Annotated in this window: 53 protein-coding genes, 1 other RNA gene, 1 pseudogene and 1 riboswitch (2 of these 56 only partly in view); of the genes and pseudogenes, 43 read left to right on the forward strand and 12 right to left on the reverse strand. The window is 59.8% G+C overall.

All coding sequences use genetic code 11. The features are described 5' to 3' along the window. The 25 genes from AAAX36_RS00790 to AAAX36_RS00910 all read left to right on the forward strand — a co-directional run. Window positions 1-66, forward strand: the 3' end of a protein-coding gene (locus AAAX36_RS00790) for a CTP synthase (protein ID WP_055286060.1). Its footprint begins 1,596 nt before the window's first position; only the last 66 of its 1,662 coding nucleotides appear in the window; its start codon lies off the left edge, out of view; it ends in the stop codon at window positions 64-66. 2 nt (window positions 67-68) lie between these two features. Further along, a complete protein-coding gene (gene xerD, locus AAAX36_RS00795; RefSeq protein ID WP_172677979.1) occupies window positions 69-1,010 on the forward strand; it encodes a site-specific tyrosine recombinase XerD in 942 nt (313 codons plus the stop codon). Window positions 1,011-1,472: 462 nt separating this feature from the next. Further along, on the forward strand, window positions 1,473-1,907 hold the full coding sequence (locus tag AAAX36_RS00800; protein WP_006234269.1) for a division/cell wall cluster transcriptional repressor MraZ: 435 nt from the start codon (window positions 1,473-1,475) through the stop codon (window positions 1,905-1,907). A 20-nt stretch (window positions 1,908-1,927) separates the two neighbouring features. Beyond that, the gene (rsmH, locus tag AAAX36_RS00805) at window positions 1,928-2,893 is read left to right on the forward strand and encodes a 16S rRNA (cytosine(1402)-N(4))-methyltransferase RsmH (protein ID WP_082421863.1); all 966 of its coding nucleotides are present in this window, start codon (window positions 1,928-1,930) and stop codon (window positions 2,891-2,893) included. 90 nt (window positions 2,894-2,983) lie between these two features. Next, a complete protein-coding gene (locus AAAX36_RS00810) occupies window positions 2,984-3,454 on the forward strand; it encodes a hypothetical protein (RefSeq protein ID WP_022094483.1) in 471 nt (156 codons plus the stop codon). A gap of 260 nt (window positions 3,455-3,714) precedes the next feature. Next, window positions 3,715-5,337, forward strand: a complete 1,623-nt coding sequence (locus tag AAAX36_RS00815; protein ID WP_225093428.1) for a penicillin-binding protein 2 — start codon at window positions 3,715-3,717, stop codon at window positions 5,335-5,337. Between the two features lie 126 nt (window positions 5,338-5,463). After that, window positions 5,464-6,888 (forward strand): UDP-N-acetylmuramoyl-tripeptide--D-alanyl-D-alanine ligase, encoded by a 1,425-nt coding sequence (gene murF, locus AAAX36_RS00820; RefSeq protein WP_349073684.1) that lies wholly within the window; start codon window positions 5,464-5,466, stop codon window positions 6,886-6,888. A gap of 3 nt (window positions 6,889-6,891) precedes the next feature. After that, the gene (mraY, locus tag AAAX36_RS00825; RefSeq protein WP_006234262.1) at window positions 6,892-7,911 is read left to right on the forward strand and encodes a phospho-N-acetylmuramoyl-pentapeptide-transferase; all 1,020 of its coding nucleotides are present in this window, start codon (window positions 6,892-6,894) and stop codon (window positions 7,909-7,911) included. A gap of 9 nt (window positions 7,912-7,920) precedes the next feature. Continuing rightward, window positions 7,921-9,327 (forward strand): UDP-N-acetylmuramoyl-L-alanine--D-glutamate ligase, encoded by a 1,407-nt coding sequence (gene murD, locus AAAX36_RS00830; protein ID WP_349073685.1) that lies wholly within the window; start codon window positions 7,921-7,923, stop codon window positions 9,325-9,327. A gap of 35 nt (window positions 9,328-9,362) precedes the next feature. Then, the gene (gene ftsW / locus AAAX36_RS00835; protein WP_349073686.1) at window positions 9,363-10,856 is read left to right on the forward strand and encodes a putative lipid II flippase FtsW; all 1,494 of its coding nucleotides are present in this window, start codon (window positions 9,363-9,365) and stop codon (window positions 10,854-10,856) included. Beyond that, a complete protein-coding gene (gene murG, locus AAAX36_RS00840) occupies window positions 10,846-11,961 on the forward strand; it encodes an undecaprenyldiphospho-muramoylpentapeptide beta-N-acetylglucosaminyltransferase (protein ID WP_349073687.1) in 1,116 nt (371 codons plus the stop codon). The genes ftsW and murG overlap by 11 nt, the downstream gene beginning before the upstream one ends. Before the next feature lie 97 nt (window positions 11,962-12,058). Then, window positions 12,059-13,477, forward strand: a complete 1,419-nt coding sequence (murC, locus tag AAAX36_RS00845; protein ID WP_349073688.1) for a UDP-N-acetylmuramate--L-alanine ligase — start codon at window positions 12,059-12,061, stop codon at window positions 13,475-13,477. Window positions 13,478-13,482: 5 nt separating this feature from the next. Beyond that, entirely contained in the window at window positions 13,483-14,394 is a 912-nt protein-coding gene (murB, locus tag AAAX36_RS00850; RefSeq protein WP_006234257.1) for a UDP-N-acetylmuramate dehydrogenase, read from the forward strand. 193 nt (window positions 14,395-14,587) lie between these two features. Beyond that, window positions 14,588-15,607, forward strand: a complete 1,020-nt coding sequence (locus AAAX36_RS00855) for an FtsQ-type POTRA domain-containing protein (protein ID WP_249934357.1) — start codon at window positions 14,588-14,590, stop codon at window positions 15,605-15,607. A gap of 199 nt (window positions 15,608-15,806) precedes the next feature. Further along, the gene (ftsZ, locus tag AAAX36_RS00860) at window positions 15,807-16,961 is read left to right on the forward strand and encodes a cell division protein FtsZ (RefSeq protein WP_349073689.1); all 1,155 of its coding nucleotides are present in this window, start codon (window positions 15,807-15,809) and stop codon (window positions 16,959-16,961) included. Between the two features lie 210 nt (window positions 16,962-17,171). Beyond that, complete coding sequence (locus AAAX36_RS00865) at window positions 17,172-17,972, forward strand: polyphenol oxidase family protein (RefSeq protein WP_349073690.1); 801 nt, start codon at window positions 17,172-17,174, stop codon at window positions 17,970-17,972. Continuing rightward, on the forward strand, window positions 17,969-18,805 hold the full coding sequence (locus AAAX36_RS00870; protein WP_349073691.1) for a phosphate ABC transporter substrate-binding protein: 837 nt from the start codon (window positions 17,969-17,971) through the stop codon (window positions 18,803-18,805). Before AAAX36_RS00865 ends, AAAX36_RS00870 begins: the two co-directional genes overlap by 4 nt. 1 nt (window position 18,806) lies before the next feature. Beyond that, a complete protein-coding gene (gene pstC, locus AAAX36_RS00875; RefSeq protein ID WP_195361173.1) occupies window positions 18,807-19,733 on the forward strand; it encodes a phosphate ABC transporter permease subunit PstC in 927 nt (308 codons plus the stop codon). 3 nt (window positions 19,734-19,736) lie between these two features. Next, window positions 19,737-20,642: a phosphate ABC transporter permease PstA gene (pstA, locus tag AAAX36_RS00880; protein ID WP_006234250.1), complete on the forward strand. Its 906-nt coding sequence runs from the start codon at window positions 19,737-19,739 to the stop codon at window positions 20,640-20,642. A 12-nt stretch (window positions 20,643-20,654) separates the two neighbouring features. Continuing rightward, window positions 20,655-21,458 (forward strand): phosphate ABC transporter ATP-binding protein PstB, encoded by an 804-nt coding sequence (pstB, locus tag AAAX36_RS00885; protein WP_006234249.1) that lies wholly within the window; start codon window positions 20,655-20,657, stop codon window positions 21,456-21,458. Between the two features lie 92 nt (window positions 21,459-21,550). Further along, window positions 21,551-22,408 carry a PhoU domain-containing protein gene (locus AAAX36_RS00890; RefSeq protein WP_349073692.1) on the forward strand — a complete coding sequence of 286 codons (858 nt, stop codon included), beginning with the start codon at window positions 21,551-21,553 and terminating at the stop codon, window positions 22,406-22,408. Window positions 22,409-22,527: 119 nt separating this feature from the next. Beyond that, window positions 22,528-23,265 (forward strand): YggS family pyridoxal phosphate-dependent enzyme, encoded by a 738-nt coding sequence (locus AAAX36_RS00895; protein ID WP_349073693.1) that lies wholly within the window; start codon window positions 22,528-22,530, stop codon window positions 23,263-23,265. 60 nt (window positions 23,266-23,325) lie between these two features. Then, entirely contained in the window at window positions 23,326-24,048 is a 723-nt protein-coding gene (locus AAAX36_RS00900) for a cell division protein SepF (RefSeq protein WP_006234245.1), read from the forward strand. Between the two features lie 57 nt (window positions 24,049-24,105). Continuing rightward, window positions 24,106-24,351, forward strand: coding sequence for a YggT family protein (locus AAAX36_RS00905; RefSeq protein WP_227790178.1), 246 nt, complete (start codon window positions 24,106-24,108; stop codon window positions 24,349-24,351). 61 nt (window positions 24,352-24,412) lie between these two features. Further along, window positions 24,413-25,087, forward strand: a complete 675-nt coding sequence (locus AAAX36_RS00910; protein ID WP_148346099.1) for a DivIVA domain-containing protein — start codon at window positions 24,413-24,415, stop codon at window positions 25,085-25,087. A gap of 166 nt (window positions 25,088-25,253) precedes the next feature. On the opposite strand, the gene AAAX36_RS00915 is transcribed toward AAAX36_RS00910, so the two are convergent. The 3 genes from AAAX36_RS00915 to AAAX36_RS00925 all read right to left on the reverse strand — a co-directional run bounded on the left by AAAX36_RS00915 (window position 25,254) and on the right by AAAX36_RS00925 (window position 27,807). Then, window positions 25,254-25,784 (reverse strand): nitroreductase family protein, encoded by a 531-nt coding sequence (locus tag AAAX36_RS00915; RefSeq protein WP_349073694.1) that lies wholly within the window; start codon window positions 25,782-25,784, stop codon window positions 25,254-25,256. A gap of 282 nt (window positions 25,785-26,066) precedes the next feature. After that, on the reverse strand, window positions 26,067-26,690 hold the full coding sequence (locus AAAX36_RS00920; RefSeq protein ID WP_117655140.1) for a DUF47 family protein: 624 nt from the start codon (window positions 26,688-26,690) through the stop codon (window positions 26,067-26,069). A 67-nt stretch (window positions 26,691-26,757) separates the two neighbouring features. Then, window positions 26,758-27,807 (reverse strand): inorganic phosphate transporter, encoded by a 1,050-nt coding sequence (locus AAAX36_RS00925; RefSeq protein WP_006234237.1) that lies wholly within the window; start codon window positions 27,805-27,807, stop codon window positions 26,758-26,760. A 250-nt stretch (window positions 27,808-28,057) separates the two neighbouring features. On the opposite strand from AAAX36_RS00925, the gene AAAX36_RS00930 reads away from it, so the two are divergent. From AAAX36_RS00930 to AAAX36_RS00945, 4 genes are all read left to right on the forward strand, one after another. After that, complete coding sequence (locus AAAX36_RS00930) at window positions 28,058-28,396, forward strand: hypothetical protein (protein ID WP_117746758.1); 339 nt, start codon at window positions 28,058-28,060, stop codon at window positions 28,394-28,396. Between the two features lie 79 nt (window positions 28,397-28,475). Continuing rightward, window positions 28,476-29,171 (forward strand): Bax inhibitor-1 family protein, encoded by a 696-nt coding sequence (locus AAAX36_RS00935; RefSeq protein ID WP_055286094.1) that lies wholly within the window; start codon window positions 28,476-28,478, stop codon window positions 29,169-29,171. A 141-nt stretch (window positions 29,172-29,312) separates the two neighbouring features. Next, complete coding sequence (locus tag AAAX36_RS00940; protein ID WP_215693652.1) at window positions 29,313-30,428, forward strand: TIGR02452 family protein; 1,116 nt, start codon at window positions 29,313-29,315, stop codon at window positions 30,426-30,428. A gap of 78 nt (window positions 30,429-30,506) precedes the next feature. Then, the gene (locus AAAX36_RS00945; RefSeq protein ID WP_117843475.1) at window positions 30,507-31,166 is read left to right on the forward strand and encodes an SGNH/GDSL hydrolase family protein; all 660 of its coding nucleotides are present in this window, start codon (window positions 30,507-30,509) and stop codon (window positions 31,164-31,166) included. Between the two features lie 252 nt (window positions 31,167-31,418). On the opposite strand, the gene thiD is transcribed toward AAAX36_RS00945, so the two are convergent. Beyond that, window positions 31,419-32,249, reverse strand: a complete 831-nt coding sequence (gene thiD / locus AAAX36_RS00950) for a bifunctional hydroxymethylpyrimidine kinase/phosphomethylpyrimidine kinase (protein WP_349073695.1) — start codon at window positions 32,247-32,249, stop codon at window positions 31,419-31,421. 177 nt (window positions 32,250-32,426) lie between these two features. Next, a complete protein-coding gene (thiC, locus tag AAAX36_RS00955; protein ID WP_349073696.1) occupies window positions 32,427-33,761 on the reverse strand; it encodes a phosphomethylpyrimidine synthase ThiC in 1,335 nt (444 codons plus the stop codon). Beyond that, a riboswitch (TPP riboswitch) is annotated at window positions 33,753-33,869 on the reverse strand. It overlaps the preceding gene by 9 nt. Window positions 33,870-33,931: 62 nt before the next feature. On the opposite strand from thiC, the gene AAAX36_RS00960 reads away from it, so the two are divergent. Further along, entirely contained in the window at window positions 33,932-34,447 is a 516-nt protein-coding gene (locus AAAX36_RS00960; RefSeq protein ID WP_349073697.1) for a hypothetical protein, read from the forward strand. Window positions 34,448-34,470: 23 nt separating this feature from the next. Here AAAX36_RS00960 and AAAX36_RS00965 read toward each other — a convergent pair whose 3' ends face one another. Together AAAX36_RS00965 and AAAX36_RS00970 are read right to left on the reverse strand one after the other, a co-directional pair. Further along, on the reverse strand, window positions 34,471-35,280 hold the full coding sequence (locus tag AAAX36_RS00965) for a YaaA family protein (protein ID WP_349073698.1): 810 nt from the start codon (window positions 35,278-35,280) through the stop codon (window positions 34,471-34,473). 104 nt (window positions 35,281-35,384) lie between these two features. Next, complete coding sequence (locus tag AAAX36_RS00970) at window positions 35,385-36,782, reverse strand: aminopeptidase (protein WP_349073699.1); 1,398 nt, start codon at window positions 36,780-36,782, stop codon at window positions 35,385-35,387. A gap of 166 nt (window positions 36,783-36,948) precedes the next feature. On the opposite strand from AAAX36_RS00970, the gene polA reads away from it, so the two are divergent. After that, entirely contained in the window at window positions 36,949-39,696 is a 2,748-nt protein-coding gene (gene polA / locus AAAX36_RS00975; protein ID WP_349073700.1) for a DNA polymerase I, read from the forward strand. 274 nt (window positions 39,697-39,970) lie between these two features. Here polA and AAAX36_RS00980 read toward each other — a convergent pair whose 3' ends face one another. Next, window positions 39,971-40,798 (reverse strand): HAD family hydrolase, encoded by an 828-nt coding sequence (locus AAAX36_RS00980; protein WP_349073701.1) that lies wholly within the window; start codon window positions 40,796-40,798, stop codon window positions 39,971-39,973. 554 nt (window positions 40,799-41,352) lie between these two features. Here AAAX36_RS00980 and AAAX36_RS00985 point away from each other — a divergent pair. The 4 genes from AAAX36_RS00985 (at window position 41,353) to ndk (ending at window position 45,321) form a co-directional block, all read left to right on the forward strand. Beyond that, window positions 41,353-42,579 (forward strand): argininosuccinate synthase, encoded by a 1,227-nt coding sequence (locus AAAX36_RS00985; RefSeq protein ID WP_349073702.1) that lies wholly within the window; start codon window positions 41,353-41,355, stop codon window positions 42,577-42,579. A 233-nt stretch (window positions 42,580-42,812) separates the two neighbouring features. Beyond that, window positions 42,813-42,983, forward strand: a complete 171-nt coding sequence (locus AAAX36_RS00990; protein ID WP_158550218.1) for a hypothetical protein — start codon at window positions 42,813-42,815, stop codon at window positions 42,981-42,983. 118 nt (window positions 42,984-43,101) lie between these two features. Beyond that, a complete protein-coding gene (argH, locus tag AAAX36_RS00995) occupies window positions 43,102-44,532 on the forward strand; it encodes an argininosuccinate lyase (protein ID WP_349073703.1) in 1,431 nt (476 codons plus the stop codon). 384 nt (window positions 44,533-44,916) lie between these two features. Next, window positions 44,917-45,321: a nucleoside-diphosphate kinase gene (gene ndk / locus AAAX36_RS01000; RefSeq protein ID WP_349073704.1), complete on the forward strand. Its 405-nt coding sequence runs from the start codon at window positions 44,917-44,919 to the stop codon at window positions 45,319-45,321. Between the two features lie 152 nt (window positions 45,322-45,473). Here the strand turns inward: ndk and rpiB are convergent, their stop codons facing one another. After that, window positions 45,474-45,941 carry a ribose 5-phosphate isomerase B gene (rpiB, locus tag AAAX36_RS01005; RefSeq protein ID WP_006234151.1) on the reverse strand — a complete coding sequence of 156 codons (468 nt, stop codon included), beginning with the start codon at window positions 45,939-45,941 and terminating at the stop codon, window positions 45,474-45,476. Between the two features lie 271 nt (window positions 45,942-46,212). On the opposite strand from rpiB, the gene AAAX36_RS01010 reads away from it, so the two are divergent. After that, window positions 46,213-47,532 carry an L-serine ammonia-lyase, iron-sulfur-dependent, subunit alpha gene (locus tag AAAX36_RS01010; protein ID WP_349073705.1) on the forward strand — a complete coding sequence of 440 codons (1,320 nt, stop codon included), beginning with the start codon at window positions 46,213-46,215 and terminating at the stop codon, window positions 47,530-47,532. Window positions 47,533-47,775: 243 nt separating this feature from the next. Here the strand turns inward: AAAX36_RS01010 and AAAX36_RS01015 are convergent, their stop codons facing one another. After that, window positions 47,776-48,534 carry an HAD family hydrolase gene (locus AAAX36_RS01015; RefSeq protein WP_349073706.1) on the reverse strand — a complete coding sequence of 253 codons (759 nt, stop codon included), beginning with the start codon at window positions 48,532-48,534 and terminating at the stop codon, window positions 47,776-47,778. A gap of 316 nt (window positions 48,535-48,850) precedes the next feature. On the opposite strand from AAAX36_RS01015, the gene rpsA reads away from it, so the two are divergent. The 3 genes from rpsA to AAAX36_RS01030 all read left to right on the forward strand — a co-directional run bounded on the left by rpsA (window position 48,851) and on the right by AAAX36_RS01030 (window position 51,629). Further along, window positions 48,851-50,017 (forward strand): 30S ribosomal protein S1, encoded by a 1,167-nt coding sequence (gene rpsA, locus AAAX36_RS01020; RefSeq protein WP_022095232.1) that lies wholly within the window; start codon window positions 48,851-48,853, stop codon window positions 50,015-50,017. A 343-nt stretch (window positions 50,018-50,360) separates the two neighbouring features. Beyond that, window positions 50,361-50,722, forward strand: an RNA gene (gene rnpB / locus AAAX36_RS01025) — RNase P RNA component class A. A gap of 268 nt (window positions 50,723-50,990) precedes the next feature. Next, complete coding sequence (locus AAAX36_RS01030) at window positions 50,991-51,629, forward strand: YigZ family protein (protein WP_349073707.1); 639 nt, start codon at window positions 50,991-50,993, stop codon at window positions 51,627-51,629. 67 nt (window positions 51,630-51,696) lie between these two features. Here AAAX36_RS01030 and AAAX36_RS01035 read toward each other — a convergent pair whose 3' ends face one another. Further along, on the reverse strand, window positions 51,697-52,143 hold the full coding sequence (locus tag AAAX36_RS01035; RefSeq protein WP_349073708.1) for a C-GCAxxG-C-C family protein: 447 nt from the start codon (window positions 52,141-52,143) through the stop codon (window positions 51,697-51,699). A gap of 231 nt (window positions 52,144-52,374) precedes the next feature. Here AAAX36_RS01035 and AAAX36_RS01040 point away from each other — a divergent pair, with 231 nt between their 5' ends. From AAAX36_RS01040 to AAAX36_RS01055, 4 genes and pseudogenes are all read left to right on the forward strand, one after another. After that, entirely contained in the window at window positions 52,375-53,658 is a 1,284-nt protein-coding gene (locus AAAX36_RS01040) for an O-acetylhomoserine aminocarboxypropyltransferase/cysteine synthase family protein (RefSeq protein WP_349073709.1), read from the forward strand. Window positions 53,659-53,799: 141 nt separating this feature from the next. After that, complete coding sequence (locus AAAX36_RS01045) at window positions 53,800-55,104, forward strand: MFS transporter (protein WP_349073710.1); 1,305 nt, start codon at window positions 53,800-53,802, stop codon at window positions 55,102-55,104. Between the two features lie 157 nt (window positions 55,105-55,261). Further along, the gene (locus AAAX36_RS01050; protein ID WP_055286127.1) at window positions 55,262-55,840 is read left to right on the forward strand and encodes a xanthine phosphoribosyltransferase; all 579 of its coding nucleotides are present in this window, start codon (window positions 55,262-55,264) and stop codon (window positions 55,838-55,840) included. Between the two features lie 152 nt (window positions 55,841-55,992). Further along, window positions 55,993-56,304, forward strand: a pseudogene (locus tag AAAX36_RS01055) (peptide chain release factor-like protein); the annotation flags it as partial. Between the two features lie 86 nt (window positions 56,305-56,390). Here AAAX36_RS01055 and AAAX36_RS01060 read toward each other — a convergent pair. Then, a protein-coding gene (locus tag AAAX36_RS01060) for a diacylglycerol kinase family protein (protein ID WP_161145481.1) crosses the window boundary here: on the reverse strand, window positions 56,391-56,994 show its 3' portion. The gene runs 359 nt beyond the window's last position; only the last 604 of its 963 coding nucleotides appear in the window; its start codon lies off the right edge, out of view; its stop codon occupies window positions 56,391-56,393.

Here is a 56,994-nt window from a genome sequence, read left to right on the forward strand (position 1 = left end):
TCGATCGGCCAGCACGAGGGTGTCGACCGTCTGCAGGTGACGCCCATGAACCTCGCTACGGACTAAGGGTGCCGGCGAATAAGGAACATACCGAAGCTACTCCCTCGTCGCTCGCCGTGGCGGCGGGGGAGTATCTCGATTACCTCGCGGTCGAGCGGGGTTTGGCGCGCAACACGATTGCGGCCTATCGTCGTGACCTGACGACGTACTGCGCCTATCTGGAGCGGGCGGGTATTGTGTCTTTTGAAGAGGTGACCCGTCAGGTCGTGGAGGGCTTTGTTGCCGACCGTCGCGATGGGGGCTATTCCGATGCCTCGGTGGAGCGTGCGCTTGCGGCCGTGAAGGGCCTGCATGCCTTTTTGGTGCGCGATGGGGCTGTGGCCCAAAATCCAACGGCGGCGTTGCGCCTGCCTAAAAAGGCTGAGCGTTTGCCGGAGTATCTATCGGTGGAGGATGTCTCGGCGCTGCTCGATCAAGACTTCCCCGAGGGCGAGATGGGCTTGCGCGACCATGCCATCTTGGAAGTGCTCTACGGATGCGGTTTACGTGTGAGCGAGTTGGTGGGGCTCGATGTGGGCGATATCCATATCGACGATGGCTTTGTGCTCGTTCGCGGTAAGGGCTCAAAGGAACGCCTGTCACCGCTGGTGGGAAGCGCGGCGCGAGCTCTGACGCTCTATGTAACTGAGGGGCGTTCTCGCTTGGCGGCCCATGCGCGCGGAACCGAGACCTCGGCGGTCTTTTTAAATAAGAACGGCCGCCGTCTGTCGCGCCAGGCCGTGCATGCGATATGCGAGCGGTATGGGCGTCAGGTGGGGCTGGTGGGGCTCCATCCCCATACCTTGCGCCACTCCTTTGCTACCCACATGCTCGCGGGCGGTGCCGACCTGCGTGTGCTGCAGGAGATTTTGGGCCATGCCGATATTTCGACCACGCAGGTCTACACGCATGTCGACCGAACGCAACTGACCGAGGTCTATCTGGCGGCGCATCCGCTAGCACATCGCTAGCACCTCGCTGACCTGCATATTTATAAATATTAAATGGGACGGGCCCCAGATTGCCGAGACGCACTTTTGCGCGCATGGGCAATCTGGGGCCCGTCCCATTTTTCGCCAGACACCGACGCGGTGGTGGGCCGTGTGTACCGTGGGTGGGGGAGTTTGGGGGCGATGTGAACGGCATGTAAAGGGACGTAAAAATCGCCTCAAGGTCAACTTGAAGGTTGAGGTTCGCGGGTGTGGTTCTACAGGTGGCATCCCGCCGTTGCTGCAAACACAACATATTGTGTTTTCGAACATATGCTTGGGGGTGTTTTGCAATATATGGTGAGTGGAGTGGTGGGGCGGGGTGGGGGAAGGGGTGGGGAAAGGTGTTGAAAAATGGGGCGGTTCACCATATTATTGATGACGTCGACAGGCGGGGTGGTTCCCCGCGTACGTGCCATCTGAGTAACCGAGGGGAGGGCGCACATGGGAATGACTGGTGCATACGAGCGCAATCTCGATGCAAAAGGTCGTCTGTCCCTGCCTGCACCCCTTCGCGAGGAGCTTGGAGAGCACGTTCGCGTGTTCAAAGCCCTGGATGTCGATGCTCTGTACGTGTTCTCTGCCGAGGCCTTCGATAAGTGGGTCGAAGGACTCTTCGCGGGTCGTGAGGGCCACGAGGGTTTTAACCCGCGTGACATTAATGACCAGAAGCTCATGAGGGCGATCAACAAGCGCACCACGTCGATGGACGTGGACAGCGCCGGTCGTATCGGTCTTTCCGAGTCTCTCCGCAAGCAGGCGAACCTCGACCGCGAGGTCACGGTTGTGGGCAACTACGACCACCTTGAGGTTTGGGATCGCGCCGCGGCCGATGAGGACGATGACGATGAGGCCCTGCTGGACCTCTTCTTCTCGTAAGGGCAAGGCACGGGTAACGGATGGAGCGTGGGATCTTGACACAAGAATATCGGCATGAACCTGTCATGCTCGGCGAAGTGCTTGAGTCGCTGCGGCTAAAGAGCGGCTCCGTTGTCTGCGATTGCACCCTTGGCGGTGCCGGCCATTCGGTAAAGATGGCCGCGCAGGTGGGGGAGACGGGCCTTTTGCTCGGCGTCGATCAGGACGACATGGCCCTCGAGGCCGCTGGCGCCCGTCTGGACCGCGAGGTTCCCGGCGTTCCGCACCGGCTGCTGAAGGGCAACTTCGGCGACTTGGACGAGCTGCTTTGCTCGGCCGAGGTGCCCGGGGTCGATGGCTTCCTGTTCGATTTGGGCGTTTCGTCGCCGCAACTCGATATCCCTGGCAGGGGCTTTTCGTATAACGAGGACGCCCCATTGGACATGCGGATGGATCCGGGTAATAACACCTTAAACGCAGCTGAGGTCATCAACACCTATAACGAACACGACCTCGCCCGGATTCTACGCGTCTACGGCGAAGAGAAGTTCGCCTCGCAGATCGCGCGCGAGATCGTGCGCCGCCGCGAGCAAGAACCGATCGAAACCACCGGCCAATTTGTCGAGATCATCAAGGCGGGTATCCCGGCTGCCGCTCGTCGGCATGGTGGACACCCGGCCAAGAAAAGTTTCCAGGCCATTCGCATCGAGGTCAATCACGAGCTCGATGTGCTCGAACGAGGGCTTGATGCCGCCACCAGGTGGCTCAACCCGGGCGGACGTATCTGCGTCATCTCGTATCACTCGCTCGAGGACCGTATCGTAAAGAACCACTTTAAGGAGATGAGCCAGGGGTGCACGTGTCCGCCGGAGATTCCGGTGTGCGTGTGCGGCAACGTGCCGATACTCAAGGTCATCACCCGCAAACCCCTGGTTGCCCAGCCTGATGAGGTTGAGCGCAACCCTCGGGCGAGATCAGCCAAAATCCGCGTGGCGCAGCGTCTGTAGGCGCGACCGCGCGATATTGGACCTCCCGCTCGCACCATAAACGAAGCTTAAACACACTACCAACGTACTCGGGATGGGAGGCGGCATATCATGGGCTACAACACTTCAAGCGCAGCACTCGCCTATGATATGAACGCCATGCCCGCCTATCGTGAGACGCCGCAGGCCCCCGTTGCTCCCCGTGAGCAGCGCACGCCGCGCTTTGATGTCTACACGGGCGCGGGCCGTCAGGCAAACCAGGCGGTAAGCCCGGTTTTCATGAGCGTTCTTAAAACGTTTTGCATCATTGCGGCTATCTTCATGACGATCGGCGTCGCCCGCGTGGCGCTCGCCGGCGTTACGGCCCAGGTGCTCAACAGCAACGCCGAGCTTACCAACACGCTCGAAAAGGCGACCGATGAGAGCTCCGACCTGGAGGTCATGCATTCGGTCTATGGCGCCGACACGCGCATTCGCGACCTTGCGGGCGCTTATGGCATGGTGGAGCCCAGCGAGAGCGTTACACTTGACTTTTCGCAGGATGCAGCCGCGGGCGCCAACGCGACCGCGACCGCTCAGTAGCAAGACGGTAGCTGAGTATGACAAATGACTATCGCCGCGGTTCCGATAGGGGCCGCGGTTCTGGACGTCCCTCGTCGCGGGGACGTTCTGGTTATCAAGGAACGGGTCGGCAATCTTACAACGCCGGGCGGTCCCGTGGCAACGACCCGGCGTCGCGACTTCGCGGCTCGGGCGGCCCTCAAGTGCATAACACCAGGTCGCGCAAGAGTTCGCCGACCGAATGGCTCACAGGCACGCCTCTGCCTCGCCGCAAAGCCGTCATGGGATTCATTGGGCTTGGCTTGGGCTTGGGCGTCTTTCGCCTTGCCGACTATCAGGTTGTCGAAGCCGATAAACTGCGCGAGCGTGCCGATGCGCGTCGCCTGCTTGCGCAGACCCTCTATGCCAAACGTGGCACCATCTACGACCGCAACGGTAACGTGCTGGCGTCGTCGGTCGAATGTCGCAACATCGCCGTGAACCCGCAGCTTGTCGAGGACGTTGACAAGACGGTGTCGGCGCTGGTCAAGGCAACTGGAATCGATAAAAAGACCTGCCGCAAGCTCGTTGAGTCCGATGGAACCTGGGTGTATATCAAGCGCCAGGTGGACGAAGACGATGCTGCGACGCTGGAGAAGAAGAACCTGCCCGGTGTGCTTTTTGAGCAGGCCATGAAGCGCGTATATCCATACGGCAATCTGGCATCGCAGGTGCTGGGTGTAGTGAATGTGGACAACGATGGCTTGACGGGTCTCGAAAAGCAATACAACAAGCTTCTGACCGGCACGAACGGTTCTCTCGTACGCGAGCGCGCGAGGGACGGCAGCTATATCGCGGGCGGTGCCTATAAAAAGGTGGCTGCGGTCGACGGCGTTGATATCGTGACGACGCTCGACGTCAATATCCAGCGTGCGGCCGAGGATGCCCTGGCAGAGGCAGTTGAGAAGACTAAGGCCAAGAACGGCTCGGCGCTGGTCACCGATCCTACGACAGGCGAGATCTTGGCAGCCTGCTCGTATCCGACTTACGACCAGACCAATCTGGAAAACGCCAAGACCGAGGATATGAACTTGCGCCTGGTCACCGACGCCTACGAGCCCGGCTCGGTCTTTAAGACGCTCGTGGCGGGCGCCGGCTTCGACTTGGGCGTCGTGCGATCGAGTACGTCGTTTGAGGTGCCGGCGAGCATCAAGGTGGGCGACGATACCGTCACCGATGCCGACAAGCGCGACTACGCCATGACCATGGATGTGCGCGAGATGATGCGCCGTTCGTCCAACGTGGGCTTTGTCCTGGTGGGGCGCAAGATCGGTGCCGATGACTTTGCCGCTTATGTGGACAAGTGGGGCATCGGTCACAGCTCTGGTGTCGATTTTCCGGGCGAGAGCCTGGGTATCGTCAAGGAGCGTGACCAGTATGACGGCGCCACGCTGGGCTCGATGAGCTTTGGACAGGCGCTGTCCGTCTCGCCGATTGAGATCGCACGCGCCGTGGGCGGCATCGCCAACGGCGGCGTGATGATGACACCGCACTTCTATAAGTCCAGCAAAGGCGACGAGAAGGACTGGGGCGAAGGCGAGCGTGCGATTTCGGAGGACGCCGCATCCCAGGTGACATCGTGCATGCAGACGGTCGTGTCCGAGGGAACGGGCGTTGGCGGCGCGGTTGACGGCTATGACGTGGCGGGTAAGACCGGTACGGCCGAACGTGCCGACGAGAACGGCGGCTACCTCAAGGAGAACTACATGTCGTCCTTTATGGGCTTTGCACCGGCACAATCGCCCAAGGTGCTGTGCTATATCACGCTCGACGGAACGCCGAGCGGCTCAGATGCCGCTGCGGTGCCGTTCCAGTCCATTATGGCCAACGCGCTCGACGTGCTGGGTATCCCGCACACGAAGTAGGGGGTTACAATCTTTGGGGCGTTGTTTGTTGTCCCATATGAGGGTGTTCACATGCCCTGCACCACGCATGTGCGGCGCTGGGATACAATACGCCGATAGCATTATTAGGTTTACAGGGGAGCTGCAATGATAGAGATCGCCGTCAACAACCTCGCGGCCGCAACAGGGGCCCGAACCGTGACGGGAGAAGCCGATCGGGTATGCCGCGGGTGCGTTATCGACTCGCGCCAGGTCGAGGAAGGGACGATTTTCGTCGCCTTTCCCGGTGAAAACGTCGACGGCAATGATTTTGCTTCCCGTGCCGTCCAGTCGGGTGCCGGCGCCGTCGTGATGACGCGTGAGCCCGAGGCCGAGCTGGTCTCGCTGGCGCAGGACAAAGGATGCGCCATCCTGCTGACCGATGATCCCGAGGAGTTTCTGCTGCGTTTGGCGCACGCGTACCGTCTGGAGCTTGGCTGCCTGGTCGTTGGCATTACCGGTTCCATCGGCAAGACGACGACCAAGGACGTGCTCGCCGCTGTGCTCGCCAAGCGCTATCGTGTCTGGGCCACCAGGGGCAATTTCAATAACCTGATCGGCATGCCGCTCACGGTGCTTTCCGCTCCGGCCGATACCGAGGTCCTGGTGCTCGAGATGGGCATGAACCATTTCCACGAGATTGAGCGCCTGTCCCAGTCCGCCAATCCCAACCTTGCCATCGTGAGCAAGATCGGCACCTCTCATATCGGCATTTTGGGTAGCCGCGAGAACATCGCCCGCGCTAAGGCCGAGATTGTCCAGGGTATGTGCGCCGCTGGCGACTTCTTGCCGCTGCTGGTTTTGGGCGGCGAGGACGACTTTACGCCGTTCATTCGCGATACGTTCGCCCAGCCTGCTGGTATCGACGTGATGCTGGCCGGCGTCTCGGACGATGATGAGGTCCGTGCCCGCGACGTTCGTGTTGATGACGAGGGCCGTCCGGTCTTTACGCTCGATTTTGGCCAGGGTGAGACGATCGATACCATGCTTGCCATCCCCGGCGTGCAGTCCGTTCCTAATGCCGTTAAGGCCGCCGCGGTTGCCTATCGCTTGGGCGTGACGCCCGAGCAGATCGATGCTGCCTTTAGGGGCCTCACGATCACCGGTCACCGCCAGGAGATCAAGCGCGCCAAGAGCGGTGCACGCATCGTCGATGACTCCTATAACGCCAGTGCCGAATCGATGGCTGCTGGCCTCGATCTGCTGTGCTCGCTTTCGTGCACGGGGTCTCGCATGGCTATCCTGGGCGAGATGGGCGAGATGGGCGATGAGGCTCCTCGCATGCATGAGCTCGTGGGCGCCTATGCCGCCGCCAAGAAGCTCGACATGCTGGCGTGCGTGGGCGGTGAGCTGGCCCAGCTTATGGCCGATGCCGCGCGCATGATGGGCATGGACGAGGACCGCATCCAAGTGTTCTCCGATTATCAGCAGGTGCTCGACCGCATGGGCGGCGCGCTTGAAAAACATGATGTTGTACTGGTCAAGGGTTCCCGCTTTGTTGAGCTCGACCGCTTTGTGGAAGGTGTGTGCTAGCCCATGTTCGGCAATCCCTCGTATCCAACGTATCAGGCTTTTTTGGGGCTTGGCATCGCCGCCGCCATTGCGCTGCTGCTCATGCCGTGGTGGATCAAGCTACTCAAGGTCGAGGGTATCGGCCAGCAGGTTCGTGCCGACGGCCCCAAGCGTCATTTGGTTAAGCAGGGAACGCCCACCATGGGTGGCGTTGTCATCCTCGTCGCGATCTCGCTGACCTGCCTGCTGATGGGCAAGCTCACTACCGAGCTCGTGCTCGTGCTGCTCGCCACGCTGGCGACCGGCGTGCTGGGCCTGATCGACGACCTGACCTCCGTTACGCATGGGCGCTCGCTCGGTCTGACGCCTCATGCCAAGATGATCGGCCTAACCATTATATGTGTCACCTTTACGGTACTTGCCGTCAACTGGTGCGGCGTCGCCCCCGAGATTCGTTTTCCCGGCGGCCTGACGATTGACCTCGGTGTTCTTTCGACCACCATCTGTGGCCTTTCGTTCCCGTGGCTCTACATTGTCTTTTGCTGGCTGATGATCGCCGGTCTTTCTAATGCCGTGAACCTGACCGATGGCCTTGACGGTCTTGCTGGCGGCACCTCCATGATTGCCATGCTCGCCATGGCCGCCATGGCGTTTTTGCACGGAGACGTGAACCTGTCCATCTTCTGCACCGCGTGTGCCGGTGCCTGCTTGGGCTTTCTGTGGTTCAACTGCTATCCGGCGAGCATCTTTATGGGCGATACCGGCTCGCTTGCCCTGGGCGCCGCGTTTGCCTGCACGTCCATCATGACCAACACCGAGGTCGTCTCCCTCATCATCGGCGGCCTGTTTATCGTTGAGACCCTGTCGGTCATGATTCAGGTTGTCTACTTCCACTTTACGCACAAGCGCGTCTTCCTTATGGCGCCCATCCATCATCATTTCGAAAAGAAGGGCTGGGCCGAGACCAAGGTCGTCATCCGTTTTTGGATTATCGCTGCGGCCTTTGGTGCCGTTGGCCTTGCTCTGTTCTTCCAGTTGGGATAGTGGTCTTTCATGCCTCTTGCTGATGTCTTTAGCCTGCTCGTTTTGGGTCAGGGCAAATCCGGTCTCGATGTCGCCCGCTGGGCGCTGGCACATCCCGAGCGCGTAAGCGCCGTTACCGTGTATGGCGGCGGCACCTCTGAGCCCAATGACGCCACGCGTGCGCTCGAGGCTGCTGGTGCGTCGTTTGTCTATGGGACCGAACAGGTCGAGGGCGCCTATGACGTATGCGTGACGTGCCCGGGCATCTCGGAGTTCTCGGGCTTCTTTAAGGCCGGGCGCGATCATGCCGCCCAGATTATGGGCGAGCCCGAGTTTGCCTATCGTCTGTCGCCCGATAACTGGATTGCCATCACGGGCACCAACGGCAAGACGACCACCACGTCGCTGACGGATTATCTGCTCAAGGCTGCCGGCGAGGCCAGCGTTGCTGTCGGCAACATCGGCGAGCCGCCGGTCAACGAGATTGACGGCCGAGCCCACAACGAGTGGTTTGTGGCTGAGCTCTCGAGCTATCAGATTGCTACGACCACCGAGCTCCACCCCCGCGTGGCGGTGCTGCTCAACATCACTCCCGACCACTTGGGCTGGCATAAGAGCCATAAGAACTATGCGCTTGCCAAGGTCAAACTGTTTGACAATATGGTCGATGACGATCTGGTGGTTGTCGACGTTGAAGACGCCGGCATTCACGAGTTCGATGAGTACATCTACACGCCGGGTCGTCGCATCTGCAAGGTTGCCTTTGACGAGCCTGAGGGCGAGGATGCCGCCTTTGTGCGCGATGGCAAGATGATCGTGCGTCTGAAAGGCGTCGAGACCCCGCTCATCGCTACATCCGAGCTCAAGATCTCGGGCCATCACAATGTTATCAATGCCCTGTGCGCTGCCACGGCTGCCTTGGCGGTCGGTGCCGATGTTGATGGTGTCTGCCGCGGTCTTGCCTCGTTCCAGCCGCTCGAGCACCGCGTGGAGCCGTGTGGCGAGATTGACGGCGTGCGCTACGTCAACGATTCCAAGGCGACTAACACCGATGCGGTCGAGAAGGCGCTGACGGCATTTCCCGATGACGACGTGATCTTGCTGCTCGGCGGCCACGATAAGGGCACGCCGCTCACGGACTTCGCGCGCGTCGTTATGGACAACGTGCGCTCGGTCGTCTGCTTTGGCGATGCGCGCGAGCGCTTCACCGCCGCTATGGACGAGGCCGATGTCGATGGCGATGTGGATATCGCTCAGGCGGATGATCTGCGCGACGCCGTGGACGTTGCCCGTTCGCTTTCGAGTCGTGGTGACGTGATCTTACTTTCTCCTGCCTGCTCTTCGTTCGATGAGTTCTCGGGCTATGAGGAGCGCGGCCGCGTGTTTAAGGACTACGTGGCTCAGCTTGCCGCTACAGCGAAATCACAAATGGAATAGGGGTTGCGGTGAGAGAGGAGAGCCCCCGACAAGGTATGAGGAGGCCCGACTCGGACCGTGCTTCCTCACGTCGCATCACACCGCGTTCCAGCCGCGGCGGGCAGTCGTTTAGCGAACGCTATATTGCCGGCGTTCCCGCCCGTATCATGCGCCCCCGTTTGATATTCATGGCCTGCCTGTTTACCTTGGTATGCTTTGGCCTGCTGATGGTGTACTCGGCGTCTTCGGTCGAGGCGCTGCACGAGAATGGCTCGGCGACGTTTTTTCTGGGTCGACAGGCCGCGTTTGCCGTGGTCGGTGTTCTAGCGCTGATTGCCATCGTGCGCGTTTTGCCGGACAGCTGGTTTGGGGAGGATGTGCTCAGGATCTTCCTTATCGGCATGATAGGGCTACTGCTTCTGGTGTTCTTGGTGGGCAGCGGCAGCCGTGGCGCCACGCGCTGGCTCAACATCGCCGGTATTCAGTTCCAGCCTTCCGAGTTTTTAAAGCCATTTGCCATTGCGTATTCGGCCATCATGCTTGATCGCTTCTTTTCGCCCGGTGGCAACATCAACGAATTCCTTCGCAAGATGGGCATCTACCTGGGCATTTCGCTCTTTCTGATCTTTATCCAGCCCGATTTCGGTACTGTCCTGATCATCCTGTTGACCCTCATGTGCATGGCGTTGTTTGCGGGTCTCGACCCCAGATTTATCATCGGCGTGCTAATCTTCGGCATTCTCGTGATCGTGATTGCGCTTGTCGCAGAGCCGTACCGTATGGTGCGCATTCAGGTTGCCTTGAACCCTTGGGCCGACGAGTATGGTGACGGCTATCAGGCCACGCTTGCCATCATGGCCTTTGCCTCGGGCGGTCTGTTCGGCCGTGGCATCGGCAACTCAACCATGAAGTACTCGTATCTTCCCGAGGCGCACAATGACTACATCCTGGCCATCATTGGCGAGGAAGTCGGTTTTGTCGGAACCGTGCTGTTCTTCTTTGTGTTTGCGATGCTGATCTACTCGGCGTTTCGCATTGCCGAGCAGGCGACCGATCGTCGGGGCGCGCTTATGGCGTCTGGCTCCGCGGTCATTCTCGCGGTGCAGTTTTTGATTAACGCGCTGGGCATCCTCAACGTGTTTCCCATGACGGGCAAACCGTTGCCGTTTATTAGCTACGGCGGTTCGTCGATTATCGTGTCGCTTATGCTCGCCGGTCTGATCCTGCGCGTTTCGTATGAGAGCGCCCGTCGCGATGAGTACGACCGTCGCCGCGAGAGCTTTGCCGTTATGGACGAGAGCACCGCTGGCGTGGCCCATGTGCGCGGTGAACGACCTTCGCGTAGCGGCTTTACCGTTCTTGATGGTTCTCCATCCGAGCCGGCAGCTCGTCCACGCCCGCGAATGGCTCCGCAAGGTCGTCCTCAGCGCCCCAGCCCTCGCAACGCGGGCGGCGGATATAATCGAATCGATTTGAACTCGGACCCGTCGGCGCGTCTGCGCACCGACGACCAGGGACCGCGTGTACGAAGGGACTACCATGACCGATAAGATGACCGTTGCTATCGCAGCCGGCGGCACGGCGGGACATATCAACCCCGCACTCGCCTTGGCCGAGGAGCTGCGTGACCGTGGCCACCACGTTGTATTTGTGGGTCAGTCGCACAAGCTCGAGGGTCGTCTGGTTCCCGAGGCTGGGTTCGATTTTGTGCCGATTACGGTTACGGGCTTCGACCGTTCTCGCCCTTGGACGGCGTTGAGCTCGCTGTGGCGTGTCTATAAGGCGAAGCGCGCGCTCGGTAACCATTTTTCAAAAGCCTGCAAGCCCGATGTCGCCATAGGTTTTGGTGCCTATGTCGAGGTTCCGCTGCTGGGGTGGTGCAAGGGCGCAGGCGTTCCGTATCTGCTGCATGAGCAGAACTCTGTTCCGGGCCTGGCCAACAAGATGATGAACTCCCACGCCGCCCGCGTGTGCATCTCGGTGCCGGCAGCGCGTTCGGTCTTTGAGCGCGAAGGTGACCCTGACCACGTGCTCATGACCGGCAACCCCGTACGTCGCTCGGTAATCGAAGGCGATCGCGCTCGCGGCCGCAAGGCACTTGACGTTCCCGAGGACGCTACGCTGCTGCTCGTCTTTGGCGGTTCACTTGGCGCCCAGCACCTCAACGAGCGCGTGGTTTCGCTCAAAAACGAGCTGCTTTCGCGCAAGAACCTCTATGTGTTGCATTCGACGGGTGCCGACGGCTTTGAGGAGACCGAGCGCGCTTTGGCGCTGACGCCCGAGGAGGCGGAGCGTTACCGCGTCCAGCCTTACATCGACAACATGGGCGATATTCTGGCTGCTGCCGATTTGGTGCTCTCGCGTTCGGGCGCATCGAGCGTGGCCGAGATCGCTGCGCTCGCCGTGCCCTCGGTGCTCGTGCCGTATCCGCATGCGACGGCCGACCACCAAACCACCAATGCCCGTTATCTGGTCGACGCCGGGGCCGGTGTGCTCTGCGCCGATGCCGATATCGACGGTTCTGCCTTTGCCGATGAGCTGCTGCACTTGGTCGATGACGCGGCGGCGCGCGACGCCATGCGTCAGGCGGCACGTGGTCTGGCTCAGGATAGGGCCGCCGCTCTTCTGGCGGATGCGGTAGAGGGTTTGCGTTAGTTAGACGGGATATCGTCGGTCGCCCTCGCGCTGATGCGGTAGGTGCGGTACAGTTAACGGGTTACAGGCAGTGTTTACGCAAGGAGTACACGAGCACATGGCTGATTCCCAGACTGCAACCTCCGCGCCCGAGTTTAAGAGCGCCCACTTTATCGGTATCGGCGGCGCCGGCATGAGCGGCATCGCCCTCGTTCTGCACGAGCGCGGTTATGCCGTTACCGGCTCCGACCTTAAGACGTCACGTTATATCCGCCAGCTTACCCGCGCTGGTGTGAAGGTGCATGTGGGCCATGAGGCCGCCACGATCGACGAGGTCAAGCCCGACGTGGTTGTTGTCTCCACCGCTATTCCGGACTCCAACCCTGAACTCGTGCGCGCTCGCGAGCTTGGTATTCCCGTGTGGCCCCGTGCTAAGATGCTCTCTGCTTTGGGCCACGGCTACACCACCGTCGCTGTTGCCGGCACGCATGGCAAGACCACCACGTCTTCGATGTGCGCCACCATGCTCGACCGCATGGGTCTGGATCCGAGCTTCTTGATCGGTGGCATCGTCGAGGGCTATGACACGAACGGCAAGAACGGCTCGGGCGACTACTTTGTTGCCGAGGCCGACGAGTCCGACAGCTCCTTCCTGTTCCTGAACCCCAACGTGGTCATTGTGACCAACGTCGAGGCCGACCACCTCGATCACTACTCGGGTATCGAGGAGATCGAGGCAACTTTCGCCAAATTCATGAGCCTGGTGGGCGAGGACGGCACCGTCATCGTCTGCGGTGAGGACTCGCATCTGGTCGAGCTCGCCAAGTCGACGGGCCGTCACGTGCTTTCCTACGGCTTTGCCGAGAGCAACGACATCGTCTGCATGCACCCGGATGTCAAGGGCATCCAGAGCGACTTTATCGTTCGCTTTGAGGACGGCACTGAGCACGCTGTGGAGATCAAGAGCAATCCCGGTCGCCACAACATGCTCAACGCCACGGCGGTGCTCACCGTCGCCCATGTCCTGGGCCTTGACATCGACGCCGCCGCCAAGGCGCTCTCGAGCTTTGAGGGCGTCCGCCGTCGCTTTACCCACGTGGGCGATATCGATGGCATCACCGTGGTCGATGATTACGGCCATCACCCCACCGAGATCAAGGCGACGCTTGCTGCCGCTTCGTCGCTGGGCTACAAGCATGTCGACGTCGTGTTCCAGCCGCACCGTTATTCGCGTCTGCAGGCCCTGTGCGACGACTTTGCCGATGCATTTGCCAATGCCGATAAACTGCTGCTGATTGATGTGTTCTCGGCTGGCGAGATGCCCATTCCGGGTGTTACCTCTAAGATGCTCGCCGATACCGTGCGCGCCAAGCATCCTGGCAAGGAGGTCGTGTACTGCTCCAGCCGTCTTGAGCTCAATCAGGAGCTCGAGCAGATGGTGGGCGAGGGCGACCTGCTGCTCACTATGGGTGCTGGTGACGTTACGACCGTCGGTCCCGAGTTCATTGAGTATCTGACTGCCAAGAAAGACGCTTAAGTCTAATGGGTCTGTTTAACGCCGTCATGGCGCTCTCGGGCATGATCGACACGGATGTGATCGAGGACGAGCGCCTTGCGCGTCATACGAGCTATCGTATCGGCGGCAAGGCCGACCTCTTTGTGACGTGCCATAGCTATCATGCCCTTCGCCGCGCCGTGGCGGTGCTCGATCGTGAGCAGGTGCCGTGGGTCATCATCGGCAAGGGCTCCAATCTGCTGGTTGCCGATGGCGGTTATCGCGGCGCCGTCATTTCGCTCGGACGTGAGTTTCAGCGCACGGTTGTTGCCGATGACGGTTGTACGCTGACGGTCGGTGCGGGCGTGATGTTTGCGCGCCTGGTCAACGATGCCCTGTCGCGTAGCCTCTCGGGCCTTGAGTTTGCCGTTGGCATCCCTGGCTCGGTTGGCGGTGCGATATCTATGAATGCCGGCACACGGACCGAGTGGATTGGCTCGCTGGTTGAGGATGTCGTAACGTTTGACCCGGCATCCGGTATCAAGCATTATGCGGGGTCCGAGATCACTTGGGGCTACCGCGAATGTAGCCTTCCCCGCAATGAGATTATCCTCGAGTGCGTGCTCAAGCTTAAACCGGCGCCCAAGGCCGACATTCGCGAGCGCATGGAGCGGTACCTGACGAGGCGCAAGCGTACGCAGCCCATGGGTCGCGCATCCTGCGGGTCGGTCTTTCGCAACCCGCCCGATGCGAGTGTGGGCAAGCTTATCGAGGATTGTGGATTAAAGGGTTTTTCGATTGGCGGCGCGGAAGTTTCGCCCGTTCACGCTAATTTTATCGTTAATAACGGAACTGCCTCGGCCGATGACGTTGCCGCGGTTATCAGACATGTGCACGGAAAGGTGAGGGAGGCGTATGGCATCGAGCTCAGACCGGAAGTTAAATTCCTCGGCTTCTAGAGCATCGAAACCCACCTTCCGCCGCGCCGGAGGGCGTTCCGGCGCGCCTGCCAAATCTCAACGCAATACCGTCGCGCATTCTAAGTCTGTCGGGCATGCTCGACAGACCAGTCGTCCGGTCGTCGGCTCGCAGCTCGGTAATCGTCCGGCCGCAAAAAAGTCCTCGCGTCCCTCGGTGACTTCAAAGCCTGTTATGGGCGCCAAACCTGCCCGTCCCATGGCAACTCCTAAGCCCTCGACGGGAACTAAAGCGCCGCGTCCAGGTCGCACGCTGGGCGCATCGAAACCGCGCTCGCTGACATCGGTGCCGGCTACCGCCAAGAAGCCTTCGGGTAAAAAAAGCGTCAACCCGTTGTCTTCACTTGGGGCGATGGTAAATAAAACATCAGACGCCGCTTCTGTCGTTACAGGCAAAGGCAAAATCGTTGGCGGCGTTCTGGCCGTCTTGGCCGTGCTCGTCGTCGTTGCCATCGTGGTGATTAACTCTGGATTGTTTACCGCCACTGATATTCAGATTCAAGGCAGCGAGCATGTGACGAAGCACGATGCTATCCAGCTGATCGATTTGCCCGAGGGAACGTCGCTTTTTAACGTCGATCCCGACCAGATTACCGAGGACCTCAAGCAGAACCCGTGGGTCTCGGGCGTAGATGTCCAGCGTCAGTTCCCGCATACGCTCATCATTACGCCGATGGAGCGCAAGGTCATCGCAATTGCCTATATCAGCTCCGATGACCTTGCCTGGGCCATCGGGGATGATGACACCTGGATCGCCCCGCTGTCGACGTCGGTCGAAGTGGATGACCAGGGCAACGTCATCACGACGGGGCAGGGCTCAAATACCCTGACCGGCATTGATGCCGCGCTGGCGCTCGCTAAGCACTATGGCGCGGTGTTGTTGACTGATGTCTCGGCGGATGTCGCTCCGGTTTCCGGCCAGGCGGTGAGCTCCAAGGCCGTTAAGGCTGGCTTGGATTATGTGCGTGGTTTTTCGAGCGAGTTCTTGGGACAAGTCAAGGATATTTCCACACCTTCGGTCGAAGCCATCTCGGCAAACCTCAATAACGGCATTGAGGTGTCGCTGGGCGATTCGGACGATATCGTCAAGAAGGAACGCGTAGTCACCAAGTTGCTTTCGCAGGTAGAGGGCGTAACGTATATCAATGTGCGCTCTCCGGGTAACTATACATTTAGGAACGCTCCGACCTCGTAGCGCTGGTTGATGCTTTGTTGAGGGGCCATACCACGCCGTTTATCTGGTTTGTTTGGTTTTCACGGTCAATTATTTGACTGATACGTTCATAATGTGCAAACATAATACGGTTTACCTTTGCATTTACTTTCAACCTGAAGGTTAATGTGCGCAGGGGTCGACCCATGCTATGGCTATAACCTTTGTTCGGAGGACCGACATGCACGAGACAGAGATCAACAACTACCTTGCCGTCATTAAGGTGGTCGGCGTCGGCGGCGGCGGTACCAACGCGGTCAATCGAATGATCGAAGAGGGCATCCGCGGCGTCGAGTTTGTTGCCATCAACACCGATGCTCAGGCTCTCGCGATCTCTGATGCCGATATCAAGGTGCACATCGGCACCGACCTTACCCGCGGCCTGGGCGCCGGCGCCAACCCCGAGGTTGGCCGCAAGGCTGCCGATGAGTCCCGCGACGACATTGCCGAGGCGCTCGCTGGCGCCGACATGGTGTTCATCACCTGCGGCGAGGGCGGTGGCACCGGTACCGGCGCTGCTCCCATCGTTGCCGATATCGCGATGAACGAGGTCGGTGCGCTGACCGTCGCCGTCGTGACCAAGCCCTTCACCTTCGAGGGCCGCAAGCGCAAGAAGAGCGCCGAGGAGGGCATTAAGACCCTCTCCGATTGCGTCGACACCATGATCGTCATCCCTAACGATAAGCTGCTCGACATCGCCGAGAAGAAGACCACCATGCTCGAGGCCTTCGCGATTGCCGATGGCGTCCTTTCCCAGGGCACCCAGGGCATCACCGACCTCATCACCGTCCCCGGTATCATCAACCTGGACTTCGCCGATGTTAAGACCATCATGAAGCAGGCCGGTACCGCCATGATGGGTATCGGTACCTCTTCTGGGGACACCCGTGCCGTCGACGCTGCCCAGCAGGCCATCTCCAGCCCGCTGCTCGAGAGCTCCATCGATGGCGCCACGCGCGTACTGCTCTCCATCGCCGGTTCCAAGGACCTGGGCATCCAGGAGATCAGCGACGCCGCCGACGTTGTCGCCAACGCCGTCGACCCCGAGGCCAACATCATCTTCGGTACCGTTGTCGACGAGTCCCTGGGCGATCAAGTGCGTATCACCGTCATCGCTACGGGCTTCTCCGACTCCAACGTCAACCGTCAGGACGAGCTCTTTGCCGCTCAGCAGTCTCAGAGCAAGGCCGCTGCCTCCGCTGAGCCGCAGCGCACCGCTCCGGCCACCAGCCCGGCTCAGGGCGCTCCGACCCGCAACGTCGGTGGCACCGAGCTTCCTAACTTCGGCAACGATCAGTTCGAGCTTCCCGATTTCCTGAAGCGCGGTAGCTTCTAAGTCGTTCTTTGCATTGTTGTGCACAGGGGCGTGTCCGTATGGACGCGCCCTTTTTATTTCGACTTTGTAAACTAGAACCTCCAATCTCCTTACGTTCCCTTTACGATTGCCTCCAGCGCAGCAGGTATCCTTTTAGAGAAGTATGACAGCCGTATAAACGCGGGCTGTAGCGGCGATGCCGCGGTACTTGTGTTATTAGGAGGCTTTAGTATGGCAGCACGTGCGGACAAAGTTTCGCGTGTCGACCATGATGGAGTTACGTTGGTGGAGGGCGCGACATCCGATGTTCGCTTTGCCTTCACCGAGCGCGCCGGTGGCGTTTCCGAAGATGCGTACTCCTCACTCAACTTGGGCTCGCATGTTGGCGATGACCCCTTTGCTGTTCAAGAAAATCGTCGTCGCGCGCTCGAGGCTATGGGTGCCGCCGAGTGCGAGCACAACCTGCTCATTCCCAATCAGGTCCATGGTGACCATATCGTTGCGGTGGCCTCGAACGGCGCCGATGACCTTGAGGACGTCCGCGAGCAGATTGCCGAGGGCTGCGATGCCATCGTCTGTACGGCGCGTAACGTGCCCGTGCTGCTCTGCTTTGCCGACTGCGTTCCCGTGGTGCTGGTGGCCCCTGGCGGATTTGCCGTGGTGCACTCCGGTTGGAAGGGCACGATTGCACGTATTTCTGCCAAGGCGTGCCAGGCGCTTTGCGATGCTGCCGGCTGCGATGCGAGCGACGTTTCCGCCTATATCGGCCCCCATATCTTGGATGACGAATATGAGGTATCCCAGGAACTCATGGATCGCTTTGCCGCCGAGTTCTCGTGCATCGATGCGAGTACCTCTCGCATGCTCGATCTTTCCGCTGCCATTCGCGAGGCGCTGGTAGATGTCGGTGTCGACACGGATAATATCGTGGATACCCAGCTTTCGACCGTGCGTCAGAACGACCGCTTTTATTCCTACCGTAACGAGGACGGCACTTGTGGGCGCCATGCTGCGATCGGCGTGATGCTATGAGAAAGATCGTATCGGTCCTGAGCGCCGCTGTGCTTACGCTTACGCTGTGCGCCTGTTCTTCGGGATCTTCTACCTCTTCCATTACCGTCGCCGGCTCCACGACCTGCCTTCCTATCGCCGAGATTGCGGCCGAGGGCTTTAAGGAGGAGACCGGCATCGACGTGCTCGTTTCCGGTTTGGGTTCTTCCGCTGGCATCGAGGCCGTCAGCGCCGGCACGGCCGATATCGCCAGCTCCTCCCGTGGACTCAATGCCGACGAACAGGATCTGAGCCTGACTCCCATCGTCATTGCCCACGACGGTATCGCGGTCATCGTGAACGACGATAACCCCGTCGATAACCTCTCGACCGAGCAGCTCCGCGATATCTACGCCGGCAAGATCACCAACTGGAAAGAAGTCGGTGGCGAGGACCTGAGGATTCAGGTCATCAACCGAGATGAGGCGTCCGGCACGCGTGAGGCCTTTCGCACCATCGTGATGGACGGCACCCCGTTCGATCGCCGCTCGGCCGTTCTTTCGGGCACGGGCCAGGTGCGCGACGTGGTATCTCGTTCGCGTGGGGCCATCGGCTACATTTCGCTGGGCTTCGTCGATAGCCTCAACGCCAAGACCTCGGTCAAGGCCGTCTCGGTCAATCATGTTGAGGCGTCCGAGAAGACGGTCGCGAACGGCGGCTATCCTATCTCGCGCGACCTTTACTTCTTTGTGAAGGGTGTGCCCTCGCAGCGGGCGCAGGATTACATCGACTACGTGACGTCCGAAAAGATGGACAAGCAGATTCGCGAGGCGGGCTTTATTCCCGTCACCAACGACGAGAAGGGGAGTGAGTAGCATGGAAGCACAGGAAAACTCCCAGACTGAGCAGAATGCTCAGGCGCCCAAGAAGCGCGAGCTGGCGCTCGTATCGCGCAGTACCTATATCAAGGAGAAGGCGCTGAAGTGGATCTTCTTTGCCTGCGCGTTCTTGGCGGTCGTTACCGTCATCTTGATTTTTGTCTTTACCACGTACTCGGCGCTGCCCGTCTTTACCGACATCGGTCTGGCGGATTTCTTTAGCTTTACGTGGGCGCCCTCTGAGGGCCACTACGGCATCTTGTCGCTGCTTGCCGGCTCGGGTCTGGTGACCGTCGGTGCGCTCGCCATGGGCGTGCCGCTGGGCGTGGGTACGGCCGTTTACCTGGTCGAGATTGCCAGCAAGCGCGTGCGCAAGCTCATCAGCCCTGCCGTCGACCTGCTGGCCGGCATCCCTTCTATCATCTACGGCTTCTTTGGCATGATCATCATCCGCCCGTTTATCGCACAACTGACCGGCGGCCTTGGTTTTGGTGCGCTGACGGCGTGGTTTGTGCTCGCCATCATGATCGTCCCTACCATCACCACGCTCACCATCGATGCTCTCAATTCCATTCCCATGGGCATTCGCGAGGCATCGTATGCCATGGGTGCTACTAAGTGGCAGACCATCTATAAGGTCGTGCTACCTGCCGCGAAGCTGGGTATTGTTGATGCCATCGTGCTGGGTATGGGCCGTGCCATCGGCGAGACCATGGCCGTGCTCATGGTCGTAGGTAACGCCCCGGTTATTCCCGACAGCATTGCGAGCCCCATCTCGACGCTCACGAGCCAGATTGCGCTCGACATGAGCTATTCCTCGGGTCTGCACCGCTCGGCGCTGTTCGGCATGGGTGTGGTCCTGTTTATCATCTCCGCCACGCTGGTGGGCATCGTCCGTCTGATTTCCAAGAAGAAGAGGGGGTAGGCTATGTCCGATTCCGTTGACACGACGGTCGATACGACCTCGTCGCGCGAGCGCATCAAGCGTGCCCTTTCCCACGGCAAGAAGGGCCGCATCAACAAGGACCTGTCCAACAAGATCATGCTTGGCGTGTTCCGTGCCGCTGCCTACATCACCACGCTGGTGCTGGTCGCTATCATCGCCTACGTGGTCATCAACGGCCTGCCACACATCTCGCTCGACTTTATCTTCGGTTGGCCCCAGGGCGTCAACGCCGAGGGCGGTATTTGGCCCACGATCGTCTCGACCGTCTACGTGACGGCGCTCGCCATGCTTATCTGCACGCCGATCGCTGTGCTGGCAGCCGTCTATCTGGCCGAGTACGCCAAGCAGGGCAAGGTCGTCGAGCTCATTCGCTACGCTGCTGACGCTTTGGCCTCGGTGCCCTCCATCGTTATGGGCCTGTTTGGCTACGCCTTGTTTGTCGAGGCTATGGGCCTGGGCCTTTCGATGGTCTCTGCCGCTCTGGCACTCGCGCTCTTGATGCTCCCCATCGTCATGCGCACCACCGAAGAGGCCATTCGCGCCGTTCCGCGCTATATCCGTTGGGGCGCGTACGGCCTGGGCGCCACCAAGTGGCAGGTTGTCTCCAAGATCGTGCTTCCTTCTGCCTTTGGCCGTATTGCCACGGGCATCGTCCTCGCCATCGGCCGTGCCATTGGCGAGACCGCGGTGGTGCTCTACACCATGGGCCAGGCCATCAACCTGCCTATTTCGCCGCTCGATTCCGGCCGCCCCATGACGGTTCACCTGTACCTGCTTGCCAACGACGGCATCAACATGAACGCAGCCTACGGCACTGCGCTCTTGCTGATGGTGATCATTTTGGCCTTCAACCTGTTTGCGCGCTTCCTGTCGCGTAAGCGTCGCTAGTTAAGGAGTCCCATGTCCGTTTATCAGTCCGCTCCCGCGTTGGAGCAAGCGGCCATTACGGCCAAGGATTTCAACTTTTGGTACGGTGACTTTCATGCGCTGACGGGGCTTGACCTCAACATCGCCAAAAACGCCATCACCTCCTTCATTGGCCCTTCGGGCTGCGGCAAGTCGACGTTTTTGCGCTGCATCAACCGCATGAATGACCTGATCGAGGGTACGCGCGTCGAGGGCACCATGACGCTCGACGGCAACGATATCTATGCCGAGGGTGTCGACCCGGTCGACCTCCGTCGCCGCGTGGGCATGATCTTTCAGCAGCCCAATCCGTTTCCCAAATCCATCTACGAGAATGTCGCCTTTGGCCCTCGTCTGCAGGGCGTGACTAGCAAAAGTGACCTCGATGACATCGTGGAAGAATCGCTCAAGCGCGCCAACCTCTGGAAAGAGGTATCCAATCAGCTCAACAAGGATGGTTTGGCGCTCTCGGGCGGTCAGCAGCAGCGTCTGTGCATCGCGCGCGTGCTTGCGGTGCAACCCGATGTCCTTCTGATGGACGAGCCCTGCTCCGCCATCGACCCCACGTCCGTCTCTAAGGTCGAGGATCTGATGGCCGAGCTGGCGCCCGAGATGACGATCATCATCGTCACGCATTCAATGCAGCAGGCAGCTCGCATTAGCGACTACACCGCATTCTTCTTGCAGGAAGTTGCCGGCGAGCCCGCTACGCTCATCGAGTATGGTCAAACCGACGCGATCTTCACCAGCCCGGTGGACTCGCGGACGGAAGACTATATCACCGGCCGCTTTGGCTGATCGGTGCGACTAGTCCCAAGCCGATCGGATCTGGTCCGGTGCGTATTCACTGTGCGGGCGGCATGACCGCACCCAACTGATTGGAGTGAACCATGCGCAAACTGTTTTCCCGTCAGCTCATCGAGGCCCGTCACGAGATGCTGAGCATCTACGAGGCCGTCGATCTGGCCCTCCACGATGCCGTGAAGGCCTATGTGACCGACGACCGCAAGCTCGCCACCAAGACCAAGAAGCGCACGCTTTCGATTGACGCACGCTGCGCCAACCTGGAGGCCGTCTGCTACAACCTGATTGCCACGCAGTCACCGGTCGCCTCCGACTTCCGCTTGTTGCAGACGATCATCTACGTCGACTTTAACCTGCAGCGCATGACCGATAAGGTTCGCCAGATTTGCCGCGCCACGCGTCATATGATCAAGGCCGACATCTCGCTGCCCAAGGAGCTTGTCGGCACGGTCGAGGCCGAGGCTGAGGCCGTCTACCAGGTGCTGGGCTCTTCGCTTTCTGCGCTCGTCACCAACGACATGTCCATCATCTGCAACTTGGCCGTCGAGGACGAGCCAGTGCACGCCGCCTACGAGAAGTTCTTCCGCACCTTTAACCGTATGGACACGGGCGATTTTATGGACGACGACAGCAACTATGACGACCTGCGCCGCGCCATCATGGTATCGCGCTATCTCGATCGCATCGCCTCGATTTCCATCGATGCCGCCTGCCGTCTGACCTTCCTGTTGACCGGACAGCGTATGACTGCCGGTGATATCGCCTGCACTGATGAGGATGAGCTCGAGAGCATGCGCGTGCCTTCGGGCGAGGGTGTTATCATTAGGCCCGCCGTCGATGCACGCTACGTTGCCAAGGTGCCCGTTAACGAGGTCAGCGAGGGTCTTCGCTACCTGCTCGATCATCTTGAGGATGAGGACGATGGCGAGGACGACGAGGAGTAAGTAACCCCGTTCGTCGAAAGATTGTAAATACCTAAGTGAGCGCGGCCTTGCACATGCGGGGCCGCGCTCTTGCGTTAGCATGGGACTACTTGTTTGGCTGTCAGCGGAGGCGATTGGCAATGGATAACTATTTGGACTTGATGCGCGCTCGCCGCGAGCAGATTCTGGAACGTTTTTATGCGGCGCTCGATCGCGCGGGCCGTCCCCACGACGCCGCGAGCCTCATTGCCGTGTCCAAGACCGTTGGTGTCGATGAGACCGTTGCCGCCATCCAGGCGGGGTATCGCCATTTTGCCGAGAACCGCCCGCGGGAGCTGGTTCGCAAGCTCACGGGTCTGGCGGAGCATCCGGAGCTGCCCGAGGTGCGCTTCGATATGATCGGCAACCTGCAGACCAATAAGATCAATGCGGTGCTGGGCTCAGCCGAGCTGATTCACTCGGTGGGTTCGCTGCATCTGGCGCAGGCGATCTCGAGCCGTGCTGTTCGCAAGATTGAGGCAGGCGAGCTCGTCGGCCCCCAGCGTGTGCTCATTGAGGTCAATGTGAGTGGTGAGGAGTCGAAGGGAGGCTTTTCACCCGATGAGATTCGCGCCGCCGCGGGTGAGCTTGCAGAACTTGAGGGAATTTGCGTACAGGGGCTTATGACTATGGCGCCCCGGGGGAATAAGGATGTGGCACGCCGCACCTTTGCGGGGCTTCGTGAGCTGAGGGATGAGCTGGAGGCGGCGCATCCCGATTTGAACCTGCCTGAGCTTTCCTGCGGTATGAGCGAGGACTTTGAGTCTGCCCTTGAGGAGGGCTCTACGCTCGTTCGCCTGGGCAGGGTAGTATTTAGCCCGGAGTTTGCAGTAAAATAAGGCTCTGAAGTGCGCACTGATTATCGGGGCGCCTGCACTAAACCGCGAGAGGACACAACCATGGGCTTCCTTGACGAGATTAAAAATAAGATGCACCTGGGCGGCCAGCAGGGTTACGACCAGGGTTATGGCCAGGACGACGACTACGGCTACGATGACGGCTACGACGATGGCTATCAGAACAACGGCTACAGTGGTGCTTCGGGCGAGGGCTTCTACACCCAAGACGAGCCGAGCAACGGCCTGCTTGGCCAGACGCGCCGCGGTGAAGCTGAGTCGGTTGCCGTGTATACGCGCTCCGGTCAGCTGGTCGGCGATGACTCCCGCCATGCCACGACGTATAACCCGCCTTCGCGCTCGCAGGACAGTGTTGCGAGCGGTTATCGTCCTGGTGCCTATGACACGCCGTCGAGCTACGCCGAGAATACCCGCGCCCGTGCCGCCGCTGCACCCGCGCCTGCACCGAGCGATGCCTCGGCCTATGCGAGCAATATCATCAACGCCACGCCGCAGCTGCCGGCCTATGTCCTGCGCCCCGAGAGCTATGACGACGTGGAGACCGTGGTGCGCCGCGTTCGCACCAAGCAGCCTGTCGCACTGATTTTTGTGGGCGTACGCACCGAAGTTGCCAAGCGCGTCTTGGACTTCTCTTACGGCTTTGCCTGCGGTCTGGGTGCCACGGTCAAGGAGGTGGGCGACCGCGTGTTCATGGTGCTGCCCGCCGGTTGCGAGGTCAAAGATTCCGATCTCAAGAAGCTTCGTGCCGACGGCTACCTTAAGTAAAGACAAGACGAGGAGATTCCCATCAACATCTACACTATCGTCCAGCTGGTCAACACGCTGTTCAACTTCTATTCCACGCTCATTGTCGTCTACTGCTTTATGACGTGGATTCCCATGAAGCAGGGTGGTTTGCTTCAGGATATTGCCGCGGTGCTTGATAGCGTGTGCGGTCCGTGGCTCAACCTGTTCCGTCGTTTCATCCCGCCGATGGGCGGTATCGATTTTTCGCCGGTCGTTGCGATTATTGCGTTGCAGTTGGTGCAGAGGCTGGTTCTGCAGCTTCTTATAGGTATACTCGTGTAGAACTGACTTAGTAACTTACGTCGGGCGTGTAGCGCCGAGGCGATGAAAAAGGAGACTTGTTATGGCTATTACCCCTGCAGACATCCAGGCTCAGACTTTCTCTGAGGCCAAGCGTGGCTACGATCCTGCCGAGGTCGACGTCTTCTTGGAGACGCTGTCCTCCGAGGTTGACGCTATGCTCGCCAAGATCGTTGACCTTAAGGGTCGTCTGACTGCTACCGAGCAGCAGCTTGCCGATGCACAGGCTCAGCTTGCCCAGGCTCAGGATACCGCCGACCAGGCCGTTCCTGCCGCCCCCGTGGCTGCTCCCGCCCCTGACTTCTCCGCTCAGGAGCGCCAGATTTCCGCCGCCCTGATCGCTGCCCAGCAGACCGCTGAGACCATCGTCAACGATGCCAACGAGAACGCTGAGCGTATCCGCAACGAGGCTGACGCCAAGGCCCGCGAGGTTATCCGCCAGGCTCTGACCGAAAAGCAGGCCGAGCTCGAGGAGATCGATCGTCTCAAAGCTTCCCGTGAGGAGTTCAAGGCCGAGTATCTCAAGCTCATCCAGCACTTTATGGACGATGCCCAGAACTCCTTCCCGGCCGATCTGATGGCCTCTACGCCGGTCGGTTCTGCCGCTTCTCCTGCGGTGACTGTTCCCGCCGAGCCGCTGCCCGTCGCTGACCCGGTTGTCCCCGTGGCCGATCCCTTCGCCCCGATCGACAACTTCGCTGCCGACGACCTGGACTAACATTCGGCCTACAATTTAGTGCCTAGAAAGGACCCGCAGCTTGCGGGTCCTTTTTTATGACTGTACCGGGGCGCGCAACATAAAAAACCGAGCCCTGCACATAGTGGCGCAGAACTCGGCGAACCGGTGAGCGGTCAAGGATAGGTTTTAGGGCATGTCCCAAAATCTACTTGAGGAGGAAGTCGGAGAGGGGAATGGTACGGGCCTCGCGATGCTCGGAATCGGCGATGTGGTCGGCAGGATATCCGCAGACGAGCATGTGATAGGGATAGACGCCCTCGGGCAGGTTGAACTGCTCCTGTGCCACCTCGGGCTTAAAATGGCATACCCAACACGTTCCCAGGCCCTGCTCGGTGGCCTCCATCATCATCTGATCGCAGACGATCGAAGTATCGATGGCACTCGAGTTCATCTGATCATACGGGCGCACCCAGGCATCATCGGTAACGCTGCAAATAAGGAAGATAAGCGGAGCGCCAAAGATAGACCCATCACGAGCAAACCGAGGCTGACAAGCAGCTGCCTTCTCCAGAAGCTCAGGCGTATCCAACACCATCACACGGGTTGGATGATTATTACAAGCAGAAGGAGCAATACGCCCAGCCTCAACAATGGCATCCACCACCGACTGCTCAACAGGACGGTCTTCAAACAAACGACAAGAATACCGAGAACGAGCCAAATCCAAATAACTCACAACCAAGCCCTCCAAATTCAACGAATCAATCCAAATAAACCAAAGGGTACCCAAAGCCCCATCCAGCCAAACGTTTAAGGCGGTCCCAAAGTTCCCAATCAGGCCCCAAGGCCCTGCCAACAAAAGCCCCATCGCTTTCAAAGTATCAGCCAAAGTTCCCAATGGTGGTACGTAAGGGAGCGGGCCCGACCACTGATAACCTTTTGAACGACTCTGCTTGCAGCCGGAGTGAAAAAGGTTATCAGTGGTCGGGCCCGCGACCGGTGGGACACGTACCCCCAATTAACTGTTCTTCATGACAATCGAATCCACAACATCGGCCACATTCTCGCAGCAGTCGGCGCAGTACTCCAGGAAGGCGTAGACGTCACGCCAAGCGATGACCTCGAGCGGATCCTTGCCGTTAACGTGCAGGTTGCGCATGGCGTTGATGTAGAGCTCGTCGGCCTCGGACTCGATGGTGTTGATCTGGATGACCAGCTCGCGCAGCGTTTTGGACTTGCGGTAGTTGGGAAGCTCGACCATCAGGTCTTTCATGGCGCGGCAGGCGTCAGTCACCTTGTGGGCGATGACGATGGCGTCGGGATGGATGCTCTGAATGTTGGTGAAGTAGACGCGCTGCACGACGCCCTCAATACGGTCGAGCACGGTGTCGAGCGCGCAGCTCATCAGATCCAGATCCTCGCGCTCGAGCGGGGTGATAAAGGCGGTGAGCAGGGCGTCTTCGAGCTCGTGGTGCTTCTTGTCTGCCGCATGCTCAATCGCATGCATCTCCTCGAGCATGTCGTGGATCTGCGCGGGATCAAAGTTCTCAAAAATCTTGATGAGCAACTCTGCGGCCTGGACAGCAAGGTCGGCGCAGGCGACGTAGTTGTCAAAGTAGAACGAATCGGGTTTCTTTGCCATGGGTGGGTCCTTTCGAGGCGAAGACGGGTGGGCGAAGTGTTGCGGTCCAGATGGACGTTCGGTTTGACTAGAGGAACATCATGAACAGCTTGGCCATGACAAAGCTGATGAGTCCGCAGGCGGGGAAGGTGAAGAACCAGGTGAACATCATGTCCTTGACGACGCCGAAGTTGATGGCCGAAAGGCGCTTGACGGCACCGACACCCATAATGGCGCAGGTTTTGATGTGCGTGGAGGACACGGGGATGCCGGTAAGGGTGGCAAGTAGCAGGTTCGCGGCGCCCGCGAGGTCGGCGGAGAAGCCCTGATACTTCTCGAGCTTAACCATGCTCTGGCCGACGGACTTGATGATGCGCTCGCCGCCCACGCTGGTGCCGATACCCATGGTGGCCGAGCACAGCAGCATAATCCAGATGGGGATGCCTGCATCGCCGACGCTCGTCTGGCCGCTGGCAAAGGCCACGCCTAAAAAGAGCACGCCGATGAACTTCTGTCCATCCTGCGCGCCGTGCATAAAGCTCATGGCCGCAGCGCTCGCGATCTGAGCGTATTTAAAGAAGACATTGGCACGTCGCCTGTTGGCGGCGGCGAAAAGGATCGAGACGAGCTTGCACAGGACCCAGCCCATGACAAAGCCCAGGCCTATGGAGAGCGCCAGGCCGTAGATGACCTTCATCCACTCGTGGACGTTGACGCTGCTCGCACCGCCGAGGGCGATGGCGGCACCGGTCAGGCCGGCGATAAGGCTGTGGCTTTGCGAGGTGGGGATGCCAAAACGCGACGCTGTGGCGCCGTAGACGACGATGGAGAACAGCGCCGCGCATAGGCAGGCGAGCGCCATGGTGCTGTTTCCGCCAAAGTCGACGATATGTGAGATGGTGTTGGCGACGCTCGCGTTAAAGTGCGTCATGATGAGCACGCCGAGGAAGTTGAATGCGGCGCTCATGAGAATGGCGGCGCGGGCGGGCATGCAACGCGTAGTGACGCAGGTCGCGATGGCGTTGGGCGCGTCGGTCCATCCATTGACGAAGATGGCGCCCAACGCGAGGATCACGGTGACGGCAAGGACTGGGTTCGACACAATTTGGCCGAGGAAGGTTGAGAACGTTACGTCCATATATGGGCTTTCTCGAAGTTTGCAGACACGTTACAAAAACATGATAAATCGTATCACCTCCTGCGGGTCTCTTTACCGAGTTCTGATGGGAGAAGTGAACTTTTTGGCACTAAAATTGAATATTAGCCCTGTTGACCGCGGGTGTTCTTTTTGCTAACACGCCATGCGGACACGTGCGATTACTACGACACTCCAAAACCACAGTCTGTTCGCTTTACAACATGCAAACATGCGTTCGATAATAGGAGGCATGGAATATCGACAGACAGACGGCAAAACTCGGCGCGTGCACAAGCAGTATGTGGACGTCGTGGCCCGCATCCTCGCGGGCGGACAGGTCGTGCCGGTCACCGTCTGCTGGGTCGACGGCCGTTGTTTTACGATCGACGAAATTATCTCGACCACCGGGTTTGGCCTGATGGTCCACGGCATCCGTACGGCAACATATAAGGTGCGTTTTGGCGGGCACGCGACCGAGTTGTATCTGGAGGACCAGACGCGCGAGCGGGCAGACGGCTCGCAGGCACACGTGATGCGTTGGTGGGTCTGGGCCTTTGATCGTACGCTTGAGGGCGAGCGCCGTAGGTAAGGACGTACGGCATTCGGGTACAATGACAGGAATCTTGTCAGCTACTGCGCTGTCGCGGCGCTTTTGAAAGGACGAACCTATGAACGATATCCAGGGCTATCAGAACGGCCCCGTCGAGAGCGGCGCAAGCCGCGCCAAGGAGATGTCGCCGCGCGCGTACAATCTCGCCATGTCTGCCCTGATCTTCTTGGGCTTTTGCGCCATGGGCGCCGGTGCCTACTTTACGAGCACCATGTCGTTTGCGCGCATGATGATGAGCGGCGCCGCCCTGCCGCTGGTCTTTGGCTCGTTTATTTTGACCATCGTCGGCATGGTCATGATGTCGGCCGCCGCCAGCAAGCAGTCCGTGGGCCTGTCCCTTGTGGGCTACGTAATCTTTGCGAGTACCTTTGGCCTGACCGCGTCGTTTGGCCTTGCCAACTACGACCTGCCCACCATCAACACTGCCTTTATCGCCACGGCCGCCATCACCTTTGTCTTTGGCGCCTTGGGCGTGACGTTCCCCAAGTTTTTCCAGCGCGTATATGGCATCGGTTTTGGCATTCTGCTCGCAACTATTCTGGTTGAGATCGTGCTGATGTTCATGGGCGTCTCGCAGACCATCACCGACCTGATCGTGATCGTGGTGTTCGCCGGGTTTATTGGCTATGACACCTATGTTGCCACGACGGTGCCGCCCACACTGCCCAATGCCGTGCTTATGGCCTCTAACCTGTTCGTGGATATTATCAACGTGTTTTTGCGCATTTTGAACATCCTCGGCCGTCGCGATTAAAGCGCGGCATTGCGACGCTTCCTGCCGGACACGGTAAAACGATGCGAAAGGCGGTCCTTCGGGGCCGTCTTTTTTGTGCGCGGCGGGGTATCATGGATGGGAAAAAGCCGATAGCGGCAGCGACAGGAAAGGTGGCCACGTATGGCAGACGTCGACAACAGGAACCGTAACCGCAGGTCCAACCGAGCGGGTCAGCCCAATCCCAAGCGCGAGGCCCGTGCCAAGGCCGCCGAGCGTCACGTGGCAACTGTGTCCGAAGCGTGCGCCAAGGATATCGAGCGTTCGCTTGCCGGTGTTCGCGAGTTTGACGGTATGCCTGCCGGCTTTGTCGCGGCGATGAAGGCCAAGGTTCAGAGTGCTGTGGCCACCGAAGAACAGGTTGCCGAGGACGTCGAGGGCGCGGAGGCTGCCGAGGTCGAGGCAGCTCCTGAGCCCGTCGAGGAGCCTGCCGAGGAAATCGCCGAAGCTGAGTCCGCGCCTGCTGAGGAGCCTGCTGCGTCCCTGCCTGAGGTCACCGTGCTCGATGCCTCCGCCACGCAGGCCATCTTGGACAACGGTCGTGGCTATGCGCAGTTCTGCGACATGGCCGTGCTCGCCTTTGCCTCGTTCACCAACCCGGGCGGTGGCTATATTCAGGGTTATCTGGGCCAGGAGGCCACACTGTGCGCCGATTCGTATCTGTACAACGTTCTCGATAAGCAGCGCAAATGGTACGGCGAGAACCGTCGCCGCAACATCAACTGCGAGCTCTATCGTAACCGCGCCCTAGTGGTGCCTGCGGTGCGCTTCGACCGCAACCACGTGCATGCATACGCCGACGTGATCGTGGCCGCCGCGCCCAACGTTAAGCGCGCCCGCCAGGAGTATCGCGTGAGCGACGATGCTCTGCTGGATGCCCTGCGCGACCGCATTCGCTTTGTGCTTGCCATCTGCGACGAGCTGGGTCGCGAGAAGCTCGTGCTGGGCGCTTGGGGCTGCGACAACAACGGCTTTGACGCCGAGGCCGTGGCCGAGCTCTTCCGCAAGGAGCTCGCGTCGGGCGACTTTAAGGTCAAGCAAGTCTTCTTTGCCGTGCCTTCTACGCGCTGGGATGAGGATTTTGCCAAGTTCGAGCACGTGCTGGCAAACTTCCCCGAGCGCAACGAGGAGTCCTATGCCCAGGTTGCCGCTCGCGCTGCGGCAGCTCGCGCCGCCGAGCAGACCCAGGCTGCTACCGAGGATGATGAGGACGAGGACGATTGGCGCAAGTACCTGTAATTGGTACGTGCTGACAGATAGGTCGAGCCGGCGGGAGAGGCTGCTTCCGTCGGCTTTTTACTGAGCGAGGGGCTTACGATGAAAAACGTTCTATGCTTTGGCGACAGCAACACCTATGGTTACGATCCGGCGGGCATGCGCGACGGCACCGCGGTGCGCTATGCGCAGGATGTGCGCTGGTGCGGCGTGGCCCAACGTGACTTAGGCGAGGGCTGGCATGTAATTGAAGAAGGCCTCAACGGCCGCACGACGGTACGCGACGACATGTGCCATCTGGACACCAATCTTAACGGCATCCGCGCACTTCCGATGCTGCTCGAGGCCCATAAGCCGCTGGACGCCATTGTGATCATGCTGGGCACCAACGACTGTAAGACGGTCTTTAACGTGACAGCTTCCGATATCGCCCGTGGCGCCATGGCGCTGATTCGCGCCGTCCGCGCGTTTCCGTGGACCGACGCTGCGCCTTGTCCGCGCATTCTGCTGATGGCGCCTATCAAGATTAAGCCGCAGATCGCCGACGTATATATGACCGATTTTGACGAGCATTCCGTAGAAGCCTCGGAACATTTTGGTGAGTACTACGCGCATGTGGCTGAGCAGTTTGGCTGCGACTTTTTGAATGCCGCCGACTTTGCCGAGCCGGGCGATATCGACTATCTGCATATGATGCCCGAAAGCCATGAGAGCCTGGGTCACGCCGTGGCAGCCAAGCTCCAAGAGATGCTCGGAGAGTAGCGCGACCCCAAGCCACCACAGAAGTTCCCCTTGTGGTGGCTTGTTTCGTTGCTTTGTCTCGATCTGTAACATCTAGGGTCGATTTTGCCGAGTTACTGTTACAGATCGAGATTTTCTTCTCTGCGGAATTTGAATGTCTCAATCTGTAACAGGTGAGCCGAAAAATGGGCTCTAACTGTTACGGATCGAGATGTTTGTGGGAACCACCGCAAAGGTGCCTGTCCCCTTTGCGGTGGTTTTGGGCTGCAAATCTTAATACTGCCACATGTGATTGACGGGGCCGGAGCCTTTGCCCATGTTCAGGCCGGCGGCGAGAGCGCCGGTTAGGTAGGCCTTGCCGGCGTTGACGGCGTCGGCAAGATCCATGCCCTGGGCCAGCGCGCAGGCGATGGCGGACGAGAGCGTGCAACCGGTGCCATGCGTGTTGCCGGTCTCGATGCGCTTGTGGCGGAACCACGTGGTGAGCGGATCGCCCAGGTGGTTGCCCTCGTCATCGAGCGGCGCGGGCTCTGCTAGCACATCGTTGGCCTCGTTGACAAAATGCCCGCCCTTAACGAGAGACGCGCAGCCAAAGCGGCGGGTGAGAAGCATGGCGGCATTTTGCTGAGTGCGCTCGGAATCGACCTCATAATCGAGCAACGCCATGGCCTCGGGAATATTGGGCGTGATGACGGTCGCCAGTGGGAACAGGCGGCGTGTAAGTGCTTCGGCGGCGTCCTCTGCGATCAGACGAGCACCCGAGGTGGCGACCATGACGGGGTCGACGACGATATTTTGTGCGTCCCAGGCACTCAGACGGTCGGCGATAACCTCGATAATCTCGGCAGAGGAGACCATGCCGATCTTGACGGCACTGGGGCGGATATCGTCAAAAACGGCATCGATTTGCGCCGCGACAATATCCGGGGAGATGTTTTGCACGGCGGTGACACCGAGCGTGTTTTGTGCGGTTATGGCTGTGATGGCCGTCTCGGCATACAGACGGTGCGCCGTGATGGTCTTGATGTCGGCCTGAATGCCGGCACCACCGCTGGAATCTGATCCTGCGATGGATAGAACGGCGGGTACCTTACTGCGATCCATGTTCGCTCCCTTGTTCGGTCGGATTCAAATGGGTCTTCTGCCTGCATTATAAAGTTGCCCGGGCCGGCTGTATGTCGAACCCGGGCGGGTAGTGCAATCTTTACGCAAACGCAAGCAAATGTTCACACGTCAACAATTGACGAACACCTTGTTACCGATTGTGGCTCCGGAGACGCGTTAATCCTCCATGCCAAGATCGATCGTCGTGCCCTCGAACACCTTGTTGACGGTGCGGACGGCGCACATCTTGCCGCACATGGTGCAGGTGCCCTCGGTGGCGGCGGGGGATTCCTCATAGCGCTTCTTGCCCGTAACCGGGTCGAGCGCGCACTTCCACATGGCGTCCCAGTCGAGCTTGCGGCGTGCCTGGCCCATCTTGTCGTCCATGTCGCGGGCGTGCGGCACCTTTTTGGCGATATCGGCGGCATGTGCGGCGATCTTAGTGGCCATGAGGCCGTCGAGCACATCCTGGGCGTTAGGCAGGCATAGGTGCTCTGCCGGCGTCACGTAGCACAGGAAGTCGGCGCCGGAGCTTGCGGAGATGGCGCCGCCGATGGCTGCGGTGATGTGGTCGTAACCCACGCCGATATCGGTCACCAGCGGCCCCAGCACATAGAACGGGGCGTTGTGGCACAGGCGCTTCTGCAGCTTCATGTTGGCGGCGATCTCGTCGAGCGCCATGTGGCCCGGTCCCTCGACCATAACCTGGACGCCGGCGGCCCATGCGCGCTTGCACAGCTTGCCCAGCTCGATCATCTCGGCGGTCTCGGTGGCGTCGTTGGAATCGTAGAGGCAGCCCGGGCGGCAGGAATCGCCGAGCGAAATCGTCACGTCGTACTCGTGGCAAATCTCGAGCAACTCATCGTAGAACTCATAGAACGGGTTCTCGTTGCCGGTGACCTCCATCCAGCCAAACAGCAGCGAGCCGCCGCGGCTGACGATGTTCATAAGGCGGCCGGTCTCCTTAAAGGTTTTGATGACCGATTTATTGATGCCGCAGTGGATGGTCATAAAGTCCACGCCGTCCTCGGCATGCGCGCGCACGACCTCGAGCAGGTCATCCTTGGTAAGCTTGACCAGCGGCTTTTCCATGTAGCCGATGGCGTCGTACATGGGGACGGTGCCCACCATGAGCGGCGTCTCGTCGATGAGCTGCTGGCGGAACTGGCGTGTCTTGCCCGAGTTGGAGAGGTCCATGATGGCGTCGGCGCCAAAGTCCTCGGCGATCTTGACCTTCTTCCATTCCTCGGCGGCGTCGGCCTTGTCGCCCGAGATGCCCAGGTTGACGTTGACCTTGGTGGACAGGCCCTCGCCGACGCCAAAGGCGCGCATGCCCTTTTTGATGTGCACGATGTTGGCGGGGATGGCGATGCGGCCGTCGGCCACGCGCTCGCGGATGTACTCGGGGTCGCGATGCTCGCGCTCGGCGACCTCCTTCATTTGCGGTGTGATCTGCCCGGCGCGGGCGAAGTCGATTTGCGTGACGAGCTTGGGCTCGGTCTGTGTGCTCATTGGCACGGCTCCCTTCGTTGGCATTACCCATATCAGGTTTGCGGGTCAGGGCGGGCGCGCCCAATCTCAGCCTGCCGTCTTGTCCTGCAAGCTCCCCGTTATGTCATGGGCTCAAGTATAGCCTGAATGGGTACGATTGGGCCAACGAGCGTGCCTGTGGGGAGGCGAACATGGAAGACAAGCATCTATATCGAGAGACGCAATGGGATGTATCGGCCGAGGAAAGCCGCGCGCACCATGGCCTTGTCGCGATTGGTTTTGCGGTGCTTGCCGTGCTGGTGATTGCCTTTTGTATCTGGACGTTTGGTGGTCGCGGCGGCGCTGCCTGGGAGTTTGAGGCCGACGATGCCCTGCCGATCATGACAGTGAAGGTCGCGGGCGACAATACCGTTGCCGCGCCGGGCGACTATTGGTATCCGCGCGACGAGTTTGTTCAGCTGCAGCTGAGCGGTGGCTCCATTCCTGGTGAAGAGATCGAGCGCGTGACCTTCGATGCGTCGCTTAAGACGCTGTCGGTCGAGCTCAAAGATCAAGGGGATGTGCCCACGACGATGGATATCGCGCTGACGGAATGGCGCCTGGAGCCCCCATCGGGCGTCAAGGTGTCCGAGGTGGAGCATGTCAAGGTTACTTATCAAGATGGCTCGACGAGCGAGATCGCTAAGGCTGATGGCTTGGCGGAGTAACGGGGTGTTTGGAAACGGCGGGCCTATTGTGCCTGAACGTTCATGAATACCAGGGTGTTTTTGTCTGAAAGCTCGGGAAAGTGGCGATAACCAACGTCGAACGCGGTGAGTTCGCCTACATCCTCGAGCTTGTTTTCTGCCATCCAGCGCACCATGGAGCCGCGTGCCTTTTTGCTGGCGGTCGAGCGCTGGATGGGCTTGCCGTTGCGGATGCCTTCGCCAAAGAGGCATGTGACGGCTGTGGCGTCGCCCGCGAGGTGGGGCAGAACGGCTTTGGCGTATTCCGCGCTGGCGAGGTTGACGATCGTAGCGTTGGAGCCTGCCGGAGCGATAGCCCGTGCGAGCTTGTCGCCCCAAAACGCGTAGAGGTCTCGGGCACCGTCGACGGCAAGCTTCGCGCCCATCTCCAGCCGATACGGTTCAACGGCATGAAAGGGGCGTACGCATCCGTAAAGGCCCGAGAGGATCCAGAGATGGTTTTGTAGCCAGTCGAGCTGCGCGGAATCCATCACCTTGGGCGCCATGCTCTGGTATTGAATGCCGTGATAGGACATGACGGCGGGGGAGAGGTGACGGGCGAGTGCGGGATTGTCGAGATCGCCGTTTTTCAGGATGGGCCTGAACTCATGCAGGGTGTTGAGGCAAGGCCCCAGCAGTTTGTCGCTCACGTTCCAAAGGGCCTGCAGGCCGCCGCTGCCTTCATTCCGCTCGATATCTAGCAGTGCGCGGTGGAGGCGAGCCGTCTCGTGCGCAAAAGGTGGAATGCCCAGGACTTCAAAAGCATCTTGGGCCGCGCGCATTTGCTTGGCGGGCGAAATGATGGCCTGCAGCATGGACTCTCCTCTGCCAAAAAAGGAAGTTGCGGTGGAATACGGTCTGTTTTGGCCGTTTATGGGCCAGTTTAATCTGTATTTCACCGCAACTGATGAAGGGTTGGTTAGGCGCGCTCGAGGAAGGCCTTGTAGCCGCGGTAGGCCTCGTAGATGTCGGCCTTGTTGGCGACCTCCCACAGGGCGTGCATGGACAGGACGGCAACGCCGGAGTCGATGACGTTCATGCCGTACTTGGCCATGATGTAGGCGATGGTGCCGCCGCCGCCCGCGTTGACGCGGCCGAGCTCGCAGGTCTGGAAGTCCACGCCGGCCTCGTCCATGATGTCGCGGACGAGGGCCACGTACTCGGCGTCGGCGTCGTTTGAACCGCCCTTGCCGCGGCTGCCCGTGTACTTGTTGAAGCACAGGCCGCGACCCATGAAGGCGGCGTTCTTGGTCTCGAACTTGCCGGCGTAGCCCGGGTCGAAGCCGGCGGACACGTCGGAGGAAAGCATGCGGCTGCGGGCGAGCGCGCGGCGCAGGGCCAGCGGGCTATCCTCGCCGGCGAGCGTCATGATCTCGGCGACGGTGTTCTCGAAGAAGCGGCTTGTCATGCCGGTGGCACCCACGGAACCGATCTCCTCTTTGTCGACGATGAGTGTGATGCTCGTGCGCTCCACGTTGGCGACGTTAATCTGGGCGAGCATGGACGGATAGGCGCAGACACGGTCGTCGTGGCCATAGCCCAGAATCATGGAGCGGTCGAGGCCCATGTCGCGGGCGGGACCGGCGGGCACGACCTCGATCTCGGCGGAGAGGAAGTCCTCCTCCTCGACGTCATACTGCTCCTTGAGGATGTCCAGGAACATCTGCTTGACGGGCTCCTTGGGAGCGTCCTTGTCGTCCTCGTCAAACTTGACAGGGCGGCCGCCCACGATCACGTCGAGGATCTCGGCGTCGACGGCGTCCTTGGCGGGCTTGGCCATCTGCTCGCTCGAGAGGTGGATCAGCAGGTCGGAGATGGTAAAGACCGGATCGTCCGCCTTGTCGCCGATGTTGATGTCGACGGTGGTGCCGTCCTTTTTGCAGATGACGCCTACGAGTGCGAGCGGGGAGGCCACCCAGTGGTAGCTCTTGACGCCGCCGTAGTAGTGCGTGTCGAGGTAGGCCATGTCGCCGGCCTCGAAGGCGGGGTTCTGCTTAAGGTCCAGGCGCGGCGAGTCCACGTGGGCCCCCAGGATGTTAAAGCCCTGCTCGAGCGGGGCGGTGCCCAGATTGACGAGCATGAGGTCCTTGCCGTGGTTGGCGGCGTACACCTTGTCGCCGGCCTTGAGCGCGCGGCCCTCGGAGATCACGGTCTCCAGATTGACGTAGCCCGCCTCCTCGGCCATCTTGATACCGGTCTTGACGCACAGGCGCTCGGTCTTGTTCTCACTCAAAAACTGCTTATAGCCGCGGCAAAGCTCCTCGAGCTCCTCGATCTGCTGTGGCGTGTACTTTTTCCATGCGCAGGGACGCTCCATGACGCAGGCTCCTTTCGGATCGATCGTGCTGGTTGATGTACCGTGAGCCATCGTATCACGCGCGGGCTCGCGGCGGCGGGGAAGACTGATGTGCAGTGGCCGTGGGGCGGGGAGCGTGTAAACTGGAGTGAGCAAACCGTGCCCAGCCCAAAGCGAGGTATTCAATATGTCTGACAAGCGCCGCACCTTTGCCGTTATCGACGGCAACTCGCTCATGCACCGCGCCTTCCACGCCGTGCCGCCCACCATGAACGCGCCGGACGGTCGTCCCACCAACGCGATCTTTGGCTTTTTGAATATGTTCCTCAAGATGATTGACGCCTTTAATCCCGACGGCGTTGTTGTGGCGTTTGACAAGGGCAAGCCGCGCGTGCGCATGGAGATGCTGCCGCAGTACAAGGCTCAGCGCCCGCCCATGGACCCCGATCTGCACGCGCAGTTTCCCATGATTAAGGAGCTGCTCGCCGCGCTCAACGTGCCGATTTTGCAGTCCGAGGGCTGGGAAGGCGATGACATCCTGGGCACTATGGCGCGCCTGGGCGAGCAGGCCGGCTGTGACATGCTGCTGGTGACCGGTGATCGCGATATGTATCAGCTCGTGACCGAGCACGTCAACGTGGTCTCGACCCGCAAGGGCCTGTCCGACGTGGCGATCATGACGCCCGAGAGCGTGGACGATCTGTATCACGGCATCACGCCGGCGCTCGTGCCCGACTTTTATGGTCTGAAGGGCGACACGTCCGATAACATCCCCGGCGTGCCGGGCATCGGCCCCAAAAAGGCGAGCGCGCTCATTGCGCAGTACGGTAGCCTGGACGAGGTCATCGCACACGCCGACGAGGTCAAGGGCAAGATGGGCGAAAACCTGCGCGCGCACATCGACGACGCGCTGCTGAGCCGTAAGGTGGCGACCATCCGCACCGATGCACCCGTTGAGCTCGATTTTGAGGCGACGTCCTTCCCGGCGTTTTCTGCCGATGAGGTTTCCGCGGCGCTGGGTACGCTCGGTATCACCGCCATGCAGAACCGTTTCTTGGCGCTGATCGGCGGCGAGGACGGGGCTGCTGCCTCCAGTGTGTTTGAGATGCCCGCGATGGTTCGCGCGGCCGCCGGCGATGCTGACGCGCTTGGTGCCGTTGCGGCTGAGGTCTCCCGTGCGATTGGTGCCGGTGAGTGGGTCGCCGCCGTGGTGGACGACGACAAGGAAGAGGGTGCGCTCTTTGGACTGACGCGCACACTGTGGTTGGCGACGTCTAAGGGCCTGTTCGCGCTCGAGGAGGGCGACAGCGGTGCGGCGGCTGAGGTTGAGGGCTTCAACTTCGTTCACGGCGTGATTGCCGGCGTGCTCGCGCGTCTGTTTATGGAGGGCCGTGTGGCGAGCCCAGATATGAAGGCGCTGTTGCACGAGCTTTCGCCCATCGATTCTTCGGAGCCCGAGCTCATGGATCCGCTCGCTGCCGATTCCACGCGTATCTTCGATACCGTGGTCGCTGCCTATCTGCTGGATTCCGATCGCTCCGAGTTCGATGAGGCATATCTTGCCGATACGTATCTGCAGATGGCGCTGCCTGCGGCGCGCGGCGCAGAGGGTGCCGGTGAGGACGCTCCGGCGCCCGCCGCTCGCACGGCGGCCTTGACGCTGGCGCTGGTCGCACCGCTGCGCGAGTGCATGGCCCGTGAGAATGCCGCCAACGTGTTCGATGGCATCGAGATGCCGCTCGTTCCGGTGCTTGCCAAGATGGAGCGCGCGGGCATGCTCGTGGATCCCGACCGCCTGCGTAATCTGTCCGAGGGCCTGGCGACCCAGATCACTGAGGTCGAGCGAAGCATTCGCGACCTTGCCGGTGATGAGACCTTTAATATTGGCAGTCCCATGCAGCTGTCGCATGTGCTCTTTGATGTGATGGGGCTTCCGACCAAGGGCCTCAAGAAGACTAAGCGCGGCTATTATTCGACCAACGCCAAGGTGCTGAGCGATCTTGCGCGTGACCACGAAATCGTGCGTCTGATCTTGGACTGGCGTGAGAAGTCTAAGATCAAGTCCACCTATCTGGACACCCTGGGCCCGCTACGCCGTGGTGACGGTCGCGTACACACTACGTACAACCAGACCATCACGGCAACGGGGCGTTTGTCCTCGAGCGACCCGAACCTGCAGAACATCCCGACGCGCTCGGAGCTGGGTCGTACCGTCAAGACGGCGTTTTCGGCAGGCGAGGGAAGCGTCTTTTTGGCGGTGGACTACTCGCAGATCGAGCTGCGTCTGCTGGCGCATCTCTCGGGTGACGAGCACTTGGTGCGCGCCTTTAACGAGGGCGAGGACTTCCATGCCGAGACGGCGGCGCGCGTGTTTGGTGTGCCGGTGTCCGAGGTAACGCCCGACCTGCGCAGTCGCGCCAAGGCCGTGAACTTTGGCATCGTGTATGGTCAGCAGGCCTACGGCCTGTCGCAGTCGCTGCATATCTCGATGGCCGAGGCGCGCGACATGATCGACCGCTACTACGAGGCCTATCCGGGCGTGCGTATGTTCCTCGACAACGTGGTGGCACGCGCCAAGCAGACGGGCTACGCCGAGACCATGTACGGGCGACGTCGCCATATTCCGGAGCTCAAGGCCAAAAACCCGCAACTCCGTGGCTTTGGTGAGCGCACGGCCATGAACCACCCCATGCAGGGCACCGCCGCCGATATCATCAAGATCGCCATGGCCCGCGTAAGCCGCCGCCTGGAAGAAGAGGGCTTTGCCGCCCACATGATCCTGCAAGTGCACGACGAACTGGACTTTGAGTGCCCCGTCGACGAAGTCGAGCGCCTGACCGCCATGGTCCAAGACGTCATGGAACACGTAGTAGACCTACGCGTACCGTTGATCGCTGAAGCCAGCACCGGCATAACCTGGGCCGATGCCAAATAAAGACGTACCAACAACACCAAAGTAGCCAAAAGCAGAAGGGGGCTCCTTGCCAACAAGGAGCCCCCTTCATTCCAAAAAAATCAGCCAAGTATCTAGACGCCAAGACGCCATCTAGGCGGCAGGTAAGTAAACCTAGGGCCTGGCCGGGCGGCACGGGATAACTTTTCGTAGATTCCGCACGCAAAGAAAGCCACTTAATGTGGCTTTCGTCTTGCGCAGGACCTGACCGAGCGAAAAGTTATCCCGTGCCGCCCGGCCAGGCCCGATGGGACGGCTACCGAGCCGCCAAGATGGCGTCGATGAGCGTCAGTACGCCCCCGTCGTTGTTGCTCGGAATGCGCCACTTAGCATGCGCGTTCATATGCTCCTCGGCGTTGTCCACGATAAAGCTGTGACCGACGCGCTCGAGCATGGGGATGTCGTTGTAGGTGTCGCCCACGGCGGCAGCATCGGCAATATCGATGCCCAGGTGCTCGCACAGGTGCGCGACGCCGGCGCCCTTGTCGACGCCCAGGTTCATAAAGTCGATCCACTCGCGCCCGGCGTTGGTGACGTAGAGCTTGTCCGAGAACTCGGGGCTATAGGTCTCGCGGAAAGCAGGCTCGGCGTCGTAGCCGGGGAAGAAGACCGAAATCTTGTTGGACTCGAAATCAATGCCCTCAAAGCTGTCGACGTAGTTGATTGTGTTGTAGTAGACGCTGATCTCGTCGTGGTATTGATGGTCGCGGGCAAGCACGTAGAACTCGTCGAAGCAGCACAGGACGGGGACAGCGCGAGGATCCTCCGAGGCACGGCTCAAGACCTGCTGATACAGCTCCACGTCAATATTGCTCTTATAGATATAGCTGCCGCGATAGATCACGCACGCTCCGTTATCGGGACAAAAAGCGAGGCGGTTCTTAATGCCCTCGAACATCTCTTCGAGCTTGGGGGCGGGACGTCCGCTGGCGGGGCAGAATACGATGCCTGCGTCGGCGAGCTTGTCCAGACGCTCGTCGAGACCCTGGGGCAGCATGCGATCGTCGGTCAGCAGCGTCTTGTCCATATCGACGGCGAGAATCTTAATGTTGCCGATGTTGGCGTCCGATTCGTAAGTTTGCATAAAAAAGCGCCTTTCGTTTCGAGATTGTTTCAGACGTTATAACCATCAACTAGTAGTCGAGCGTATTTTCGCAGGAATGGTGCGTATTTGCACTGCAATTCACAAACTAATGAAAAAACTTTTCAGAAATTTGAATTTGTCGCTTGTGCAGCGTGCACTTTATCGTAATATAGCGAACATCGAAAACGGAGACGGCAAAAGAGCCGTTTACCGAGGAAAAGGTACCGTTTGCGATATTTGAATTGCGCCCGGCGATACGTGAGAGGAGAGGCAGATGCAGTTCGTAAAGATCATCACCACTGCAGACAATGCCATCCGACGCCAGCGCGCAATTTCCCGACGACGATAACAATCGTCTCTGTCCGCATGGGGCGCAATGCCTCAACAGAGTCATTTTGAGGTCGTTGGGTTTAAGCACGACATAGCCGCATGTTTCTAGGGCATGCCTGTGATGCATTCTGCTGAATAACCTGATATTGCACGGTTTTTGACCTCAAGGTGACTTGCAACTGACCGATGTTCTAACTAGCTACCAAGGGCGAAAGGAAACAGCCATGAGCAAGGAAAAAGTCGTTCTCGCATATTCCGGTGGTCTTGATACATCCGTATGTGTCAAGTGGCTCCAGGACGAGAAGAATCTCGATGTCGTTTGTGTCTGCGGCAATGTGGGCCAGGAAGAGACCGGACTGGATGCCAAGAAGCAGAAGGCGCTCGACCTGGGCGTTCTCGATTGCCAGGTGCTCGACCTGCGCGACGAGTTCTCCGATGAGTTCCTGGCTAAGGCCATCGCCGCAAACTCCATGTACGAGAACAAGTACCCGCTGCTCTCCGCTCTTTCCCGCCCGCTGCTCGCCAAGAAGCTTGTCGAGGTCGCTCACGAGTTTGGCGCGACCTACGTCGCCCACGGCTGCACCGGCAAGGGTAACGACCAGGTCCGTTTTGAGGCTGCCGTCAAGGCCCTCGACCCCGAGCTTAAGGTTATCGCCCCGGTTCGCGAGTGGGACCTGAAGTGCCGTCCCGACGAGGTCGCCTATGCCCACGCCCACAACGTGCCGGTTCCCGAGGGTGCCAACGATAACCCCTATTCCATCGACGACAACCTGTGGGGTCGCGCCATCGAGTGCGGTCACCTGGAGGACCCTTGGAATGAGCCGCTCGATGACGCTTGGGTTATGACCAAGAACCCCGAGGACACGCCTGACACCCCGACTTACACTGAGATTGAGTTTGAGGCCGGCAAGCCCGTCGCCGTAGACGGCAAGAAGATGAAGCTCTCCGAGATCGTCATCGCCCTCAACAAGATCTCCGGCGACAATGGCTTTGGCCGTCTCGATCTGGTCGAGGATCGCCTGGTGGGTCTTAAGAGCCGCGAGTGCTACGAGGTTCCCGGCGCCCTGACGCTCATCACCGCCCACAAGGCGCTCGAGGACATCTGCGTCGAGGGCGACCTGCTCAAGACCAAGATCAAGCTCGAGCAGGATTGGGCCACCGCCGTGTACAACGGCCAGTGGTACAGCCCGCTCAAAAACGCGCTCGATGCCTTTATGGCCGATACCCAGAAGTTCGTGACCGGCACTGTCCGTCTGAAGTTCTTTAAGGGCAACTGCCATGTCGTCGGCCGCAAGAGCCCCTTCAGCCTCTACGACTACGGTCTGGCTACCTACGACCGCGACACCACGTTTGACGAGAAGGCCAGCGCCGGCTTTATCGAGATCGATACGCTGTCGCTCAAGACGTGGGCAAAGGTCCAGGGCCCCAGCTCTGCTGCCGCCCAGGCCTAGCGCCCCCTTCCCTTGGTATCCGCGCGGCCCATCCGCGTGATACATAACGGGCGCACGGGGTCCCTACCTTTCGTTATGCTTGCTGACACTTCTTAACATCGGTGGCCCCTACGTTCCGCCCGCATATATGATGCCGCGTCTGCGGCTGAGTCCGAGCCCCGCCGGGGTTGTCCGGCGGGGCTCCTTCTATCAATTTGGCGGCTCTGCGCCTATATATATGAGGAGTATCCATTATGTTCAATGCTATCGCGCATGCTTTACTTGCCCTCGCGCCCGAGTTCGATGCTGCAAGGGTCGAGGACGTCCCTATGAGCCTGAAGGCCTGGATCGATGGCTCGCAGGGCAACATCCGGAGGGAGACGTTGGGCGCCAAGTGCATGGCGCGTCACTTCTTTGCAAATTAGCTACATGGCTCCGCACACGGTGGGGAATGTGTAAAACTAGCGGTTGAAAAATCGCTTTAGCGATATGGCGCATTGCTTTGGGCGCTTGTTTTGGTATTTGGAGAAAGGGGACGGTTCCATGGCTCTTTGGGGCGGTCGTTTTGAGGCGGGCGTGGCCGAGGTCACGCAGGAGTTTGGCGCGTCGCTGCCGGTCGACAAACATCTCTATAAGCAGGATATCGCCGGCTCTAAGGCGCATGCCAAAATGCTGGCGGCCCAGGGCATCATCAGTGCCGAGGACGAGCAGGCGATTGCCAAGGGCCTGACCGGAATCGAACAGGATATCGATGCCGGCAACTTCACCTTCGACATCAACGACGAAGACATTCATATGTCCATCGAGAGCGAGCTGACGCGCCGCATCGGCGAGGCCGGTAAGCGCTTGCATACCGGGCGTTCGCGCAACGACCAGGTGGCGACCGATACGCGCCTGGGCGTCAAGGCGCTGGCCAAAGAGCTCATGGAGGCCAATCTTGGGCTGCGTCATGTGCTGGTTGATGCGGCCAAGAAGTACGACAAGGTGATTCTGCCGGGCTACACGCACATGCAACATGCTCAGCCCGTGCTGCTGTCGCATCACCTGCTGGCGTATTCCTGGATGTTCGCGCGCGACTTTACGCGTTTGAAGGCCGCCTTTGATGCTGCCGACAACTGCCCGCTGGGTGCCGCTGCGCTTGCCGGTACGAGCTATCCGCTCGATCGCCAGATGACGGCTGCCGAACTTGGCTTTGCGGGCGTGATCCCCAACTCGCTCGATGCCGTTTCCGACCGTGATTTTCTGCTCGATCTGCATTACGCCGGATCCGTCATGGCGATGCACCTGTCGCGTCTTTCCGAGGAGATCGTACTGTGGTCGAGCTCCGAATTTGGCTTTATCACGCTTTCCGACTCGTACTCCACTGGCTCGTCCATCATGCCGCAGAAGAAGAATCCCGACTTTGCCGAGCTTATCCGCGGCAAGAGCGGCCGTGTGTATGGCAACCTGGTGCAGCTGCTCGTGACCATGAAGGGCCTGCCGCTTGCTTATAACAAGGACTTGCAGGAGGACAAGGAGGGCGCGCTCGATACCGCCCATACGCTCATGCAGTGCCTGTCCGTTATGGCCGGAATGATTTCGACTTGGACCGTCAACGAGGATGCCATGGCGCGCGAGTGCGGCGTGGGGCACCTTGCCGCCACCGATGTTGCCGATTACCTGGCCAAGCGTGGCCTGCCGTTCCGCGAGGCACATGCCGTGGTGGGCCATCTGGTCCTGATGTGCGAGAAGCGCGGCTGCAATCTTGAGGACCTGCCGTTTGAGGTGTTCCAGGAGGCAAGCCCGCTCTTTGAGCGCGACATTACCGAGGCGCTCGATATCCCGTCGATTGTCGCCGCGCGCACGACCGAGGGCGGCACCGCTCCTGCCGCCGTTGCCGTGCAGTTGCAGCGTGCCGAGGCACAGCTCGTGGCTGACGAGGGCGTGTTTGGATCGCTGACCAAGGTCGTCGAGATGGGTCACGGGGCAAAGTAGAGGTTTGGCTGAAGCCGTTTTGGCCATGTATTGATAAATCGTTTTGCTTTACGGGCGTCTGCTGATGTGGGCGTCCGTATTTTGTTGCTATGGGGGAGGGGCTTGTCGAGAAGTTCTGTAGGACCTTTGGGCAGGTTGTGAAGGGGGTACGTTCGCGGGCGGCAACCGACCGCCTGCTCTGTTCGATGCGGTTGATGGGCGGTCGGATGGTACTCTAATCGGGCTTCGAAACAGAAGTGACACATATGGAGCGCTTTAATAAATTGCAGCGTTTCAATAAACAGCTTTTTGTTTAACTGCAGCTAAAACTCTGTTACGATGCAGTCCAGGCGGGTGCCGGAATGGGACTTGGGCACGCGCGAACCTACTTGAAAGGCTACTTTTATGGCTATCGAGAAGACCTTCATCATGATTAAGCCCGACGCCGTGCGCGACCGTAAGATCGGCGAGATCGTTGCTCGCATTGAGCGCAGCGGCCTTGTCATCGAGCGCATGGAGATGACCACGCTCGAGCGCGCTGCCGTCGAGGAGCACTACGCCCATCTGGCCGACAAGCCCTTCTTTGGCGGTCTCTGCGACTTTATGACGAGCGGTCCGGTCGTCAAGATGGTCGTTTCCGGTCTCTCCGCTGTCTCCAAGATGCGCACCCTCATGGGCGCCACCAACCCGCTTGACGCTGCCCCCGGCACCATTCGCGGCGACTTCGCTGTCGATGTTAACGCCAACGTGATCCACGGCTCCGACTGCCTGGAGAACGCCGAGATCGAGATCAAGCGCTTCTTTGGCTAAACCAGCTTTGACTCCTTAAAGCTGTTAGCGTGTGGCTTTGGCGCCGCGGAATTCCATCCGCGGCGCCCTTTTTATTCCAAAATCTATGAAGGGGCCCGCTCGGACATGTGTTCCGAGCGGGCCCCTGCTGTTAGCTTGTGGTACTGAGTAGTTTAAGCCTCGTCGACGACCTTGAGGCCGCGCGTGTGGTCGATCTCGTTGAGGAGGTTAACGCGACGCTCGTGACGACCGCCCTCAAACTCGGCGTCGAGCCACTCGTCGACAATCATCTTGGCGAGCTCGGAGCCCACGACGCGGGCGCCAAAGGCGAGCACGTTGGTATTGTTGTGCATGCGGGAGAGCTTGGCGCTGAAGGGCTCGGAGCACACAACGGCGCGTACGCCCTCGACCTTGTTGGCAGCCAGGCTGATCCCGACGCCGGTGCCACAGATGAGGATGCCCAGGTCGACGTCGCCGTTGGCAACGGCCTTACCCACCTTGTAGCCGGCGATAGGGTAGTCAAAGCTCTCGGAGGTGTCGGTGCCAAAGTTCACGACCTCGCAGCCGCGCTCCTTCAGGTGCTCGGAAATGATGTTCTTGAGCTCGACGGCGGCGTGGTCGTTACCGATACCGATCTTCATGGATGGTTCCTCTCTGGTCTGTGCGGCGCAAATGCTAAAGGTGTTTACCGCGTTCGACTGCATGATAGCGCGACTTTTGCGTAAACGCTCGAGCGTTTTTTGGTCAAACGCTTTAGCAGGCAACAAGACTGACTTCTTGTGAATGAATGTCGTCAGTTTGCGCTTGAGCGCCGTCTGCCGGAACCATGGTTGCGGTTTTTGATGCATTGTTATCAAATAAAGGAGCTAACTATTATGAGAGCCCAGCCCGTTATGCAAGCAGGAGATACCTATGCCTACCGATTCCATCCGTGATGCCGCGTTTTGCGATGTTTTGAACCGCGAACTTGTCTGCGCGCTCGGCTGTACCGAGCCCATTGCCGTTGCCTATGCAGCGGCACTGGCGAGCCAGACGCTCGGTTGCGAGCCCGATCATATGGATGTTGCCTGCTCGGGCAACATCATCAAGAACGTCAAGAGCGTGACCGTGCCCAACTCGGGCGGTATGCACGGTATTGAGGCCGCGGCCGTGCTGGGCGCCGTGGGCGGCGACGCTAAGAGCGCGCTCGAGGTGCTCGAGAGCGTTAACGATGAAGACCGCGCTCGCGTGGCCGAGCTCCTCGCCGACGCCGGCTACTGCGATGTGTCGCTTGTCGAAGGTGTGCCCAACCTCTACATCAAGGTGACTGCGACGGCCGGGGGCCATACCGCGGTCGTCGAGATTACCGATCACCACACTAATGTCACGTGCCATACGCTCGATGGTATTCCGGTATGCGGCAAGTCGGCGGGGGAGTGTGCCGCCTGCGCCGAGCGCGTGGTGGCCGAGCGTGCGGCGGATAAGGCCGATGCCCCTATGAGCATTGAGTCCATCATCGACTTTATCGAGGACGGTGACATTGAGGACGCCCGCGCTGCCGTTGAGCGTCAGATTGAGCTGAATGGCGCAATCAGTGCCGAGGGCCTTGCGCACGCTTGGGGCGCCGAGGTGGGTCGTACGCTGCTGGGTGCTCGTGCCGATGACGTCGCCTGCCGTGCCCGTGCCCGTGCGGCCGCCGGGTCCGACGCCCGCATGAACGGCTGCGCGCTGCCGGTCGCCATTGTGTGCGGCTCGGGCAATCAGGGCATTACCTGCGCATTGCCCGTCATGGAGTATGCCGAGTACCTGCGTTGCGACCACGAGCGCCTGGTGCGCGCCGTGATGCTGTCCGATCTTATCGCCGTGCATATCAAGAGCTATATTGGTGCGCTCTCGGCGTTTTGCGGTGCTATTTGCGCCGCGTGCGGCGCCGGCGCTGCGATTACCTGGCTGTGCGGTGGCACGCGCGAGCAGATTGGCGCGACGGTCTCGAATACGCTCGGTAACGTGGGCGGCATCGTGTGCGATGGCGCCAAGGCGAGTTGCGCGGCTAAGATTTCCGCTGCCGTTGATGCTGCGATTCTGGGCCACGATATGGCCATGCAGGGCCGCGGCTTCCGCGCCGGCGAGGGTCTCATTCAGGATACCGTCGAGCAGACGATTGCCAGCATGGGCTACGTGGGCCGCGTGGGCATGAAGGACACCGACATCGAGATCCTCAACATCATGATCGGTAAAACCCAGGTTTGTTAGTTACGCGGTTTTACCAAACCGCGTAACCAGTCGACGCTGCAAACGCCCCTAAGCGGCAATCTGCCTTTCAATCGTCGGGCATGGCCAGAAGGCCTATGCCCTCCTCTTTCAAGGCACATTGCTCGCTTAGGGGCGTTTTCGCTGTCTTTGCCATAACATCGGCGTTGCTTTGTAAGGTGACAAAGGGACTGTCTCTTTGTCACCTTACAACCTGCGGCACTATTTTGTTTGGAGCGAGGGGTCCTACGACAGTTCGTTGGCTACTTGGTGTTCGTAGAAGGCTTCTACTACGGCGTTAAAGTCGCGGGCGAAGTCTTCCATGGTTCCGCGCCAGGTGGCTCGGCCTGGTTTTCCCTGGCCAACATAGGCGGTTTGAATGCCGCAGGCGGGGCTGGGGAAGTCGCGCTTGGGGTCGTTGCCCACCATGAGGACCTCGTGCGGCTCGAGCCCCATCACCTGAAGCTGCTCTAGATAGTAGGTGGCATCGGGCTTGCAGCGGGTGGTGTTTCCCATGTGCGTGACGAGCTCAAAGGGGGCGTCGGCCAGGTCGCCCCAACCCATGCGGCACTCGATGGCCCCCTGCGGAAAGCTGGGGTTGGTAAAGAGCGCGCAACGCAGTCCTGCATCCTGTACGGCCTGAAGCGCGGCATGTGCGCCGGGCATGGCGTGGGCGTTGATGACATCGTCGTTCTTGTACGGCAGGACTTCACGATCGTAGTAGGTAAACGCCTCGTAGATGAGTGGGTCCGAGAGGCAAATGCCGCACCGGCGCTCAACCTCTTCTTGGTAGAACTCAAGATTGGTGCGATTATCCGTGCCGCGTCGGCGGTTGGCGTTGAGGTCGACCAAGATGGTGCCGAGGCGTGCCATCGTGCCACCGCGGCTGCGTCGCCCGATGTCCGCGAGCATCGACGAGACATCCTTAAAATACCGAAGGATGAATGCGTTGAGGTTGATGCTAAGAAGCGTCTCGTCCATATCGAAAACGACTGCTTTGAGCACGCGGGCACCTTTCTCGATAAATCGTTCTAGAATCGTTGGCTCCGGATACTTTACCTCAAAGGCGTATGGGCAAACTGCTTATCGTCAAGTTGTGGAGACAGCTGTCCATAAGATTACGAAAAAGTCTCCACACGAGTAAAAAAACGCAGTTCACGCTTGAAATCGAACCCATTTCCCCGTAACCTATACGAACGTGATTGCATAAGCGTCACATTAGTATCTGTCGGCTCCCGAGTGTTCCTAAACGTTGTGTGCTTGTCGCACCCTTCTGTAGGTCCTAGCAATCGGGGCCCCGTAGTTCGAAAGGGGTCCACCTTTGAGTGAGATTCAGAACTCGTCCATTTTCTCTCTTGACGATGTCAACGAGGAGGAGATGAACAACCTCATCGACGGTACGATTACCGACTTTGATGAGGGCGATCTCGTTAACGGCACTGTCGTTAAGATCGAGCATGACGAGGTGCTCGTTGACATCGGATTCAAGTCCGAGGGCGTTATCCCGGTCCGCGAGCTGTCCATCCGTAAGGACGCTAACCCTGCAGACATCGTTGCACTTGGTGATCCCATCGAGGCCCTGGTTCTCCAGAAGGAGGACAAGGACGGTCGTCTGGTCCTGTCCAAGAAGCGTGCCGAGTACGAGCGTGCTTGGAACCGCATCGAGGAGAAGTTCAACTCCGGCGAGAACGTCGAGGGCGAGGTTATCGAGGTTGTCAAGGGCGGCCTGATCCTCGACATCGGCCTGCGTGGCTTCCTGCCCGCTTCCCTCGTCGACCTCCGTCGCGTCAAGGACCTCACCTCTTACATGGGCACCCGCATCGAGGCCCGCGTCATCGAGATGGACCGCAACCGCAACAACGTCGTCCTCTCCCGTCGCGTCGTGCTCGAGGAGTCCCGTAAGGCCGAGCGCTCCGAGATCCTGTCCAAGCTCAAGTCTGGCATGCGTCTCCAGGGCACCGTTTCCTCCATCGTCGACTTCGGCGCCTTCGTCGACCTCGGCGGTATCGACGGCCTCATCCACATCTCCGAGCTTTCCTGGAACCACGTCAACCATCCTTCCGAGGTTGTCAAGGTCGGCCAGGAGGTCGAGGTCGAGGTTCTCGACGTCGATCTCAACCGCGAGCGCATCTCCCTGGGTCTCAAGCAGACCACCGAGGATCCGTGGCGCGCACTGGTCAAGAAGTACCCCGTCGGCGCTATCGTCGAGGGCACTGTGACCAAGCTTGTCCCGTTCGGCGCTTTCGTCGACCTGGGCGAGGGCATCGAGGGCCTGGTGCACATCTCCGAGATGGCCAACAAGCACGTCGACCAGCCTTCTCAGGTCACCCACGTGGGCGACAAGGTTCAGGTCAAGGTCATGGAGATCGACCTCGACCGTCGTCGTATCTCCCTGTCCATGAAGTCCGCTGCTGAGACTCTGGGCGTCGAGATCGAGGTCACCCCGCTGCCTTCCGAGAAGAAGGACGAGGAGACCGACGCCGAGTAAATCGGTTTGACGATCACTTGTTTTAAGGGATCCGTCCGCAATGGACGGGTCCCTTTTTGCATTTGTTGCTGAGGTACGCGATGCTGCCCGTGCGCAATGCTGTCCGGTCTGTCTGCTTGCTATTGGGTTGTCGGTGCATGAAAAAATGCCGACATCCCGCCTCGGGGAGGAGGCGGGAACGCACCGAGTAGACGGAGGGGTGCGGAGCGCGGTCGCGTCTCGACTGACGACGTTGCCCATCGACGATACTATTGTACTGCATAGCGTGGTTCTTGGTTTATCGTGTCGAACGCTTGTGTTGTGCCATTGCCTGTGACAACGGTGTGCTACACTCTTGCACTGCTGAGTGGGCCAGACGGTCGCGCGATGTGCTGCTTGCGGCACGCGTGAGGAAAGTCCGGGCTCCAGAGGGCGGGATGCCGGCTAACGGCCGGGCGGAGTGATCCGACGGAAAGCGCCGCAGAAAAGAAGACTCCCACCTGCGCCGCAAGGCGTAAAGGGAAAAGCTGAAACGGTGGTGTAAGAGACCACCAGCGTCGTGGCAACACGGCGGCTTGGCAAGCCCCATCCGGAGCAAGCGCGAATAGGAACGCTATGGGCCGGCCCGGTCCGCGTTCGGGTAGCGTGCGTGGAGCTGCACGGTAACGTGCAGACAAGATAAATGACCGTTCACGACAGAACCCGGCTTATAGGCCCACTCGGCACTTTGTTGACGCTGCGAACCCGTCAGCGCGGCAATCTGCCTTTCAAGCCTTCGGGCATGACCATAAGGTCAATGCCCTCGTCTTTCAAGGCACCTTGCTCGCGCTGACGGGTTCTCGCTTTCGTTTGCGGAATCATCGGCGGTTCCGTTCTTGGCATCTCGCTGTTTTTGCCTGGTCATTGGCGTTGCTGTTCTATTTACCGGGGTTATCGGTACGGCCTTTGCCGTATTATTGAGGCTGTTTGTTGCTTTGCTTGTTGTTGAGGGGCTTTGTTGGACAGCTATTTTACTCTGCAATCGAATATTGAGGCTTCGGGCGAGTTTGTGGACCGCAAGAGCCGGTTTATTGCCCAGCTGGTCCATATTGAGTCCGAGGATGAGGCGAATGCCTTTATCGAGATGGTTCGCAAGCGTCATTACGACGCTCGACACAATGTTCCCGCGTGGATTTTGGTCGATGGGCGCGAGCGTCAGAGCGATGATGGTGAGCCGAGCCGCACGAGCGGCATGCCGACGCTCGAGGTGCTGCGCGGTGCGGGGCTCAAAAATGTTTGCTGCGTGGTGACGCGCTATTTTGGTGGCACGCTGTTGGGGCCTGGTGGCTTGGTACGCGCCTATACCGCGGCGACGCAGGCGGCGGTGGCCGCGGCTCAGGAGGCAGGGCAGATCGTTGAGATGACAAGCGTCGTGCCGGTTGACGTGCATGTGGCCTATCCGCAGTATGAGCAGGTGCTTCGTTTGGCGCAGGATTCGGGTGCCAAGGTTTCGGATACCGATTTCGCGGATGCCGTGACACTTCACTTGGTGTTTAAGGCAGGGGAGCAGGAGTCGTTTTGCGCCAAGATGCGCGAGCTTATGGCGGGGCGCGAGGAGATTGAGGTCGGCGCTTCCGCATTTGCCGAGTTCTAACGGCGACGGCCGGCGTACTATTGGATGGATCCCAAGCGAGCCGGCCGTCGTTTTATGTTGCTGCCGTTTACTCTGCGAGCCGCTTTAGCACATCACAGGCGATTTCGACGGCATCGTCGATGCAGCCGGGGCAGCTGCGGAGCGGACCCTTGTCCGATCCGATGCCCTTGAGCGTGCCACAGACGGTTGTCGTGTTCTTCTCGCCAAAACGCTTGGCGATTTCGCGCGACAGCTTGTAGGTCTGGCCCTTAGTCTTGGGGTTTTCCATGCCGTCGCTCATTACAAACCCCATGATGGCCACGGCGCCCGAGATGGCGCCGCAGGTTTCGGTCATGCCGCCCATGCCGGCGCCAAAGCCCTCGGTGAGGGTAAAGGCGACCTGGGGGTCGAGTCCGACGGCAGGCGCGAGCGTGCAGGCGACGGCCTGCGCGCAGTTAAAGCCACGGGCGTGGTATTCGGCAGCTTGAGCCTGACAGGCGGTGATGTCGAGCTGGGCCGTATCGATTTGCTTCATCGTTGTCTCCTTGGTCACGGTGTACCCGCCTATGGTACCCGTGACGGGGCATGTAATCATCGAGAGCTTCATGTATGCCTCATTTTTATCTATCGAGCAAATGCCTAAGGCTTGAGATAAATACCCCTGATCAATTAGTCCAATAACCTATCTTGGTGATGGGTTGAGAGGGGTGCGGGGTAGCGGTATCGTGAACCGAATAAAACTAAAACCCAGGCAAGGGAGCTAGATATGAGCGAGCAGACCATCGGTACTACATGTGTTCAGGGCGGCTATCACCCGGGAGATGCCGAGCCGCGCCAGGTGCCCATCTACCAGTCCACCACGTGGAAGTACGACACGTCGGAGCACATGGGCAAGCTGTTTGACCTGGAGGAGTCGGGCTACTTCTACAGCCGCCTGCAGAACCCCACGTGCGATCTGGTTGCCGCCAAGATCTGCGAGATGGAGGGCGGCACTGCAGCGATGCTCACGAGCTCGGGCATGGCCGCGAACTTCCTCGCGATCTTTAACGTGGCCGGTGCTGGCGATCATGTGGTCGCTAGCTCTGCTATCTACGGCGGTACCTACAACCTGCTGGCTCATACCATGGAGCGTATGGGTCTGACCTGCACGTTCGTTGCCCCCGATTGCACCGACGAGGAGCTCGAGGCGGCCTTTGAGCCCAATACCAAGCTCGTCTTTGGCGAGACCATCGCCAATCCAGCCCTCGCCGTGCTCGATATTGAGCGCTTTGCCAAGGCCGCGCACGACCACGGCGTACCGCTGATGGTCGACAACACCTTCCCGACGCCCGTGATGTGCCGTCCCTTTGAGTGGGGCGCCGACATCGTCACGCACTCCACCACCAAGTACATGGATGGACATGCGGCCTACCTGGGCGGCGTGATCGTCGATCACGGTCAGTTTGACTGGATGGCCCATGCGGACAAGTTTCCGGGTCTCACCACGCCCGACGAGAGCTACCACGGCGTGACCTATGCCGAGAAGTTCGGCCGCGAGGGCGCCTTTATTACCAAGGCTACCGCGCAGCTCATGCGCGACCTCGGCCCCATGCAGAACCCGCAGGCGGCGTTCTTCCTGAACAGCTCGCTCGAGAGCCTGCACGTGCGTATGCCGCGCCATTGCGAGAACGGTCTGGCGGTCGCCAAGTTCCTGCAGGGCCACCCCAAAGTGCGCTTCGTGAGCTATCCGGGCTTAGAGGGCGACAAGTACTACGACATGGCTCAGAAGTACATGCCCAACGGTACCTGCGGCGTCGTGAGCTTTGGCTTTACCGGTGGTCGTGCGGCGGCCGAGACCTTTATGAAGAGTCTTAAGCTCGCCCAGATTGCCACGCACGTGGCCGATGCCCGCACCTGCTGCCTGCACCCGGCAAACGCCACTCATCGCCAGATGAACGACGAGGAGCTTATCGCCTGCGGCATCTCCGCCGACATGGTGCGCCTGTCGTGCGGCCTTGAGGACACGGCCGATCTGATTGCCGACCTTGAGCAGGCGCTCGAGCAGTGCTAGGCTAGCGTGCGTGCGAGGCGTGGGACGGCTTTTCGGCTGACGACGTCCTCATAGTTCCGATTCCGTAGGCGGGACCCCGATCGTGTCCGTTTGTAGGCGATTGGGGTCCCGTTTTTGCGTTGCACGATAGAAAGGATATACATGGAGAAAACTGCCGAGCAGCTGCGCCGCGAACACATTGCCCTAGAGGGCGACACCCACGGTAAGAATAAATGGGCGATTCTGTTCACCGTGCTCGTCATGACCTTTATGGCGTGTCTGGATGCGAGCATCGTGACGGTGGCGCTCCCAGTGATGCAAAAGGAGCTGGGGGTGGGTCTCGACCGCATTCAGCTCGTGAGCTCGGTGTATCTGCTCGCGACGTGCGTCGCCATGCTGCCGTTTGGCCGCTTGGGCGATGTGCGCGGCAAGGTGAATGTGTTCCAGCTTGGTGTAATCGTCTTTACGGGTGGCTCGTTGCTTTGCGGGCTTTCGGCTTCGCTCGAGGTGCTTATCTTGGCGCGTTTCGTGCAGGGCATTGGCTGTGCCGCCGCGATGGCCAACAATATGGGCATCATCACCGAGTCGTTTCCGGCGCGTGAGCGCGGCCGTGCCATGGGCATTCTGGCGACCTTTGTGGCTCTTGGCATGATGTGCGGCCCCGTGCTCGGCGGCGTGCTGGTGGCGAGCTTTCCCTGGGAGAGCATCTTCCTTATCAATCTGCCCATTGGCGTAATCTCGTTTATCGTGGGACTCTATACGCTGCCGCATGTGAAGCCGGAGGCTGGCGAACGCCCTATGCCGTTGACAGAGGCGGCGCGTCGCTGCTTTGCGAGCTCGGCTTTCACGATTAACCTGGCTTGCATGCTTATCGTGTTCGTGGGTATCGGCGCCTCCGAGTTTGTGCTGCCGTTCTACTTTCAGGATGCCCACGGCTTTAGCTCCGATATCTCCGGCCTGTTGTTTTTGGCGATGCCGGTCGTGAATGCCTTTGTGGGCCCGCTTTCGGGCTCGGTGTCCGACCGTGTTGGTTGTGAAGCGCCCACGGCCGTTGGCCTGGGCGTGTACGTGTGCGGTCTCTTTGCGGTGAGCACGCTTGACGAGCACTCTTCCATCTTGATGATTGTGTGCTGCGTCGCGTTTATGTCGTGCGGTACGTCGATTTTCCAGAGTCCCAATAACTCGCTGTATATGGGCTCGGCTCCGCGCGAGGCACTTGGCTTTGCAGGTAGCTTGGGCAGCTTGGCGCGCTATGCGGGCATGGCGCTGGGTATTACGGCAGGTTCGCATATCCTCTATGGGCAGATGAGCGTGGCGATGGGCGAGGCCGTGACCAGTATTGTTGCAGGCCGTCCGGATGTGTTCCTGTTCGGCTTTCGCTCGGTGTTCTACGTGCTTATGGCTGTGGCCGCTGTGGGCTTTGCGCTCGCCATGGTGCGTTTGGTGAAGATGCGCGCCCGCCATTAGTGCGTTGGGAGGCTGTCTGCCACGATTTGCGTTGTCCCAAAAAGACTGGTTTGTGGTGCGATGCGGCTTGTGGGGCGGGCGGGGGTCGGTCCGTGGTAGACTATCGAACAACGTTTATTAATCGCGCGGTATCGTTGCCGCGAGAAGGGGTTGCGCCATGCAGGAGCTTGAGGATCGTATTCGCCATGACGGCATCGTAAAGGCCGGTAACGTCCTTAAGGTTGATGCCTTCCTCAACCACCAGTGCGACGTTGAGCTGTTCGACCACATGGGCGCCGAATGGGCCCGTCTGTTCGAGGGTGTCGAGATCAACAAGATCCTGACGATTGAGGCTTCGGGTATTGGTATGGCCTGCATCGCAGCTCAGCATTTTGGCGGCGTGCCGGTGGTCTTTGCAAAGAAGGCCCAGTCCATCAACCTTGACGGCGAGCAGTATGCCACGACCATCTATTCCTTTACCAAGCAGAAGGAGTACCCGGTCATTGTCGGCAAGCGCTTTCTGTCCGAGGGCGATAAGGTCCTGATTATCGACGACTTCCTGGCCAACGGCTGCGCGCTTGAGGGCCTTATTAAGATCTGCGAGGCTGCGGGTGCCGAAGTTGCCGGCATTGGCATTGCCGTTGAGAAGGGCTTCCAGGGCGGCGGCGATAAGCTCCGTAAACGCGGCTTCCGCGTTGAGAGCCTGGCCCGTATCGCCGATATGGACTGCGAGAACGGCGAGATCACCTTCGCCTAAGCGCGCAACACAAGCGATTGGTATGCGATGTGACAAAGGGACTGTCCCTTTGTCACATTTTTTGTATGAGGGGAGGTGCTGATATGGATGAGAACAAGATGGGATGGCGTGAGTATGCGCGCTATGCCGAGATGTCGGTCGAGGAGCTGGCGCGCGATTGCGAGGTACAGGTGTTTCGCGCGACGGGTCCGGGCGGGCAGGGCGTGAACACGACGGACTCTGCGGTGCGCATGAAACATGGGCCCACGGGGATTGTCGTGACGGCGCGTGAGAGCCGCAGCCAGTTTCAGAATCGCGCGAGCTGCCTGCGTAAGCTGCGCGCTGAGCTTGAGCGTCGCGGGCGTCCACCGCGTCGACGCGTAAAGACCAAGGTGCCTCAGCGCTCTCGCCAGCGCAGGCTTAATGACAAGCACTTCAACGCCATTAAAAAGGCCAACCGTCGCAAACCGGGCAGCGACGAATAGCCTCCTCATAAGTTGCGGTGAAATAGGGACTGTTTTGCGGCTTTAGATGCATAAACAGTCCCTATTTCACCGCAACTTAGGTGGGGTTAGCGGGTGGGGTGCCAGACGTGGAGGGCGCCGGCGAGGATGTCGACCTCGATGCGCGAGGCGACAACGGGCTCGCCGTCGGCCTGGATGGGGTAGTCGGGCTCCTCAAGGGTGAGCTCGGCATGGCGACAGCGGCACATGCGAACCGGTGGCAGCTTGGTATGGTGGCCATCTTTGGCCGAAAGGAACATGGGAAGCGCGACCGCGCGCGGAACGGGGCCGCAGGCGTAGCAGACGTCGAGTATGCCGTCGCACGGGTCGGCGTCGGGGCAGATGCGATAGCCCGAACCATAGGTGGGGCCCAGCTGAATCGCCATGATAATCGCCCGCACGCGCTCGGCGGGCGCACCGTCAAAGCTCACCGTCATGGGATAGTTGCGGTAGCGCAGGCCAAACTGCTCAAGGCCCGAGAGGGTGTAGAGCGGAGCGCCGGCGAGGCCCGTCTTTTTGCGCAGCTCGGTGGTGCCAAGGCCGATGGCGGCATCGATGCCGACCGAAAGCGTCTGGTCGTAGTACTCAACGGTAGCCTCGCCGCTGCCGCTCGCAGGGCTCCACGAGCGAATGCGCCCGATGTCCTGACGCTGCAGCTCGCAGGTGAGCAGC

This window comes from Collinsella sp. CLA-ER-H10, from assembly GCF_040092475.1.
Lineage (GTDB): Bacteria > Actinomycetota > Coriobacteriia > Coriobacteriales > Coriobacteriaceae > Collinsella.

Excerpts from the sequence above, each read along its gene's own strand:
- AAAX36_RS00800 (WP_006234269.1), top strand. The coding sequence starts at position 1,473 with ATGGGAATGACTGGTGCATACGAGCGCAATCTCGATGCAAAAGGTCGT.
- rsmH (WP_082421863.1), top strand. The coding sequence starts at position 1,928 with ATGGAGCGTGGGATCTTGACACAAGAATATCGGCATGAACCTGTCATG.
- AAAX36_RS00810 (WP_022094483.1), top strand. The coding sequence starts at position 2,984 with ATGGGCTACAACACTTCAAGCGCAGCACTCGCCTATGATATGAACGCC.
- AAAX36_RS00815 (WP_225093428.1), top strand. The coding sequence starts at position 3,715 with ATGGGATTCATTGGGCTTGGCTTGGGCTTGGGCGTCTTTCGCCTTGCC.
- murF (WP_349073684.1), top strand. The coding sequence starts at position 5,464 with ATGATAGAGATCGCCGTCAACAACCTCGCGGCCGCAACAGGGGCCCGA.
- mraY (WP_006234262.1), top strand. The coding sequence starts at position 6,892 with ATGTTCGGCAATCCCTCGTATCCAACGTATCAGGCTTTTTTGGGGCTT.
- murD (WP_349073685.1), top strand. The coding sequence starts at position 7,921 with ATGCCTCTTGCTGATGTCTTTAGCCTGCTCGTTTTGGGTCAGGGCAAA.
- ftsW (WP_349073686.1), top strand. The coding sequence starts at position 9,363 with ATGAGGAGGCCCGACTCGGACCGTGCTTCCTCACGTCGCATCACACCG.
- murG (WP_349073687.1), top strand. The coding sequence starts at position 10,846 with ATGACCGATAAGATGACCGTTGCTATCGCAGCCGGCGGCACGGCGGGA.
- murC (WP_349073688.1), top strand. The coding sequence starts at position 12,059 with ATGGCTGATTCCCAGACTGCAACCTCCGCGCCCGAGTTTAAGAGCGCC.
- murB (WP_006234257.1), top strand. The coding sequence starts at position 13,483 with ATGGGTCTGTTTAACGCCGTCATGGCGCTCTCGGGCATGATCGACACG.
- AAAX36_RS00855 (WP_249934357.1), top strand. The coding sequence starts at position 14,588 with ATGGGCGCCAAACCTGCCCGTCCCATGGCAACTCCTAAGCCCTCGACG.
- ftsZ (WP_349073689.1), top strand. The coding sequence starts at position 15,807 with ATGCACGAGACAGAGATCAACAACTACCTTGCCGTCATTAAGGTGGTC.
- AAAX36_RS00865 (WP_349073690.1), top strand. The coding sequence starts at position 17,172 with ATGGCAGCACGTGCGGACAAAGTTTCGCGTGTCGACCATGATGGAGTT.
- AAAX36_RS00870 (WP_349073691.1), top strand. The coding sequence starts at position 17,969 with ATGAGAAAGATCGTATCGGTCCTGAGCGCCGCTGTGCTTACGCTTACG.
- pstC (WP_195361173.1), top strand. The coding sequence starts at position 18,807 with ATGGAAGCACAGGAAAACTCCCAGACTGAGCAGAATGCTCAGGCGCCC.
- pstA (WP_006234250.1), top strand. The coding sequence starts at position 19,737 with ATGTCCGATTCCGTTGACACGACGGTCGATACGACCTCGTCGCGCGAG.
- pstB (WP_006234249.1), top strand. The coding sequence starts at position 20,655 with ATGTCCGTTTATCAGTCCGCTCCCGCGTTGGAGCAAGCGGCCATTACG.
- AAAX36_RS00890 (WP_349073692.1), top strand. The coding sequence starts at position 21,551 with ATGCGCAAACTGTTTTCCCGTCAGCTCATCGAGGCCCGTCACGAGATG.
- AAAX36_RS00895 (WP_349073693.1), top strand. The coding sequence starts at position 22,528 with ATGGATAACTATTTGGACTTGATGCGCGCTCGCCGCGAGCAGATTCTG.
- AAAX36_RS00900 (WP_006234245.1), top strand. The coding sequence starts at position 23,326 with ATGGGCTTCCTTGACGAGATTAAAAATAAGATGCACCTGGGCGGCCAG.
- AAAX36_RS00910 (WP_148346099.1), top strand. The coding sequence starts at position 24,413 with ATGGCTATTACCCCTGCAGACATCCAGGCTCAGACTTTCTCTGAGGCC.
- AAAX36_RS00920 (WP_117655140.1), bottom strand. The coding sequence starts at position 26,690 with ATGGCAAAGAAACCCGATTCGTTCTACTTTGACAACTACGTCGCCTGC.
- AAAX36_RS00925 (WP_006234237.1), bottom strand. The coding sequence starts at position 27,807 with ATGGACGTAACGTTCTCAACCTTCCTCGGCCAAATTGTGTCGAACCCA.
- AAAX36_RS00930 (WP_117746758.1), top strand. The coding sequence starts at position 28,058 with ATGGAATATCGACAGACAGACGGCAAAACTCGGCGCGTGCACAAGCAG.
- AAAX36_RS00935 (WP_055286094.1), top strand. The coding sequence starts at position 28,476 with ATGAACGATATCCAGGGCTATCAGAACGGCCCCGTCGAGAGCGGCGCA.
- AAAX36_RS00940 (WP_215693652.1), top strand. The coding sequence starts at position 29,313 with ATGGCAGACGTCGACAACAGGAACCGTAACCGCAGGTCCAACCGAGCG.
- AAAX36_RS00945 (WP_117843475.1), top strand. The coding sequence starts at position 30,507 with ATGAAAAACGTTCTATGCTTTGGCGACAGCAACACCTATGGTTACGAT.
- thiD (WP_349073695.1), bottom strand. The coding sequence starts at position 32,249 with ATGGATCGCAGTAAGGTACCCGCCGTTCTATCCATCGCAGGATCAGAT.
- thiC (WP_349073696.1), bottom strand. The coding sequence starts at position 33,761 with ATGAGCACACAGACCGAGCCCAAGCTCGTCACGCAAATCGACTTCGCC.
- AAAX36_RS00960 (WP_349073697.1), top strand. The coding sequence starts at position 33,932 with ATGGAAGACAAGCATCTATATCGAGAGACGCAATGGGATGTATCGGCC.
- AAAX36_RS00965 (WP_349073698.1), bottom strand. The coding sequence starts at position 35,280 with ATGCTGCAGGCCATCATTTCGCCCGCCAAGCAAATGCGCGCGGCCCAA.
- AAAX36_RS00970 (WP_349073699.1), bottom strand. The coding sequence starts at position 36,782 with ATGGAGCGTCCCTGCGCATGGAAAAAGTACACGCCACAGCAGATCGAG.
- polA (WP_349073700.1), top strand. The coding sequence starts at position 36,949 with ATGTCTGACAAGCGCCGCACCTTTGCCGTTATCGACGGCAACTCGCTC.
- AAAX36_RS00980 (WP_349073701.1), bottom strand. The coding sequence starts at position 40,798 with ATGCAAACTTACGAATCGGACGCCAACATCGGCAACATTAAGATTCTC.
- AAAX36_RS00985 (WP_349073702.1), top strand. The coding sequence starts at position 41,353 with ATGAGCAAGGAAAAAGTCGTTCTCGCATATTCCGGTGGTCTTGATACA.
- AAAX36_RS00990 (WP_158550218.1), top strand. The coding sequence starts at position 42,813 with ATGTTCAATGCTATCGCGCATGCTTTACTTGCCCTCGCGCCCGAGTTC.
- argH (WP_349073703.1), top strand. The coding sequence starts at position 43,102 with ATGGCTCTTTGGGGCGGTCGTTTTGAGGCGGGCGTGGCCGAGGTCACG.
- ndk (WP_349073704.1), top strand. The coding sequence starts at position 44,917 with ATGGCTATCGAGAAGACCTTCATCATGATTAAGCCCGACGCCGTGCGC.
- rpiB (WP_006234151.1), bottom strand. The coding sequence starts at position 45,941 with ATGAAGATCGGTATCGGTAACGACCACGCCGCCGTCGAGCTCAAGAAC.
- AAAX36_RS01010 (WP_349073705.1), top strand. The coding sequence starts at position 46,213 with ATGCCTACCGATTCCATCCGTGATGCCGCGTTTTGCGATGTTTTGAAC.
- AAAX36_RS01035 (WP_349073708.1), bottom strand. The coding sequence starts at position 52,143 with ATGAAGCAAATCGATACGGCCCAGCTCGACATCACCGCCTGTCAGGCT.
- AAAX36_RS01040 (WP_349073709.1), top strand. The coding sequence starts at position 52,375 with ATGAGCGAGCAGACCATCGGTACTACATGTGTTCAGGGCGGCTATCAC.
- AAAX36_RS01045 (WP_349073710.1), top strand. The coding sequence starts at position 53,800 with ATGGAGAAAACTGCCGAGCAGCTGCGCCGCGAACACATTGCCCTAGAG.
- AAAX36_RS01050 (WP_055286127.1), top strand. The coding sequence starts at position 55,262 with ATGCAGGAGCTTGAGGATCGTATTCGCCATGACGGCATCGTAAAGGCC.